The 46881-nt window shown below is 73.9% G+C and carries 46 protein-coding genes; 21 read left to right on the top strand and 25 right to left on the bottom strand.

What is annotated here, in order from left to right:
* Together F9B16_RS21580 and F9B16_RS21575 are read left to right on the top strand one after the other, a co-directional pair.
* Window positions 1-1161 (top strand): CoA transferase (locus F9B16_RS21580; RefSeq protein WP_151541912.1); only part of this gene is annotated, 1161 nt, incomplete at its 5' end.
* A 4-nt stretch (window positions 1162-1165) separates the two neighbouring features.
* The gene (locus F9B16_RS21575) at window positions 1166-2569 is read left to right on the top strand and encodes an amidohydrolase family protein (RefSeq protein ID WP_151541911.1); all 1404 of its coding nucleotides are present in this window, start codon (window positions 1166-1168) and stop codon (window positions 2567-2569) included.
* 15 nt (window positions 2570-2584) lie between these two features.
* Here the strand turns inward: F9B16_RS21575 and F9B16_RS21570 are convergent, their stop codons facing one another.
* The gene (locus F9B16_RS21570; RefSeq protein ID WP_151541910.1) at window positions 2585-3121 is read right to left on the bottom strand and encodes a DoxX family protein; all 537 of its coding nucleotides are present in this window, start codon (window positions 3119-3121) and stop codon (window positions 2585-2587) included.
* An 86-nt stretch (window positions 3122-3207) separates the two neighbouring features.
* Window positions 3208-4704, bottom strand: coding sequence for an aldehyde dehydrogenase family protein (locus F9B16_RS21565; protein ID WP_151541909.1), 1497 nt, complete (start codon window positions 4702-4704; stop codon window positions 3208-3210).
* A gap of 230 nt (window positions 4705-4934) precedes the next feature.
* On the opposite strand from F9B16_RS21565, the gene F9B16_RS21560 reads away from it, so the two are divergent.
* Window positions 4935-6293, top strand: coding sequence for a cytochrome P450 (locus tag F9B16_RS21560; protein WP_225991830.1), 1359 nt, complete (start codon window positions 4935-4937; stop codon window positions 6291-6293).
* A gap of 74 nt (window positions 6294-6367) precedes the next feature.
* Here the strand turns inward: F9B16_RS21560 and F9B16_RS21555 are convergent, their stop codons facing one another.
* Window positions 6368-7828 carry an aldehyde dehydrogenase family protein gene (locus tag F9B16_RS21555; RefSeq protein ID WP_225991829.1) on the bottom strand — a complete coding sequence of 487 codons (1461 nt, stop codon included), beginning with the start codon at window positions 7826-7828 and terminating at the stop codon, window positions 6368-6370.
* Window positions 7829-7974: 146 nt separating this feature from the next.
* Between F9B16_RS21555 and F9B16_RS21550 the strand changes: the two genes are divergently transcribed.
* From F9B16_RS21550 to F9B16_RS21540, 3 genes are all read left to right on the top strand, one after another.
* Window positions 7975-8745 carry an SDR family NAD(P)-dependent oxidoreductase gene (locus F9B16_RS21550; RefSeq protein ID WP_151541906.1) on the top strand — a complete coding sequence of 257 codons (771 nt, stop codon included), beginning with the start codon at window positions 7975-7977 and terminating at the stop codon, window positions 8743-8745.
* 106 nt (window positions 8746-8851) lie between these two features.
* Window positions 8852-10138 carry a cytochrome P450 gene (locus tag F9B16_RS21545; protein WP_225991828.1) on the top strand — a complete coding sequence of 429 codons (1287 nt, stop codon included), beginning with the start codon at window positions 8852-8854 and terminating at the stop codon, window positions 10136-10138.
* Window positions 10135-10323, top strand: coding sequence for a ferredoxin (locus F9B16_RS21540; RefSeq protein ID WP_151541904.1), 189 nt, complete (start codon window positions 10135-10137; stop codon window positions 10321-10323). The genes F9B16_RS21545 and F9B16_RS21540 overlap by 4 nt, the downstream gene beginning before the upstream one ends.
* Before the next feature lie 72 nt (window positions 10324-10395).
* On the opposite strand, the gene F9B16_RS21535 is transcribed toward F9B16_RS21540, so the two are convergent.
* On the bottom strand, window positions 10396-11298 hold the full coding sequence (locus F9B16_RS21535; protein WP_151541903.1) for an NAD(P)-dependent oxidoreductase: 903 nt from the start codon (window positions 11296-11298) through the stop codon (window positions 10396-10398).
* A gap of 59 nt (window positions 11299-11357) precedes the next feature.
* Here F9B16_RS21535 and F9B16_RS21530 point away from each other — a divergent pair, with 59 nt between their 5' ends.
* Window positions 11358-12386 (top strand): NAD(P)H-dependent amine dehydrogenase family protein, encoded by a 1029-nt coding sequence (locus tag F9B16_RS21530; protein ID WP_225991827.1) that lies wholly within the window; start codon window positions 11358-11360, stop codon window positions 12384-12386.
* A gap of 7 nt (window positions 12387-12393) precedes the next feature.
* Here F9B16_RS21530 and F9B16_RS21525 read toward each other — a convergent pair whose 3' ends face one another.
* The 10 genes from F9B16_RS21525 to F9B16_RS21480 all read right to left on the bottom strand — a co-directional run bounded on the left by F9B16_RS21525 (window position 12394) and on the right by F9B16_RS21480 (window position 21262).
* On the bottom strand, window positions 12394-12846 hold the full coding sequence (locus F9B16_RS21525) for a hypothetical protein (RefSeq protein ID WP_151541901.1): 453 nt from the start codon (window positions 12844-12846) through the stop codon (window positions 12394-12396).
* Between the two features lie 29 nt (window positions 12847-12875).
* Entirely contained in the window at window positions 12876-13487 is a 612-nt protein-coding gene (locus F9B16_RS21520) for a TetR/AcrR family transcriptional regulator (RefSeq protein WP_151541900.1), read from the bottom strand.
* A gap of 131 nt (window positions 13488-13618) precedes the next feature.
* Window positions 13619-14344, bottom strand: a complete 726-nt coding sequence (locus F9B16_RS21515) for an enoyl-CoA hydratase-related protein (protein ID WP_151541899.1) — start codon at window positions 14342-14344, stop codon at window positions 13619-13621.
* Entirely contained in the window at window positions 14341-15636 is a 1296-nt protein-coding gene (locus F9B16_RS21510) for an amidohydrolase family protein (protein ID WP_151541898.1), read from the bottom strand. Before F9B16_RS21510 ends, F9B16_RS21515 begins: the two co-directional genes overlap by 4 nt.
* Window positions 15637-15646: 10 nt before the next feature.
* The gene (locus F9B16_RS21505) at window positions 15647-15967 is read right to left on the bottom strand and encodes a hypothetical protein (protein WP_151541897.1); all 321 of its coding nucleotides are present in this window, start codon (window positions 15965-15967) and stop codon (window positions 15647-15649) included.
* The gene (locus tag F9B16_RS21500; protein ID WP_225991826.1) at window positions 15964-16386 is read right to left on the bottom strand and encodes a hypothetical protein; all 423 of its coding nucleotides are present in this window, start codon (window positions 16384-16386) and stop codon (window positions 15964-15966) included. The genes F9B16_RS21505 and F9B16_RS21500 overlap by 4 nt, the downstream gene beginning before the upstream one ends.
* Window positions 16383-17090 carry an ABC transporter ATP-binding protein gene (locus F9B16_RS21495; protein ID WP_151541896.1) on the bottom strand — a complete coding sequence of 236 codons (708 nt, stop codon included), beginning with the start codon at window positions 17088-17090 and terminating at the stop codon, window positions 16383-16385. The genes F9B16_RS21500 and F9B16_RS21495 overlap by 4 nt, the downstream gene beginning before the upstream one ends.
* On the bottom strand, window positions 17087-17797 hold the full coding sequence (locus F9B16_RS21490) for an ABC transporter ATP-binding protein (protein WP_151541895.1): 711 nt from the start codon (window positions 17795-17797) through the stop codon (window positions 17087-17089). The genes F9B16_RS21495 and F9B16_RS21490 overlap by 4 nt, the downstream gene beginning before the upstream one ends.
* Window positions 17778-19889, bottom strand: coding sequence for a branched-chain amino acid ABC transporter permease (locus tag F9B16_RS21485; protein ID WP_151541894.1), 2112 nt, complete (start codon window positions 19887-19889; stop codon window positions 17778-17780). Before F9B16_RS21485 ends, F9B16_RS21490 begins: the two co-directional genes overlap by 20 nt.
* Window positions 19889-21262 carry an ABC transporter substrate-binding protein gene (locus F9B16_RS21480; protein ID WP_151541893.1) on the bottom strand — a complete coding sequence of 458 codons (1374 nt, stop codon included), beginning with the start codon at window positions 21260-21262 and terminating at the stop codon, window positions 19889-19891. Before F9B16_RS21480 ends, F9B16_RS21485 begins: the two co-directional genes overlap by 1 nt.
* 321 nt (window positions 21263-21583) lie before the next feature.
* Here F9B16_RS21480 and F9B16_RS21475 point away from each other — a divergent pair, with 321 nt between their 5' ends.
* The gene (locus tag F9B16_RS21475) at window positions 21584-22150 is read left to right on the top strand and encodes a carboxymuconolactone decarboxylase family protein (RefSeq protein ID WP_151541892.1); all 567 of its coding nucleotides are present in this window, start codon (window positions 21584-21586) and stop codon (window positions 22148-22150) included.
* A gap of 49 nt (window positions 22151-22199) precedes the next feature.
* On the opposite strand, the gene F9B16_RS21470 is transcribed toward F9B16_RS21475, so the two are convergent.
* A complete protein-coding gene (locus tag F9B16_RS21470) occupies window positions 22200-23174 on the bottom strand; it encodes an NADPH:quinone oxidoreductase family protein (RefSeq protein WP_151541891.1) in 975 nt (324 codons plus the stop codon).
* Between the two features lie 112 nt (window positions 23175-23286).
* Here F9B16_RS21470 and F9B16_RS21465 point away from each other — a divergent pair, with 112 nt between their 5' ends.
* Both F9B16_RS21465 and F9B16_RS21460 read left to right on the top strand, forming a co-directional pair.
* Window positions 23287-23964, top strand: coding sequence for a TetR/AcrR family transcriptional regulator (locus F9B16_RS21465; protein ID WP_151541890.1), 678 nt, complete (start codon window positions 23287-23289; stop codon window positions 23962-23964).
* 49 nt (window positions 23965-24013) lie between these two features.
* Window positions 24014-24841 carry an acyl-CoA thioesterase gene (locus tag F9B16_RS21460; RefSeq protein WP_151541889.1) on the top strand — a complete coding sequence of 276 codons (828 nt, stop codon included), beginning with the start codon at window positions 24014-24016 and terminating at the stop codon, window positions 24839-24841.
* Between the two features lie 7 nt (window positions 24842-24848).
* Here F9B16_RS21460 and meaB read toward each other — a convergent pair whose 3' ends face one another.
* From meaB to F9B16_RS21445, 3 genes are read right to left on the bottom strand one after another with little or no spacing between them, the layout of a single operon-like run.
* On the bottom strand, window positions 24849-25727 hold the full coding sequence (meaB, locus tag F9B16_RS21455; RefSeq protein WP_151541888.1) for a methylmalonyl Co-A mutase-associated GTPase MeaB: 879 nt from the start codon (window positions 25725-25727) through the stop codon (window positions 24849-24851).
* Window positions 25728-25746: 19 nt separating this feature from the next.
* The gene (locus F9B16_RS21450) at window positions 25747-26901 is read right to left on the bottom strand and encodes a thiolase family protein (RefSeq protein WP_151541887.1); all 1155 of its coding nucleotides are present in this window, start codon (window positions 26899-26901) and stop codon (window positions 25747-25749) included.
* The gene (locus tag F9B16_RS21445) at window positions 26894-28360 is read right to left on the bottom strand and encodes a class I adenylate-forming enzyme family protein (RefSeq protein WP_151541886.1); all 1467 of its coding nucleotides are present in this window, start codon (window positions 28358-28360) and stop codon (window positions 26894-26896) included. Before F9B16_RS21445 ends, F9B16_RS21450 begins: the two co-directional genes overlap by 8 nt.
* Window positions 28361-28413: 53 nt before the next feature.
* Between F9B16_RS21445 and F9B16_RS21440 the strand changes: the two genes are divergently transcribed.
* A complete protein-coding gene (locus tag F9B16_RS21440) occupies window positions 28414-29181 on the top strand; it encodes an SDR family NAD(P)-dependent oxidoreductase (protein ID WP_151541885.1) in 768 nt (255 codons plus the stop codon).
* Window positions 29178-29921, top strand: coding sequence for an SDR family NAD(P)-dependent oxidoreductase (locus F9B16_RS21435; protein WP_151541884.1), 744 nt, complete (start codon window positions 29178-29180; stop codon window positions 29919-29921). The genes F9B16_RS21440 and F9B16_RS21435 overlap by 4 nt, the downstream gene beginning before the upstream one ends.
* An 18-nt stretch (window positions 29922-29939) precedes the next feature.
* Here the strand turns inward: F9B16_RS21435 and F9B16_RS21430 are convergent, their stop codons facing one another.
* Entirely contained in the window at window positions 29940-30608 is a 669-nt protein-coding gene (locus tag F9B16_RS21430) for a TetR/AcrR family transcriptional regulator (protein ID WP_151541883.1), read from the bottom strand.
* 90 nt (window positions 30609-30698) lie between these two features.
* Between F9B16_RS21430 and F9B16_RS21425 the strand changes: the two genes are divergently transcribed.
* The 9 genes from F9B16_RS21425 to F9B16_RS21385 are packed head-to-tail and all read left to right on the top strand — an operon-like array spanning window position 30699 to window position 39908.
* Window positions 30699-31994: a hypothetical protein gene (locus tag F9B16_RS21425; RefSeq protein WP_151541882.1), complete on the top strand. Its 1296-nt coding sequence runs from the start codon at window positions 30699-30701 to the stop codon at window positions 31992-31994.
* A 10-nt stretch (window positions 31995-32004) separates the two neighbouring features.
* Window positions 32005-33414, top strand: coding sequence for an acyl-CoA reductase (locus F9B16_RS21420; protein WP_151541881.1), 1410 nt, complete (start codon window positions 32005-32007; stop codon window positions 33412-33414).
* Complete coding sequence (locus tag F9B16_RS21415; protein WP_225991825.1) at window positions 33401-34414, top strand: aldo/keto reductase; 1014 nt, start codon at window positions 33401-33403, stop codon at window positions 34412-34414. The genes F9B16_RS21420 and F9B16_RS21415 overlap by 14 nt, the downstream gene beginning before the upstream one ends.
* A 21-nt stretch (window positions 34415-34435) precedes the next feature.
* Window positions 34436-35416, top strand: a complete 981-nt coding sequence (locus F9B16_RS21410; protein WP_151541880.1) for a ferredoxin--NADP reductase — start codon at window positions 34436-34438, stop codon at window positions 35414-35416.
* A 1-nt stretch (window position 35417) separates the two neighbouring features.
* Entirely contained in the window at window positions 35418-36842 is a 1425-nt protein-coding gene (locus F9B16_RS21405) for an aldehyde dehydrogenase family protein (RefSeq protein ID WP_151541879.1), read from the top strand.
* 23 nt (window positions 36843-36865) lie between these two features.
* Entirely contained in the window at window positions 36866-37270 is a 405-nt protein-coding gene (locus tag F9B16_RS21400; protein ID WP_151541878.1) for a carboxymuconolactone decarboxylase family protein, read from the top strand.
* Complete coding sequence (locus F9B16_RS21395; protein WP_225991824.1) at window positions 37267-38121, top strand: NAD(P)-dependent oxidoreductase; 855 nt, start codon at window positions 37267-37269, stop codon at window positions 38119-38121. Before F9B16_RS21400 ends, F9B16_RS21395 begins: the two co-directional genes overlap by 4 nt.
* 7 nt (window positions 38122-38128) lie before the next feature.
* Entirely contained in the window at window positions 38129-39040 is a 912-nt protein-coding gene (locus tag F9B16_RS21390) for an LLM class F420-dependent oxidoreductase (RefSeq protein ID WP_151541877.1), read from the top strand.
* Between the two features lie 4 nt (window positions 39041-39044).
* Window positions 39045-39908, top strand: coding sequence for an SDR family NAD(P)-dependent oxidoreductase (locus F9B16_RS21385; RefSeq protein WP_151541876.1), 864 nt, complete (start codon window positions 39045-39047; stop codon window positions 39906-39908).
* An 18-nt stretch (window positions 39909-39926) separates the two neighbouring features.
* Here the strand turns inward: F9B16_RS21385 and F9B16_RS21380 are convergent, their stop codons facing one another.
* From F9B16_RS21380 to F9B16_RS21355, 6 genes are all read right to left on the bottom strand, one after another.
* On the bottom strand, window positions 39927-41360 hold the full coding sequence (locus tag F9B16_RS21380; RefSeq protein ID WP_151541875.1) for a class I adenylate-forming enzyme family protein: 1434 nt from the start codon (window positions 41358-41360) through the stop codon (window positions 39927-39929).
* On the bottom strand, window positions 41357-42418 hold the full coding sequence (locus F9B16_RS21375) for a CaiB/BaiF CoA transferase family protein (protein ID WP_151541874.1): 1062 nt from the start codon (window positions 42416-42418) through the stop codon (window positions 41357-41359). The genes F9B16_RS21380 and F9B16_RS21375 overlap by 4 nt, the downstream gene beginning before the upstream one ends.
* Window positions 42415-43371 carry an LLM class F420-dependent oxidoreductase gene (locus tag F9B16_RS21370; RefSeq protein WP_151541873.1) on the bottom strand — a complete coding sequence of 319 codons (957 nt, stop codon included), beginning with the start codon at window positions 43369-43371 and terminating at the stop codon, window positions 42415-42417. The genes F9B16_RS21375 and F9B16_RS21370 overlap by 4 nt, the downstream gene beginning before the upstream one ends.
* 100 nt (window positions 43372-43471) lie before the next feature.
* Window positions 43472-43882, bottom strand: coding sequence for a cobalamin B12-binding domain-containing protein (locus F9B16_RS21365; RefSeq protein WP_151541872.1), 411 nt, complete (start codon window positions 43880-43882; stop codon window positions 43472-43474).
* Window positions 43882-45474: a methylmalonyl-CoA mutase family protein gene (locus tag F9B16_RS21360; RefSeq protein ID WP_151541871.1), complete on the bottom strand. Its 1593-nt coding sequence runs from the start codon at window positions 45472-45474 to the stop codon at window positions 43882-43884. The genes F9B16_RS21365 and F9B16_RS21360 overlap by 1 nt, the downstream gene beginning before the upstream one ends.
* A gap of 17 nt (window positions 45475-45491) precedes the next feature.
* On the bottom strand, window positions 45492-46670 hold the full coding sequence (locus F9B16_RS21355) for an amidohydrolase family protein (RefSeq protein WP_151541870.1): 1179 nt from the start codon (window positions 46668-46670) through the stop codon (window positions 45492-45494).
* Window positions 46671-46881 lie beyond the last annotated feature (211 nt).

The following is a 46881-nucleotide window of genomic DNA, read 5'->3' as shown; positions in this document are numbered from 1 at the left end:
CCGGACGGCCCGCCCCTGCTGCCGCCCGGACGGGCCGCGGCCGTGGCCCGGGATCTGGCCGAGCGGTTCGCCGCGTCCACGGGCGCTCCGCGCCTGGACGGGGCACGGCTGCTGGCCGAGCGCGCCGCGTTCACCGGCCACGGCCGGCGCGGACGGGTGTCGCCGGGCGGCGCGTGCCGGCTGCTTCCCACCGCGGACGGCTGGGCCGCGGTGTCCTGCGCCCGTCCCGACGACCCGGCGCTCCTCGGCGCGCTCGCTGGTACCGACGTCGGCGACGATCCGTGGCCGGCGGTCGCGTCGTGGCTGCGCGAGCACACCGGCGCCGACCTCGCCGAACGCGCCGGGCTCCTCGGCATCGCCGCCGGACCGGTGCGCACGCCGGCGCCGCCCGCGCGCGTCCCGGTCCCGGCGTCGCCCCGCCCGGTGAAGGACGCGCTGGTCGTCGACTTCAGCGCGCTGTGGGCGGGGCCGCTCTGCGCGCATCTCCTCGGCCTGGCCGGAGCACGCGTCGTCAAGGTCGAGACGCCTACCCGACCGGACGGGGCGCGGTACGGCGACCCCGGCTTCTACCGGCTCCTGCACGCGGGCCACAGCTCCGTCGTGCTGGACCCGGCGATCGATGCGGGCCGCCGGGCGATGGCGGCGCTGGTGGACGCGGCGGACATCGTCATCGAGGCGTCCCGCCCGCGCGCCCTCGCCCGGTTCGGGCTGGACGCGGGCGCCGCGGTCGCCGCCGGGACGACCTGGGTCTCGATCACCGCGAACGGCCGCGCGTCCGAGCGCGTCGGCTTCGGCGACGACGTGGCGGCGGGCGCCGGGCTGGTCTGCCGCGAGCCGGACCTGTCCCCGGTGTTCTGCGGCGACGCCGTCGCCGACCCGCTGACGGGGCTCACCGCGGCCGTGCTGGCGGCCACCGCGCCGCCGGGACGCGGCGTGCTCTGGGACGTGTCGATGACCGGCGTCGTCGCGGCGACCCTCGATCCGGGGCCGCCGGTTCCGAGCGTGCCGGCGGTCCGCCGCGGCGGCGGGTGGGTCGTCGAGACCGGTGCCGGTGCCGTCCCGGTCGCCGTCCCGGTTCGCCGCGAACCGCAGGGCGACGCGCCGGCCACGGGCGCCGACACCGCGGACGTCCTGCGGCGGCTCGGGATTCCCGTCCCATGAGGCCATGGACGCGGCCGTGAGCGGGCTGCTGTTCCGCGACGCCGAGATCGGCGGGCGCAGGCGGACGCACGTCCGCGTCGTGGGCGAGCGGATCTCCGAGGTCGGCCCGCATCTCACTCCGGCGGGTGCGGAGGAGGTGGTCGAGTGCCGCGGCGGCGCGCTGCTTCCGGGGCTGTGGGATCACCACGTGCATCTGCACGCCTTGTGGGCGTGGAGGCGGTCCGTCCCGTGCGGGCCTCCGCAGGTCGAGGGACGGGACGCGCTGGCGGCGGCGCTGCGTGCCGCGCCGCCCGATGAGAACGGGTGGGTGCGCGGCGTCGGCTACACCGAGAGCGTCGCCGGGGACCTGGACGCGGCGCGCCTCGACGCGCTGCGCGCCGATGTGCCGGTCCGGGTCCAGCACCGCAGCGGCGCGCTGTGGATGCTCAACTCCGCCGCGGCGCGCGACGCGGGCTTGGCCGAGGGACGCCACCCCGGTATCGAGCGCGGCCCCGGCGGCGTCCCGACCGGACGGCTCTGGCGCGCCGACGGCTGGCTCCGCACCCGCCTGCCCGCCGGACCGCCCGCCGATCTGAGCACCGTCGGAGCCGAACTCGCGCGGTACGGGATCACCGGCGTCACCGACGCCACGCCCGATCTCACCGCCGACGCGATCGCCGCGTTCGAGGAGGGATCGGTTCCCCAGCGCGTGCATCTGCTCGGCATGCCCCTGGACGCCCCGGCCCCCCGCCATCCGGGGGTGACCACCGGCCCCTACAAGATCGTCCTAGCCGACTCGGGCCTTCCCTCGCTGGACGACCTGACCGGCCGCATCGCGCGCGCCCACGCGTACGGGCGGGCCGTGGCCGTCCACTGCGTCACCCGCGGGGCGCTGCTGCTCCTCCTCGCGGCGCTCGGCGAGACCGGCGTCCGCGACGGCGACCGCGTCGAGCACGCCGCGCTCGTCCCGGCGGAGACCGTCGGCGAACTGGCCCGGCTCGGGCTGCGCGTCGTCACGCAGCCCGGCTTCATCGCCGACCGGGGCGACGACTACCTGCGCGACGTCCCGGCCGGCGACCACGGCGACCTGTACCGCTGCCGCAGGCTGGCCGACGCGGGCGTCCCGGTCGCGCTGTCGAGCGACGCGCCCTACGGGCCGCTCGACCCCTGGGCGGTCATCCGTGCCGCCGTGCACCGCCGGACCCGGTCCGGGGCGGTGGTGGCCGGTGGCGAGGCGATTCCGGCCCGCGCCGCCCTCCGCTCGTACCTGACGCCGCCCGGAGATCCCGGCGGGCGCGTCCGGAGTGTCCGCCCGGGGGCCGCCGCCGACCTGGTCCTGCTCCACGTCCCGCTCGCCGAGGCACTGCGCCGCCCGGACGCGACGGCCGTCCGAGGCACCGTCATCGCCGGCCGCCTCGTCGGAAGCTGACGGCGACCGGGCTCCTCAGCCGCCTTGCTCCTCGGGTCCCCGGGCGGGACGCCAGAACGCGGCCAGCAGCAGGGCGGCGCCGACGCCCCCGGCGAGGGCGGTGACGGCGAGGCCCGTCCACCCGGAGAGGTCGCCGTCGATCCCGGCGGCGCGGTCGAGGGAGACGGCGCCGCCGCCGAGCGCGCCGATCCCGCACGCCACCATGATGATCATGACGACGTACTCGTAGCCCTGGCCGGGCCGGAAGATGAAGAAGCCGTTGCGCAGGTGGGCGGTGATGAGCGCGACCCCCATCGTGCCGACCGCCCCGGCGGCGGCGAGCGGGGTGAGGAGCCCGAGCAGCAGCAGGACGCCGGCGCCGAGTTCCGTGCCGGTCGCCATCAGCGCGTGCAGCCGGCCCGGGCGCAGCCCCATGGACTCGAACCAGCCCGCCGTGCCCTCGATCCTGCCGCCGCCGAACGCGTGGTTCCAGCCGTGCGCGATCAGGGTGCCGCCGATCGACACCCGCAGCACGAGCGAGGCGATGTCGGCGGCGGCCGCGTCTGCTGCCATGCGGGGGATTCCTTTCGTCGGCGCCGCCGCGGAGGGGACGGTCGGCGCTGGGCGGGGGATGCGTTCGTTCAGGGGACGCCTTGTGCTCAGGGGACGATGGTCGCGAACGCCTTGCGCTCCAGGAACTCGTCCAGGCCGGCCACGCCCATCTCGCGGCCGATCCCCGACTGCTTGAAGCCGCCGAAGGGGACGTCCGGCGCGAAGTAGTTGCCGCCGTTGATGCTGAGCGTTCCGGTGCGGATCCGCCGGGCCACGGCGATGGCGCGCGCCTCGCTGGCGCTGTGCACCGCTCCGGAGAGGCCGTAGGCGGAGTTGTTGGCGATGCGGACGGCGTCGTCCTCGTCGTCGTAGGGGATGACGGCGAGGACGGGCCCGAAGACCTCCTCCTGGGCGATCTCGCTGTCGGGATCCACGCCGCTCAGCAGCGTCGGGGTGTAGAAGAACCCCGGATCGACCTTCTCGCCGCCGGTCACCAGCTTCGCGCCTCCCTCCACGGCACGCCGCACCATCCCGTCCACCTTCTCCCGCTGCCGCTCGCTGATCAACGGCCCCATGTAGGTGTTCGCGTCGCGCGGGTCCCCGTAGCGGACGCCGGCGAGCTGGGCGGCGACCCGCTCCACCATCGCGTCGTGCTGCCCGCGCTGCACCAGCAGCCGGGAGGTGATCGCGCATCCCTGGCCGGCGTGCGAGCAGATGGTGAAGGCCGCCGCCATCGCGGTCAGGTCGAGGTCGGCGTCGTCGAGCACGACCATCGCGGACTTGCCGCCGAGTTCGAGGAAGACGCGCTTCACGGTGCCGCTCGCCGCCGCCATGATCTTGCGGCCGGTCGCGGTGGACCCGGTGAAGGTGACGACGTCCACGTCCGGGTGGGTGGTCAGGACCTCGCCGGTGGCCGCCCCGGCGGAGGTGAGGACGTTGACCACGCCGGCCGGGATGTCGGTGTGCTCGGCGATCAGCTCGGCCAGCGCCAGCGTCACCAGCGGCGTGTCCGGCGCCCCCTTGAGCACGACCGTGCACCCGGCGGCCAGCGCGGGCGCCAGCTTGGCCAGGGCGAGCTGGTTGGGGTAGTTGTACGCGGTGATCGCGGCGACGACGCCGGCCGCCTCCTTTTCCACCCAGCGGCGGTTCCGCCGCCCCCTGACCTCGTTCTCGCCGAGGTCCTCGGTGAAGGAGTGCTCGCGCAGGAGCCCCGCGTAGTAGCGGACGATCTCCAGCGGCTCGTCCAGCCCGGCGCCGTGGGTCACGATGCGGGGCGACCCGGTGTCGGCGATCGTCAGCTCCCGCAGCTCCTCCTTGTGCTCGACCAGCGCGTCGTAGAGCTGCTCGAGGCACCGGACACGGAGATCGACGTCGGTGGGCCAGGCGGTGGTGTCGAAGGCGCGGCGGGCCGCGGCGACGGCGGCCTCGGCCTGGGCGGGCGCGGCGTCGGGGGCGTGCCCGATGACCTTCCCGGTGGCCGGGTTGAGCGACGGGTACGTCCGCTCCGCCTCCACCAGCCGCCCGCCGATCAGCAGGCGCCTCGTCCCGTTCGCGTGGGCGGCGGACCCCGCCGCCACCGGTCCCGCGTCGCGCTGGGTTCCCATGCCGTCTCCTCCACGTCGAAAACATCATTCTCTCGGAGAGAGAACGCCTACTTCAACCCTTCGCGGCCAGGCGCCCTGCGGGCGGCCCCGCCGCCGGCAGGGGCCGCCGGACGCCCGCGAACGCCGACGTCCGGATCTACCGGGCATCCCTGGATGAGAGTATTGTTCTCGAAACTGAAAAGTAAGTTCTACCAACTGGGATCGCCCGCCGCCTCAGAGAGGACGACGTCGTGAGCGTGGACGACGAGGCCCGCAAGAAGAACCGCTACGAGTTCGACCGCCACACCCCGGAGTACCGCCGGCAGTTCACCTCGATCACCCGGGAGATGCAGGAGAAGTGCCCGATCGCCTGGTCGGACACCTACGACGGGCACTGGGTGGCCGCCGGCGCCGCGGAGGTGTTCGAGCTCGCCCGGTCCGCCGACAAGCTGTCGAACGACCACGACGTGAAGGGCGAGCGCCGCGGCTACAAGGGCATCACCATCCCGGCGCCGAACCCGGCGCCGCCGGTCCGGGGCGGCTTCCTGGAGATGGACCCGCCCGAGCAGCGCCACTACCGGCAGGCGCTGAACCCCTACCTCTCCCCCGCCGCCGTGAGCCGCTGGATCCCGTTCGTCGACGAGGTGGTGCGCGCCTGCCTGGACGAGCGGTCCGAGAGCGGCACCATCGACTTCGTCGACGACCTGGCCAACATCGTGCCCGCCGTCCTCACCCTGGCGATGCTCGGCGTGCCGGTGAAGCGGTGGGAGCTGTACAGCGAGCCGACGCACGCCGCCGTCTACACGCCGCCGAACTCGCCGGAGATGGCCCGGGTCCGCGAGCAGCAGACCGCCTGCTTCTCCGACCTGTTCCGCGAGATGGGCGCCATCCGGGAGAACCCGCGCCCCGGCATGATCGACGCGCTGCTGCGCGCCGAGATCAACGGCGGGAAGCCGGACGACCTGGAGCTGCTCGGCGTCCTCGCGCTGGTCATCGGCGGCGGCTTCGACACGACGACCGCGCTGACCGCGCACGCGCTGGAATGGCTGTCGGACCACCCGGACGAGCGGGAGCGGCTGTCGCGCGAGCGCGACACCCTGCTGGACCCGGCCACCGAGGAGTTCCTGCGCTACTTCACCCCCGCCCCCGGGGACGCCCGCACGTTCTCCGAGGACTGCGAGATCGCCGGCACGCGCTTCAAGGAGGGCGAGCGCGTCTGGCTGTCCTGGGCCATGGCGAACCGGGACCCGTCGGTGTTCGCCGACCCCGACCGCATCGATCTCGAGCGCTCCGGCAACCGGCACCACGCGTTCGGCCTCGGCATCCACCGGTGCATCGGCTCGAACGTCGCGCGCACCGTGTTCAAGCGCATGGTCGCCCAGGTGCTGGACCGCATGCCCGGCTACCGCTGCGACCCGGAGGGCACCGTCCACTACGAGACCATCGGCGTCATCCAGGGCATGCGCCACCTGCCCGCGACGTTCGAGCCGCACCCGCCGCTCGGCCCCGGCCTGGACGAGACCCTCGGCATCCTGCAGAAGGCCTGCGACGAGCAGCGCCTCGCCGAGCCCGTCACGCGGCGCAAGGCCGCCGCGAAGATCACCCGCTGAGCGCTCCGGAGAGCGGACGGGCCCGGCCGGCGGACCGGGCCCGTCCGCTCGCGGCGGCGGTGCCGTGGCGGGCTCTAGGCGGGCGCCACCACCCCGAACGTCTTGATCTCCAGGAAGTCCTCCAGGCCGGAGACGCCCTTCTCGCGGCCGATGCCCGACTGCTTGAAGCCGCCGAACGGCGTGTCGGAGAAGAAGTAGTTGCCGCCGTTCACGCTGTAGGTCCCGGTGCGGATGCGCCGCGCGATCGCGAGGCACCGCTCGTCGTCGGCGCCGTACACCGCTCCGGAGAGGCCGTAGGCGGAGTTGTTGGCGATGCGGACGGCGTCGTCCTCGCCGTCGTAGGGGATGACCGCCAGAACGGGCCCGAAGACCTCCTCCTGCGCGATCTCGCTGTCGGGATCCACGCCGCTCAGCAAGGTCGGGGTGTAGAAGAACCCGGGATCGACCTTCTCTCCGCCGGTCACGAGCTTGGCGCCCTCGTCCACGGCGCGCCGCACCATCCCGTCCACCTTCTCCCGCTGCCGCTCGCTGATCAGCGGCCCCATGTAGGTCTTCGGGTCGCGCGGGTCGCCGTACGCGACCTTGCCGAGGTAGCGCGCGACCCGCTCGACGACCTCGTCGTGCCGGGCGCGCGGCACCAACAGGCGGGAGTTCAGCGCGCAGGCCTGGCCCGCGTGCAGGCAGATGCCGAACGCGGCGTTCATGGACACGGCGCGCAGGTCGGCGTCGTCCAGCATGATCAGCGCGGACTTGCCGCCCAGCTCGAGGCGGACCCGCTTGATCGTGCCGCCGGCCGCGGACAGGATGCCGCGGCCGGTCGCCGACGAGCCCGTGAAGCTGACGACGTCCACCTCGGGGTGCGTGGTGAGCGCCGCGCCGACCTCGACCCGCGACGAGGTGAGGACGTTGACCACGCCGGCCGGGACGTCGGTGTGCTCGGCGAGCAGCCTGCCCAGCGCCAGCGTCACCAGCGGCGTGTCCGGCGCGCCCTTCAGCACCACCGTGCAGCCCGCCGCCAGCGCGGGCGCCAGCTTCACCAGTGCCAGCTGGACGGGGAAGTTGTACGGGGTGATCGCCGCGACGACCCCGGCGGCCTCCTTCTCCACCCAGCGGTGGTGCCGCTGGCCCTGGTACTCGGCGTAGCCGAGGTCCTCGGTCAGCGGATGGTCGCGCAGCAGGGACGCGTAGTAGCTGACGAGGTCGAGGGGTTCGTCGAGCTGGGCGCCGTGCGTCAGCATGCGCGGCGCGCCCGCCTCGGCGATGAGCAGGTCGCGCAGCTCCTCCTGGTGCTCGACGAGGGCGCGGTGGAACTGCTCCAGGCACCGGACGCGCAGGTCCCGGTCGGTGGCCCAGCCCGTCTCGTCGAACGCCCGGCGGGCCGCCGCCACGGCGCGCCCGGCGTCGGCGACCGTGGCGTCCGGGGCCTCGCCGAGGACCTCGCCGGTCGCGGGGTCGGACGAGCCGAACGTCCGCTCCGCTTCCTCGAGCCGCCCGTCGATGAGCAGCCGGGCCGCTCCGCCGTCCCGGATCGGCATCCCGTTCCCCTCTCCCTGTGGAAATATCATTCTCATCAAACGGTATCTTATGTACCGTCTAGAGAGAAGCTGGTAATACTCCAGCGCCGGCGGCACCCCGCGCCGGCGCACGCGGCACGGGCGAGAAGGGCACGAGTGAAGCAGCGATGAGCGAGGAGAACACGAGCGCGCGGCGCACGGCGGTCGTCACCGGCGGCGGCTCGGGCATCGGGCGGGCCATCGTCCACCGGCTGGCCGAGGATGGCTTCGCCACGGCGGTCCTGGACCTCGACTCGGGCGCCGCCGAGCTGGTCGCCGGGGAGGTGCGGGAGAAGGGCCACGAGGCGTCCGCCTTCGGGGGCGTGGACGTGTCGGACCGCGCGCAGGTGGACGCCGCCGTCCGGCGGATCCGCGACGCGCACGGCCCGGTGAGCGTGCTCGTCAACAACGCGGGGCTGACCGGTTTCAAGAAGTTCCTGCACATCACCGACGAGGTCTGGGACCGGATCATCGCGGTGAACCTCAACGGGCCCTTCTACTGCGCGCAGGCGGTCGTGCCGGACATGGTCGCCGCCGGCTGGGGCCGGATCGTGAACATCTCCTCCTCCAGCGCGCAGTCGGGGCAGCAGTTCATGACGCACTACGTCGCCTCGAAGGCCGGCCTCATCGGCTTCACCAAGGCCCTCGCGCTGGAGCTCGGGCCGGAGGGGATCACCGTCAACACGATCCCGCCCGGCTTCGTCGACACGCCGATGCTCCGCGCGTCGGAGCAGAAGGGGCTGCTCGGCGGCACCGTCGACCAGCACGCCGGCCGCACGCCGGTGGGGCGCCCGGGGCGTCCCGAGGACATCGCCGCCGCGTGCGCCTTCCTGGTGTCGGAGGAGGCGGGCTACATCACCGGCCAGGTGATCGGCGTCAACGGCGGCCGCAACACCTGAACGGACGCGGCCCGCCGCGGGCGGGCCGGCGGGCAGGACTTGATAACATCCTTCTCAGCACTGAGAATCGCGCTGTCAAGGTGGCATGAGGAAAGGACGCCGGTCAGTGAAGGATCTCGAGGCCCTCGACTTCTTCCGCGACGACGCGCTCGTCGCGGACCCCTATCCGTACTTCGAGGCCCTGCGCGGCAAATGCCCCGTCCAGCGCGAGCCGCACCACGGCGTGATGATGGTGACGGGGTACGACGAGGCGCTCCAGGTGTACAACGACACCGACACGTTCTCCTCGTGCGTCTCGGTGACCGGCCCCTTCCCGGGGTTCCCCGTCCCGCTGGAGGGGGACGACGTCAGCGAGCTGATCGAGCGGCACCGCGACGAGTTGCCGCTGAGCGACCAGCTCCCCACGCTCGACCCGCCCCTGCACACCGCGCACCGCGCGCTGCTCATGCGGCTGATCACGCCGAAGCGACTCAAGGAGAACGAGGCGTCCATGTGGCGGCTCGCCGACCGGGTGCTCGACGACTTCCTCGCCGGCGGCGAGGGCGACGCGATCGACGACTTCGCGGGGCCGTTCACCCTGCTGGTCATCGCCGACCTGCTCGGCATGCCCGAGCAGGACCGCGACGAGTTCGCCCGGACGCTGCGGAGCACGTCCGGCGGCGGCATCGGCGGCACCGGCGAGGAGACCCTCGCGCACAGCCCGCTGGAGTTCCTGTACGAGCGCTTCGTCCCCTACATCGAGGACCGCCGCCGCGACCCCCGCGACGACGTGCTCACCGGCCTGGCCACCGCGACGTTCCCCGACGGGTCGGTGCCCGACGTCGAGGACGTGGTCCGGGTCGCCGCGAACGTCTTCGCGGCCGGCCAGGAGACCACCGTCCGGCTGCTCGGCGCGGCGCTCAAGCAGATCGCCGAGGACCCCGCCCTCCAGCGGACGCTGCGCTCCGAGCGGGACCGCATCTCCAACTTCGTCGAGGAGACCCTCCGGGTCGAGAGCCCGATCAAGGGCGACTTCAGGCTGGCCCGCGTGCCGACCACGGTCGGCGGCGTCGACATTCCCGCGGGCACGATCCTCATGCTGGTGAACGCGGCCGCGAACCGGGACCCGCGCCACTTCGACGACCCGGCGGCGTTCGACCCCGCCCGCAAGAACGCCCGCCGGCACATCGCGTTCGGGCGCGGCGCCCACACCTGCCCCGGCGCGCCCCTCGCCCGCGCCGAGGCGCGCGTCGGCATCGAGCGGCTCCTCGACCGGACGGCCGACATCCGGATCTCCGAACGCCGGCACGGCCCGGCGGGCGACCGCCGCTTCCGGTACGTCCCGACCCACATCCTGCGGGGCCTGACGCATCTGACCCTGGAGTTCACCCCGGCCGGGGACGAGGCCCGATGAAGATCACGATCGATGAGGACCGCTGCCGCGGGCACGGGATCTGCTGCACGCTCTGCCCCGAGGTCTTCGACCTCAACGACGACGGGTTCTCCGAGGTGCTGACGCCGGACGTCCCGGCCGAGCACCGGGCGGCGGTGCGCGTCGCCATCGCGCAATGCCCCGAGAGGGCGATCGCCGAGGCATGACGCGCTGGGCCGGGCGCCCAGCACGGGACCGCCCGGCCCGATCGCCGTTCCGGCGGCCGTGCCACGGCCGTGTCAGGGGCCGCCGGTCTCCAGCACGGCGTCCAGCGCGCCGATGGCGCCGTCCAGGGCGCCGAGGTCGCCGCCGAGCTCGGCCGCGACCGACCGCACGACGTCGACGTCCTTGGCGAGGAACCCGCTCACCGCCTGCGCGAACGCCGCGACGGAGCCCCTGCCGGCGATCCCCGCCAGTGCCCGGCTCGCGCTGCTCGCGTGCGGCAGCGCGCCGAGGAGCGCGGCCTCGTCCAGCCCCAGCCGGCCGCCGAGCCGGACGGCCTCGGCGATCAGCCCGATCTGCGCGGCGAACAGGGCGTTGTTCACCAGCTTCACGCTCTGCCCGGCCCCCAGCGGCCCGGCATGGATCACCGGGTCGCCGTAGGCGCGCAGCGCGGGCCGCGCCTTCGCCACGTCGCCGGCGTCCCCGCCCGCGAACAGGGTGAGCCGACCGGCCGCGATGTCGTGCGGGCCGCCGCTGACCGGGCAGTCGACGACCCCGACGCCGCCGGGCGCGGCACGGTCGGCGACGGCCCTGGCCGTCCCGGGGCTGCCGGTGGTGTGCAGGACGGCGACGGACCCTTCCGGCATCCGGGCGATCAGGTCGCCGCGGAGGCAGACGTCCCGGACCTGGTCGTCGTCGAAGACGCACACGATCACGGCGTCCGCGCCCTCCGCGGCGTCGGCGGCGCGGGCGACGGCCCGCGCCCCCGTTCCTTCGAGCGCGGTGCGCGCCTCCGCCGAGCGTCCCAGCACGCGGACCTCGTGGCCCGCGCCGACGAGCCGTTCCACCATGGGGCGTCCCATCCGCCCTGCGCCGACGAACCCGATGCGCATGCCTGCCTCCTCGCCGCTCCCCGGCCCCGCCGATCGCCGCGGCCGGCCACGGGCGACATTGACCGTCTCCAGTTGAGAGATTAGCATTCTCTAAACAGAGAATTGGAGTCTCGCATGGGCATCGCACCCCCCGGCCGGCGGTCCTCGTGAAGCACCGCGTGGTCCAGTGGGCCACCGGGAACATCGGCACCCGCGCCCTCCACGGCGTCATCGAGCATCCGGACCTGGACCTGGCGGGCGTGTACGTCCACTCGCCGGGCAAGGCCGGGAAGGACGCCGGCGAGCTGTGCGGCCTCGCCCCCACCGGAGTCGCCGCCACGCACGACGCCGCCGAGATCGCCGCGCTCGGCGCCGACTGCGTGCTCTACATGCCGCGCGCCCTCGACGTCGGCGAGGTGTGCCGGCTGCTGGAGTCGGGCGCCAACGTCGTCACCACGCGCGGCGAGTTCCACCACCCCGGCAGCGTCCCGCCCGAGGTCCGCGAGCGGGTGGAGGCCGCCTGCGAGCGCGGCGGCACCTCGGTCCACAGCACCGGGAGCAGCCCCGGCTTCATCAGCGAGGCCGTCCCGCTGACGCTCGCGTCCATCCAGCGGCGCCTCGACGCCCTGACGATCAGCGAGTACGCGGACCTCTCCCGGCGCGACTCGCCCGGCCTGCTGTTCGACGTGATGGGCTTCGGCAAGCCGCCCGCGGCGTTCGACGAGCGGCGGCTGTCCCATGGACGGGTCAGCTTCGGCCCTTCACTGCGGCTGGTCGCCGACGCGCTGTCGATGCCCCTCGATTCGCTGGAGGCGGACGGGGAGGTCGCCACCGCCCGGCGCACCGTCCGCATCGCCGCCGGCGAGCTGGAGGCGGGCACGGTCGCCGCGCAGCGGATCACGGTCTCCGGCGTCCGCGGCGGCCGGGCGGTGCTGCGCTTCCGCGCCGTCTGGTACTGCACCACCGACCTGGACCCGGCCTGGGACGTCCGCGCGACGGGCTGGCACGTCGCGGTCGACGGCGACGCCCCGCTCGACATCGACATGCGGTTCCCCGTGCCCATCGAGCGGATGGCGGCCGTGTCCCCCGCCTACACCGCCAACCGGGCCGTGAACGCGGTGCCCGCCGTCTGCGCGGCGGCGCCGGGGATCCGCACGACGGTCGACCTGCCGCACATCCTCGCCGTCCTCGGCTGACCCGGCGTCACGCGCCGACCGGCTCGTCCCGGCGGAAGAACTCGGTCGTCCCCGAAGCGTCGGCGGGGACGGCCGCGGCCGCCATCGCCTGGGCCTTGAAGGCGCGCGCGGCGACGCTGAGCCGGTGCGGCAGCCACTCCCCCTCGCCCGCGGGGCCCGCCGCCTCCTCCCACGGACCGGTGCCGTCCCAGAGCGTGATCTCCACCGTCTCGTCCCGGGCCCTCGTCACCATCCGCCGGACCCGCGGGTCCGATCCGTACAGGCCGCCGCAGACCGCGATGGCCCGCGGGCGGGGGCCCCGGACGGGCGAGGAGAGGGCGCAGTGCAGGTCGGCGGGGCGGGCGCCGAGGATGCGCAGCGGGCGGGGGTCGGCGTGGTCGGCGGTGAGGACGGTGACGTCCCACCCGGCCGCGACGCGGTCGAACAGCCAGCCGCCCGCGCAGCGGACCGCGTCGGCCATGCTCGGCGCGACGACGAGGAGGCGGCTTCTCAGGGTGAGCCGGGCGGTGCGGCGAGCTGCCGGGCGAGCGAGTCGGTGTACTCCCTGAAGACCTCGGTCAGCGGAATCGAAGGGTCGAGCAGCCATGATGCCTCTATCCCGTTGAGAAAGGCGGCGATCTCCACGGCCTTGACGGCCGGATCCAGGTCGGTGCGGTACCGGCCGGAGCGCTGGCCTCGCCTGATGGTCTCGGCGATGGTCTCCACCGCGGCCCGGTGCCGGCCGAGGAACCGGTCGTGCAGCGGGGCGGCGGGGTCCAGGTTCTCCATCTGGAGGACCGCGAACATCCCGATCAGGTCCGGGGTCTCCTCGAAGCGCCGGGGGACCTGGCGCAACTGCGCGACGATGTCGTCCGACGTCCGGTCGGCCCTGGCGTCGTCGTGGGCGTCCCGGACGTCGAGCGCCGCGTTCAGCAGGTGCTCCTTGGACTCGAAGTGGTGCAGCAGGCCCGCGGGGCTGACCCCGGCCTCCCGGGCGATCTGGCCGAGCGTGATGCCGCGCCATCCGTAGGTGCGCAGCAGCCGCTGCGCCACCGCCAGGATGAGCTGCCTGCGGTCCTCGCCCTTGGCGAGGAGCGCGGCGTACGGCCGCTGATCGGTCACCGGACCCCCTCCGCAAAACCTACTGAAGGTACATTAGGTTGGTTGGCCGCGTGTGACAAGGGTCACTCATCGGTAACCTGCGGGCCCGCCGCGCCGCCTCCCCGCCCTCGCTCTCCCGCCCGCCGGACGGGCTACTCGCCCGTCCAGACGGGGGGCCTGCGCTCGGCGAACGCGCGGGCGCCCTCCGCCGCGTCGGCGCTGCCGAAGACCTTCCCGATCTCCTCGGGCTCGGCCCACCGCCGCTCGCGCATCAGCCGCTTGGTCATGGCCACCCCGAGCGGGCCGTTCGCGGCGATCCGGGCGGCCAGCGCCAGCGCCTCCGCCCGCACCCGGTCCGCCGGGACGACCCGGTTCACCAGCCCGATCTCACGGGCGCGGGCGGCGGTGACCGGGTCGCCGGTCAGGCCCATCTCCAGGGCGACGGCCATCGGCACCCGGCCGGACAGCGTCGTCCCGCCGCCCGCCGCGAACAGGCCCCGCTTCACCTCGGCGAGCCCGAGCTCGGCCCCCTCGGCGGCGACGACCAGGTCGCAGGCCAGCAGCAGCTCGAAGCCGCCGGCGAGCGCGGGGCCGTTCAGCGCCGCGACGACCGGGGTGGCGACGCCCTCGCGGAAGAACCAGACCAGGCCGGTGAAGTCGCCGCCCGCCGTGAAGGCCTTCAGGTCGAGGCCGGCGCAGAAGACCGGCCCCGCGCCCGTCAGGACGATCGCCCGCACGTCCCGGTCGGCGTCGGCGGCGCGCAGCACCGCCGACAGCTCGTCCATCAGCGCGGGGTTGAGGGCGTTGCGGACCTCCGGCCGGTTCAGCGTCACCACCAGGACGCCGCCGTCGCGCTCGGTCAGGACGAGATCGCTCATTCCGCCGCCGCCGTCGCCGCGCGCGCCCGGGACCGGTACGCCTCCAGCTTCTCCTCCGGCGCGATCAGCCGGGTGCTGCGGGACTGGATGGAGACGTCGTGGCCTTCGGCGGCCTTGCGCAGCGCGCCGACGGTGGCCTGCTCGCGCGGGACGTGCGCGAACGGGTCGAAGTTGTACCAGCGCATCGCGTTCTGGTGGGTCATCTTGTTGATGTCGTCGTCGGGCACGTCGCAGCGCTGGAGCACGTCGTGGAGTTCTTCGGGGGCGCCGGGCCACATCGAGTCGCTGTGCGGGTAGTCGGCCTCCCAGCAGATGTTGTCGATGCCGATGTCGTGCCGCAGCCGCACCCCGAGCGGGTCGCTGATGAAGCAGGTCAGGAAGTGCTCGCGGAACACCTCGCTGGGCAGCTTGCCGCCGAAGTCCTGCAGCGTCCAGGTGGCGTGCATCTCGAACGTCCGGTCGACCCGCTCCATGAAGTAGGGGATCCAGCCGGTGCCGCCCTCCGACAACGCGATCTTGATGTCGGGGTACTCCTTGATGACGCGGGACCACAGCAGGTCGGCGGCGGCCTGCACGATGTTCATCGGCTGCAGCGTGATCATCACGTCCGGCGGGGAGTCCACCGCCGGGATCGACAGGCGCCCCGAGGAGCCGATGTGCACGTTGAGGATGGTGCCGGTGTCGACCAGGGCCTGCCACAGCGGGTCCCAATGGTCGCTGTGGAAGCTGGGGTAGCCCATCGCGGCCGGGTTCTCGCTGAAGGTCAGCGAATGGCAGCCCTTGGCCGCCACCCGGCGGACCTCGTCGGCGCACAGCTGCGGGTCCCAGATCACCGGCAGCGCCATCGGAATGAACCGCCCCGGATGCGCCCCGCACCACTCATCGATGTGCCAGTCGTTGTAGGCCCGCACCAGCGCGAGGGAGAAGTCGGAGTCCTCGGTGGCGAACAACCGCGCCGCGAACCCGGGGAACGACGGGAAGTTCATCGACGCCAGGATCCCGCCCGCGTTCATGTCCTTGACCCGCTCGTTCACGTCGTAACAGCCGGGCCGGATCTCGTCCAGGCCCTGCGGTTCGAGGCCGTACTCCTCCTTCGGGCGGCCGGCGACGGCGTTGAGCGCGGCGTTCGGGATGACGGTGTCGCGGAACTTCCAGACGTCGCTGCCGTCCTCGCGGTGGACGAGCTGTGGCGCGTCGTCCTGGTACTTCTTCGGCAGGTGGTTCACGAACATGTCGGGCGGTTCGATGATGTGGTCGTCGACGCTGATGAGGATCATGTCGTCGCGCTTCATGGCGTTCCCTTCAGTCGGAGGCGGGCAGGGGCTTGGCCGTCTTGAGGGTCATCGGGACGCCCCCGCAGGTGAGCTCGCCCGTTCCGGAGCGGGTGCACAGCAGTTCGAGGGTCCCGGCCGCGTCCACGTAGCGCTTGCCGATGAGCGTCGCCGCCTCGCCTCCCCCGGGCTTCGCCGGCGCGGCGTCCCCCTGGGAGGAGGCGGGCACCATCGGGCTCCCGCCGCAGGCGATCTCCGGCGCGCCCCCGGCGGGGGCGCGCACGACGATCACGCGCGTGTCGCAGACGGTGCTGGCGAGCTGGTCACCGGTGCGCGGTGCCGGTGCGTTCATTTGCGGGCGTCCCTTTCGAGCAGGCGGTCGGCGAGCTGGGCGATGTCGTAGGACTGCCGGGCCATCCAGAAGCGCAGGAACCCGGTCAGCGAGTAGCGCAGGAACAGCGCGGACCCGGCGACGGCGGCGGTGACCCCGCCGAGGCCGAGCGTGATGGCGTCCCGCTGCACGAGCGGGTCGCGGGTGCCGTGCGAGAGCGCGTAGGCCGCCACGGCGAGCGCCGCGCCGGCGACCATCAGCAGCGCGCCGAGGCGCAGCCACAGCGGGGCCCGCCCGGCGGCCGGGTCGGGGATCTTCAGCTCCGCCAGCTCCTGGGCGAAGCGGTCCGCGCGCGTCCGCGCGGCGGGCGCGTCCGCGTTCGCGCCGGGCCGTTCCTCCTCGCGGCTCGGCTCGGTCGACGTCGTCTCGGTCGGGCTCATGTGGGACTCCCCAGGTAGAGGGCGGAAAGTTCGGCGCGCAGCCCGTCGTCGGGGCGGCCCCGCCGTTCGATCCGGCCGCGCACCAGCACGGCCGCGTGGTCGGCGATCCCGAACACGGCGGAGGCGAACTGCTCGACGACCAGCACGGCCACCCCCTGCCGGGCGATCTCGGCGACCTGCTCGTACAGCCGGCCGACGACCAGCGGCGCCAGCCCCATGGACAGCTCGTCCAGCAGCAGCACGGCGGGGTCGGTGGCGAGGCCGCGGGCGAGGGCGAGCATCTGCTGCTCGCCGCCCGACAGGGTCCCGGCGGTCTGCGAGGCGCGCTTGGCGAGGACGGGGAACCGCGAGAACGCGACCTCCTCGATCTCCGCGCGGGTGCGGCCCGTGAAGGTCATCATCAGCAGGTTGTCGCGCACCGACAGGTTGGGGAACACGCCCCGTCCCTCGGGGATCAGGCAGACCCCGGCGCGGGCCAGGTCGCGCGGGCGGGCCCCGGTCACGTCCCGGCCGCCGAGCAGCAGCCGCCCCGACTCGGCCGGATGGACGCCCGCCGCGACGCGCAGCGTGGTGGTCTTGCCGGCCCCGTTCGGGCCGAGCAGCGCCACCACCTCCCCCGCGGCCACGCGCAGGCCGACCCCGTGCAGCACGGTGATCCGCCCGTGGGCGGCGCGCACGTCCCGCAGCTCGAACAGAGCGCTCATGGTTCCCCCAGGTAGGCGGCCAGGACGGTCTCGTCGTTGCGGATCACCTCGGGCGGCCCGGCCGCGATGACCTTCCCGAGGTCGAGCACGTGCACCTCGTCGCACACGCTCATGACCAGCCCCATGTCGTGCTCCACCAGGACGACGGCGGTCCCGTCCCGGGCGAGCGACCGCAGCAGCGCCGCGAACCGCTCGGTCTCGGCGGCGTCCTGCCCGGCCGCGGGCTCGTCCAGCAGCAGCAGCGCGGGCCGTACGGCCAGCGCGCGCCCCACCTCGACCAGGCGGGCGACGCCGGTGGGCAGCGCGTCGGCCGGCTGGTCGGCGACCCCGGCCAGCCCGAGCCGGTCGACGACCTCGTCGACCGCGCGGGCGGCGCGGCGCCGCTCGGGTCCCAGCTCCGCGGCGACCAGCAGGTTGTCGCGGACGCTGAGCCGGCCGAACAGCTCCAGCCGCTGGAACGTCCGCGCGAGCCCGCGCCGGGCGCGCCGCGCCGGGCCCATCCGGGTGACGTCCCGGCCGTCGAGCAGGACGCGTCCCGACGAGGGACGGCGCAGCCCGGACACCACGTCGAACAGGGTGCTCTTGCCCGCGCCGTTCGGCCCGATCAGGCCGGTGACGCGGCCCCGTTCGGCGGCGATGCCGACGCCGTCCAGCGCGCGGTTCCCGCCGTAGGCGACCGTCACGCCCTCAACCTCGAGCGATGCCACGGGCCAGCACCTCCCCGTCCTCGGCGCGCCAGGGGCGCCGCACGCCCCACCACTCGACGGGGACCTCCGGCTCGGCCGGCGCGTTCCGCCGCGCCGCCGCCCAGGCGCGCAGCGCCGACGCCACGGCCGCCAGCCCCACGAGCAGGACCCAGCCGTTGACCGCGTCCGCGATCCGCAGCGCCCACGCCAGCGCGACGGCGGCGAGCAGGGCGGGCAGGACGAGCCGGTCCCGCGCGACCGGCTCCCATTCGCGCCGGAGCCGGACGACGATGCCGTCGGGGCTCTGCCCGAGGCCCATGCCGGCGAGCGCGGGCAGGATCGCGACGAGGTTCTGGGTCCAGGACGCCAGGCCGAGCAGGATGTTCGGCCCGATGTACGCCGTCCCGGCGAACAGCCCGTTGCCGACGCGGCCGAGACCGCCGATCACCGCGATCAGGAAGATCGGCAGCCCCGCCACCAGGCCGAACTGGTCGGCCGTGATCGTGCGCAGCTGCATGCCGTAGAGCGCGCCGCCGAGCCCGGCGATCCCGGCCGCCAGCGCGAACACCGCCACCCGGGCGACCAGCAGGTTGCCGCCCAGGGTGGCGTAGGCGGCCTCGCTGTCGCGCAGCGCGATCAGCCGCCGCCCGAACCGGCCGCGGCGCAGCGCCGCCACGCCGAGCGAGACCAGGGCGAGGCAGACCGCGGAGAACACCATCAGCCCGCGCTCGCCGTCCAGCCGGAGGCCGAACAGCGACGGGCCGGACACCTCCAGCGACCCCTGCTCGAACAGCGAGATCCGCACCCCCAGCACGTCGAAGGACGGCAGGGTGAAGATCCACCGGTCGAGGACGACCGTGAAGGCCGCCGTGCCGAGCGCCAGGTACACCCCGGACAGCCGCAGCGCGGGCAGCGCGATCACCGCGCCGGCCAGCGCCGCGACCAGCACGGCGACGAGCAGCGCCCACGGCTGCCCGTCCGCGCCGAGGTGCGCCCAGACGACCGCGCCGATCCCCGCCATGCTGAGCTGGCACAGCGAGATCTGCCCCGCGTACCCGGCCAGCGGCACGTACGACAGCGCGACCATGCCGAGCGGCAGCAGCGGCCCGAGGGTGATGAGGTCCTTGCCCTGCAGCACGGTCGCCATCGCCACGCCAGCCACGACGACCGACGCGGCGAACACCAGGGCCCCGCGCATCGACGGCAGCGGCACCGGCGCGAGCCGCCGGTCCCGGCCGCGCAGCCGGCGGTGCGGGAACAGCAGCAGCGCCGCGAACAGCAGCAGGGCGGGTGCGGCAAGCCGCAGCCCGGGCAGGTAAGCGTTCTGCGGCAGGTAGCCGGTCAGGTAGCTCTCCATGCAGCCGACGACGACCGCGCCGAGGAAGGTCAGCGGCAGGCTCCGCAGCCGTCCGAAGATCGCCGCGGTGTAGGCGCTGACGATGAGCAGCGAGAGCTGCTGGGCGTCCAGCGCGACCGACGGCGCGATGAGGATGCCGCCGACCGCGGCGAGCTGCGTGCCGAGGACCCAGGCCACCCGGTTCGCGCGCAGCGGGTCGGCGCCGGTGAGCCCGGCCAGTGCCCGGTCGTCCACGGTGGCGCGCATCTCCGCGCCGGTCCGGGTCCGGTTCAGCAGCGCCCACAGGCCCGCCGCGACCGCCACCGCGACGACCATGGTGATCGCCTGGTGCCACGTGATCGTGACCGGGCCCGCGCGGAACGGCGTCCGATCGGCGAAGAACGTCGGCAGCGGCCGCGCGACGTTCGGGTCCCAGATCCACCGGGCGCCGGCGATGAGGCCGCTGAGCAGCGCGACCATCATCACCATCCGCTCCGCCTCGCCCAGGTGCTGGACGGGGCGCAGCAGGACCCGTTCGACCAGCAGCCCGAAGCCGGGGGCGAGCACGAGCAGCACCACGGCCAGCGCGAGCGGGACGGGCCAGCCCCAGCCGACGGTGAGCTGCCAGTAGCAGAACGCGGCCAGCATCCCCGCGGCGCCGTGGGCGAAGTTGAACACGCCGGTCGTGACGTACGTGAGCACGAGTCCGCTGCTGATGACCGCGTAGATGGCGGCGGTGCTCAGCCCGACGATCCCGAAGGCGAGGAACTGCTCCATTACTTCAGGTCGTTCATGCTCTTGCCGGCATCGGCGAGCGTCATCGGCTTACCGTAGGTGCCGGTGTACTTGTACTTGGCCTCGCCGCAGCGGTAGGGGCCGTTGTTGGGCTTGAAGTCGGCGGGCTTCCAGCCGTCCGGGGTGGCCTTCTCGGCGTTGAAGCAGTCCAGCGGCGCGTCGCTCTTGGAGAGGTCGAGCGGGGCCTGGAGCCCGCCGGCGGTCCACGCGGTCTCCTTCCGGGCGGCGTCGTAGAGGCACTTGCGCGTGAGGTCGTCCCCGCAGGTGGCCGCCGACTTAGCGAACAGCAGCCATGCCGAGAAGCTGCGCATTCCGACGCTCGTGAGGTCCGAGGCGGACGCGTACTTCGCGTACAGCTCCTGGATCTTCTTGGTCGCCGGGTTGTCCGACGCGGTCTCGAGCGGGTGCAGGCCGCTGAGGTCGGCGTAGTTGTTCTGGAACTTCAGGGACGGGCCCGCCAGCTTGATGAACTGGGGAAGGTAGGCGTTGTTGTTCGCGTCGATCCAGTCGAGCTTGTAGTTGATGCTCGTGAGGATCTGCTCGAGCTTGGAGAGGCTCGTCCAGTCGCCGTAGAAGACGAGGCCCTTGACGCCCTTGCTCTTGATGGACTGGGCGTAGGGGGTCCAGTCCGAGACGCCCTGCGCCGGGTAGAGGTCGTTGTAGGCGACGTTCCCGCCCAGCGACTTGAGGGACTCCTGCGCCTGGGCGGCGCCGACCTTGGTGACCGGGGAGTCGCCCGCGATGATGCCGACGGATCCCTTGGACCCGGGGTAGGCCTCCTTCATCAGCCACCCCCAGTAGCCCTGGTAGCGGGCGTAGGACGCGCCGCCGGTCTGGGAGAACTGCAGGTCCGACCCGCTGTTCGGGACCATGACGACCTGGGCCGGGAAGTCGGGCAGCAGGCAGGAGAGCCGGTCCTTGGTGCCGAGGCCGTCGAGCGCCGCGCTGCCGCCGGCGAGCGCGAAGTCCTGCTTGCAGGACTCCAGCATCCGCTGCCGGACCTCCATCATCTTGGTGTCCCGGATGTGCGGGACGATCTTGCGGCCCTTGATGCCGCCCAGGTCGTTGCACCACGAGGTGAACACCTTCGCGGAGTTCAGCAGCTCCGGGTTCTTGGTGAACCCGACGTCGCTGAAGACGCCGACGTCGATCGAATCCTTGGTGACGCCCTGGGCGGGCGCCTTCGTCGGACTGCCGGGCCCGCACACGTCCTTCAGGTCGCCGAAGTCGGCCGAGACGGCCTGCTTCGGCGCCCCCGCCCCGCTCGGCTCCTCCTTGTCGCCGCCGCTGCGGCCGCAACCGGCCGCCAGCAGGGCGACCGCCGCGAGGGCGGCGACGGGCGTCAGCGTTTTCACAGGCTTCCTCCTCGGTGATGTCCCCCGAGCGTCTTGGCGGAGTGGGTGAGCGCCGACCCTCTGGCGTCCTCTTGCTGCAAGGAAACTAGCTTCTCCTATGACGAGAATCAAGGATTCATATTCGCTCAACCCAATGATCAGAGCCTGGTCGGGCGGGCTCACGCCGCCGTCCGCCCGGTTCCGCGCCGCCCGGAGAGCGCCGGAGACCGCCCCGCCGGCGCCCCGCGGCACCGCCCGGCACTGTTGACCGCAGGCTCGCGATCATGCGAACCTACGGTCAAGCTGCGAGAATCTGATTCTCGACAACGAGAGGGAGAGTCCATGCGCGTGCCGCCGCTGCCGGGCGACCAGTGGAGCGACCAGGAGCGCGCGGCACTGGCCGTCCTGCTGCCCGAACACCGCCTCAACCCGCGCGGCGCCGGGAACGCCCTGGCCACGCTCGTGCGCCACCCGCGGCTGGTGCGGAGGTTCCTCCCCTTCAGCGGGTACATGATGATGCGCTCGACGCTCCCCGCCCGGCTCCGCGAACTCGCGGTCCTGCGGGTCGCGCGGCTGCGCGACTGCGTCTACGAGTGGACCGAGCACGTGAAGCTCGGCGAACTGGTGGGGCTGTCCGAGGAGGAGATCGAGGCGGCCGGGCGCGGCGAGGCCGCCGGCGAGCTGGACGCCGCGGTCCTGCGCGCGGTCGACGAGCTCGAACGCGACTACACCATCTCCGACGGGACCTGGGCCGCGCTCGGCGAGCACCTCGACGAGCGGCAACTCATCGACCTGGTGTTCACGGTCGGCACCTACGGCATGCTCGCGAGCGCCTTCAACACCTTAGGGGTCGAGCCCGACGAGCCCGGCCTGCCCAGCGAGTTCGAGCGGCCGGGCGGGGGCGGCTGAGCCGCCGCGCCCGGCGGCCCGCTCACCCGCGCCCCGCGTCCGGGACGTCTCAAGCGTCCGGGTCCGCGGGGACGATCAGGACCTTGCCGGCCGAGCTGCGCCCCGCGACGGCGGCGAGCGCGCCGGCCGCGTCCTCCAGCGGGTACACGGCGTGGATGTGCGGCTTCAGCTCGCCGGTCAGGAAGAGCCGGGCCAGCTCGGCGCGGCCGCGCACGAGCGCGTCCCGCTCGTGCCCGGCCCAGCCGCCGAACTCGAAGCCGCGCACGCTGATCCCTTTGAGCATCACCAGGTTGAGCGGTATGCGCGGGATCTCGCCGCCCGCGAACCCGACCGTCACGTAGCGGCCGCCCCAGCGCAGCGCGCGGAGTGCGGGCTCGGCGTGGTCGCCGCCGACCGGGTCGAGCACCACGTCGGCGCCGCCCGCGTCGGCCAGCCGCCGCTTGAGGTCGTCGTAGGGCAGGGCGATGTCGGCGCCCTCCGCCAGGCACAGGCCGCGTTTCCGCTCGGACGACGCGACCGCGATGACGCGCGCGCCGAGCAGCCGTCCCAGCTGGACGGCGGCCAGGCCGACGCCGCCGGCGGCGCCCAGAACGGCCAGCGTCTCCCCCGCGCGCAGCTCGGCGACGAGCGTGAGCGCGTGGTAGGCGGTGGCGTAGGAGACGCCGGACGCCGCCGCAGCGCGCAGGTCGGCGCCGGGCGGCAGCGCGGTCAGGCTGGTCGCGGGCACCACCACGCGCTGGGCGAAGGCGCCCACGAACACCGAGCCGGACACGGCGTCGCCGGGGGCGAACCCCTCGACGTCCGGCCCGACCTCGGTGATCCGCCCCGCGAACTCGCTGCCGGGCGTGAACGGGACCGGGGCGGCGACCTGGTAGGCGCCCTGGACGACGAGGATGTCGGCGAAGTTCACCGCGGCGGCCCGCACCTCGACGACGACCTGGCCGGGGCCGGCGACCGGCTCGGGGATCTCGTGCACCGCCAGGTCGTCCAGGGAACCGTGCGCGGTGCAGCGCAAGGCTTTCACGGCGAAGAGAATAGCATTCTCGAAAATCTATAGTAAGCCTCTCGCAAACCTTGGCGGTCCGAGCGGTGAGACTGCAGGCACGGTCCCGGAATCGTGCAGTAAGGTTCTTGACATGGCACAGAAGACGGATCCGCCCGCGAGCGCACCGGCCGAGGAACCGGCCTGGAAGCAGCGCGCGGTCGAGCGCTCCACCAAGGCCGCCAAGCTCCGCGCCGAGCAGCGGGTGGAGCGCTTCCTCGACGCGGCGCAGGCGATCATCACGGAGAAGAACACCACCGACTTCACCGTGCAGGAGGTCGTGGACCGCTCGCGGCAGTCGCTGCGCAGCTTCTACCAGCACTTCGACGGCAAGCACGAGCTGCTCCTCGCCCTGTTCGAGGACGCGCTGCGCCGGTCGGCCGACCAGATCCGGGCCGCCGCGGCCGGGCAGGCCGACCCGCTGGCCCGCCTCAGGGTCGCGGTCGAGCTGCTGTTCGAGCTCTCCCGCCCGGACCCGGCCGCGCAGCGCCCGCTGTTCACCGACTTCGCCCCGCAGCTGCTGATCTCCCACCCGGCCGAGGTGAAGATCGCGCACGCGCCGCTGCTGGCCCTGTTCACCGAGCTGATGACGGAGGCGGAGGCCGCCGGGCAGCTGCGCGCGGAGGTCGCGCCGCGGCGGGCCGCCGCCCTGGTGATGCAGACGGTGATGTTCGTCGCCCAGTCGAACGGGGTCTCCGAGGACGAGAACGCCCACCCGCTCGAGGCCGGCGAGGTGTGGGACTTCTGCGCACTGGGAGTCTCCCGCGACTGAACCCGAGAATCCTATTCTCAGATTCAGAGAGCCTTACTATAGTCGAGGCATGCCCGATCTCTGGAGCGATCTCCTGGCGTGCCTCGACCTCACCGCGCCGCCTCCGGCCCGGCCCGCCGGCGCCGAAGGCGCGCCCGTCGTGTTCGAGGGGCGCAACCAGCGGCTCGGCTACCACCGCCTGTTCGGCGGCCAGCTCCTCGCCCAGTTCGCCCGGGCGGCGGCGCTGGCCTGCCCCGGCAAGGGCGTCAAGTCGCTGCACGCGCTGTTCCCGCGCGAGGGGCGCACCGACGAGCCCGTCCGCTACGAGGTGGAGCGCCACCGCGAGGGCGGCACGTTCGCGGTCCTGACGGTCAAGGCGCTCCAAGAGGCCGGCGTCATCGCCACCGCATCGGTGTCCCTGCACGCCGCCGAGGACGGGCCCGACCACCAGACGGTCGCGAAGGTGCCGCCCGTCCTCGGGCCCGAGCACCGGGTGGACATCGGCCTGCTCCCCTGGGAGACCCGCGCGTCCGCCGACCTGGACTCGGCCGCCTCGGGACCGCCCGAACTCGACCTGTGGATGCGGATCCCCGAGACCGACCCGGACCACGCGCCCGCCCTCGCCGCCTACGCGACGGACCTCAGCCTGATCGGGACGGCGCTGCGGCCCGTCGAGGGCGTCGGGCAGCGGGACGCCGGCACGGCGTTCACCTCCGCCGTCACCTCTCACACGCTCTGGTTCCACCGCCCGTTCCGCACCGGCGGCTGGCTCCTCCTCCGCCAGCACAGCCCGCTCCTCGCGCACGGCCGCTGCTTCGGCAGGGGCGACGTCCTCACCGAGGACGGCACCCTCGTCGCCTCCTACGCGCAGGAGGCGCTGCTGCGCTTCCGCGGCTGATCCGCCGTCAGCCCGCCCGCCCGGGAGGAAGGCCGACGAGCTCCCGGGCGGCGGCGTACGGGTCGCGGCGGCCGGCGGCGACGTCGGCCGCCAGGTCCGTGAGGGCCGGGTGGGCGCGCAGGCGGCTCTGCGCCAGGGAGAGGATCTGGGCGCGGGCGCGCTCCGCCCGGCGGGCCGGATCGTCCGCCCGGGCGTGCGCCTCGACCGCCTCGACGAGCCGCGGCAGCCCCTCCCCCTTCGTCGCGACGAGGGTCAGGACCGGGGCGGCGGTCTCGGCGCGTAGGTCCCGGACGGTCCGTTCCGCGCCGTCGCGGTCGGCCTTGTTGACGACCAGGACGTCCGCGACCTCCAGCAGGCCGGCCTTCGCGGCCTGCACGGCGTCGCCCGCGCCGGGGGCGAGCACCACCACGACCGGGTCGGCGACGGCGGCGACCTCGATCTCCGACTGCCCGACGCCGACCGTCTCCACGATGACCGGGTCGTAGCCGAGCGCGGCCAGCACCCGGACCGCCGCGGGCACGGCCGTCGCCAGCCCGCCGAGATGCCCGCGGGCCGCCACCGAGCGGATGAGCACGCCGGGGTCGGCGGCGTGCGCGGACATCCGGATCCGGTCGCCGAGCAGCGCGCCGCCGCTGAACGGCGAGGACGGGTCGACGGCGAGCACCGCCACGCGGCGCCCGCCGTCCCGGTACGCGCCGACGAGCGCGGCGACCGTCGTCGACTTGCCGGCGCCGGGCGGTCCCGTCACGCCGACGACCCGCGCGGCGGCCGGCCCGAGGGCGTCGAGGACCTCCTCGCGGCGCGCGCCCTCGACCAGGGTGAGCAGCCGCCCGGCGGCCCGGACCGAACCGCCGCGCGCCTCGGCGACCAGCTCGGGGACGTTCACCGCGCTCCCGCTCGCACGGTCACGGCGCCGGGACCTCGATGACCGTGGCCGAGCCCATGCCGCCGCCCGCGCACATCGCGGCGACGCCGATGCCGCCGCCGCGGCGCCGCAGCTCGTGTACCAGCGTGACCAGCATGCGGGCGCCGGTGGCGGCGACCGGGTGGCCGAGCGAGCAGCCGCTGCCGTTGACGTTCACCCGCTCCGGGTCGAGCCCGAGCATGCCGACCGTCGCGACGCACATCGACGCGAACGCCTCGTTGATCTCGAACACCTCGACGTCGTCGGGCTTGAGCCCGGCGCGCGCCAGCGCCTTCGGGATCGCCTTCGTCGGGGCGAGGCCGGTGATGGCGGGGTCGACGCCGACCGACGCCCACGACCGGACGGTGCCGAGCACGGGCAGGCCCTGCCGGGCGGCGAGCCCGTCGCTGGCGACCACCAGCGCGGCGGCGCCGTCGTTGCTGCCGCAAGCGTTCCCGGCGGTGATGCTGAAGCCCTCGATCTCCGGGTGCAGCGGCTTGAGCGCGGCGAGCTTCTCCATGGACGTGTCGCGCCGCGGATGCTCGTCGACGGAGAACGTGCCGTGCGGCGTCTCGATGGGAACGATCTCGTCCTTGAACCGGCCCTCGTCGATGGCGCGGACCGCGTTGCGGTGCGAGCGCAGCGCCCATGCGTCCATCTCCTCGCGGGACACGCCCGCCTTGACGGCCGCGTTCCAGCCGACGGTGATGGACATGTCCAGGTTCGGGGCGTCCGGGCGGTCGGGGTGGGTGGGCGGGTTCCACGGGTCGACCCACTCGTCCCCGGCCCGGAAGCGGGACTTCGGCGACGTGGACGCCGAGTTCACCCCGCCGGCGATGACGAGCTCGTCCATGCCCGCGCGGATGCTCGCGGCGGCGTCCTGCACGGCGGCCTGCCCGGCGGCGCAGTGCCGGTTGCAGGCCTGCCCGGCGACGGAGGTGAGCCCGGCGGTGATCGCGGCGTGGCGGGCGAGGACGCCGCCGCCGTACAGGCCCTCGCCGAGGATCACGTCGTCGACCTGCTCGGGGTCGAGCCCCGACGCGGCGGCGGAGACCACGTGGTGCGCCAGGTCGTAGGCGGTGGTGTCGCGCAGGGTCCCCTTGAAGGCGGTGCCCACGGGGGTGCGCAGGGCGGCGGTGATGACGGCTTCAGGCACGGGTGTTCTCCAACGTTGTGTCCATCTCGGCCAGCAGGACGCGGCGCAGCAGCTTTCCGGTGTCGGTCTTCGGGAGCTCGGCGCGGAAGACGATGTCGTCGGGCGTCTTGGAGGACCGCAGCCGCTCCCGGACCCAGCGCCTGATCTCCTCCGGCTCGCCCTCGCCGACGACGACCGCGACGAGGCGCTGCCCCCACTCGGGGTCGGGCACGCCGAGCACCGCGGCCTCGGCGATCCCGGGATGCGCCAGCAGGACGTCCTCGATCTCGGCCGGGGCGATGTTCTCCCCGCCGCGGATGATGGTGTCGTCGGCGCGGCCCTCGATGAACAGGTAGCCGTCGGCGTCGAGGCGTCCGCGGTCCCGGGTGGCGAACCAGCCGCCGGCGTCGAGGGAGCTCTTCCCCCCGTACTCGCCGGAGATCTGCTCGCCCCGGACGAACACCAGCCCGGTCCGGCCCGCCTCCAGGGGTTCGCCGTCGTCGGAGCGGATCTGGAACTCGACGCCGGGCAGGGCGCGGCCGACCGACCCGAGGCGCGCGCGGACCGCCGGGTCGGTCGCGGCGAGCGCCTCGCGGTGGTCGTCGGGGCCGAGGACGGCGATGGAGGACGCCGTCTCCGTCAGGCCGTACGCGTTGACGAAACCCGTGTCCGGGAAGATCCGCAGCGCCCGTTCCAGCACGGGCAGCGGGGTCCGCGCGCCGCCGTAGGCGAGGTTGCGCAGCGTGGGCGTGCCGGCGTCGTCGCCCTTCACCTCCGCGACGATCCGCGCCAGCATCGTCGGCACGACCAGCGCGTTCGTGATGCGCTCGCGCCGGACGGTCTCCAGCCACTCCCCCGCGTCGAAGGCCGGCATGTAGACCACCCGGCGCCCGGTGTAGAGGTTCGACAGCAGGTTCGCCAGGCCGGCGACGTGGTACGGCGGGACCGCGACGAGCGCGGCGTCGTCCTCCGCGGCGGAGCCGAACTCCAGGGTGTTCAGCACGTAGGCGAGCAGGTGCCGGTGGCGCAGGACGGCCGACTTCGGCGCGGCGGTCGTCCCGCTGGTGTAGAGCAGGACCGCGACGGGGTCCGGGTCGTCCTCGGCCGCCGGCTCCGGGCCGGAGCCGGACGGGTCCTCGGACGCGGCCCCCTCGGTCTCCGCCATGAAGGCGTCGAGGTCGTCAGGCCGGAGCACGAGCGCGCCGGGGTGCCGGGACCGCAGCTCGTCCAGCTGCCGCTCGCCGAGCCGGTAGTTGAGGGGGACGAAGGGCACGCCCGCGACGGCGGCGCCGAACAGCGCGACCGGGTAGGCGAGGTGGTTCGCCGCCAGGTAGAGGACGGCGGGGTGGCGCCGGAACCGGTGGGCGGCCGCCCGGGCGAGGCGCAGCAGGCCGGCGGCGGTCAGCGAGCGGCCGTCCGCCGTCACCGCCGTCCGGTCGCCGGCCGAGGCCGCCATCTCCGCGATCATGGTGATGTTCATGAGAATGCTATTCTCTCTCATCAAGATTCCTACTTGCAAGAGAGGGTAACGCGATGCAGATCGAGGGCAGTTCCGCGATCGTCGTCGGCGGCGCCGGCGGGCTCGGCGAGGCCACCGTCCGCCGCCTCCGCGCGGCCGGGGCCGAGGTGGTCGTCGCCGACCTCGCCGACGACAAGGGCAAGGCGCTGGAGGACGAGCTCGGCGTCCGCTACGTGCGGACCGACGCCACCGACGAGGACTCCGTCCTCGCGGCGCTGGCCGAGGCGGAGGCGGCGGGACCGCTGCGCATCTCCGTGGACGCCCACGGCGGGCCGGCCAGCGGCGGCCGGCTCGTCGGCAAGGACGGCTCTCCCCTGGACCTCGCCGGCTTCCGCACGACCATCGAGGTGTACCTGACCGGCGTCTTCAACGTGATGCGCCTGGCCGCCGCCGCGATCGGGAAGCAGGAGCCCGCCTCGGAGGACGGCGCCCGCGGCGTCATCGTCAACACCGCCTCCATCGCCGCCTACGAGGGGCAGATCGGCCAGATCCCCTACGCCGCCGCCAAGGGCGGGGTCGTCGGCATGACCGTCGTCGCCGCGCGCGATCTGTCGCCGCTCGGCATCCGCGTCGTCACCATCGCGCCGGGGACGTTCCTGACCCCGGCCTACGGCAAGGCGGGCGACCAGCTGGAGGCGTACTGGGGGCCGCAGGTGCCGCACCCGAAGCGCATGGGCCGCACCCCGGAGTACGCCGCGCTCGTCCAGCACATCTGCGAGAACGACTACCTCAACGGCGAGGTCATCCGCCTCGACGGCGCGCTGCGGTTCCCGCCGAAGTGACCGGACCCCTCACCGGCAAGGTCGCGTTCGTCGCCGGCGCCAGCCGCGGCATCGGGCGGACGGTGGCGCTGGCGCTCGCGGAGGCGGGCGCCGGGGTCGCCGTCGCCGCGCGGTCCGAACGCGAGGGGCGGCTGCCCGGCACGATCCACTCGGTCGCCGGCCGGATCACCGCGGCGGGCGGCCGCGCCTTCGCCGTGCCCTGCGACGTCACCAGCGAGGACTCGGTCGCGGCGGCGGTGGCGGCGACCGCGGACGCGTTCGGCGGCATCGACATCCTGATCGCCAACGCCGGGGTCCTCTGGCTCGGCCCGGTCGAGTCGACGCCGCTGCGGCGCTGGCAGCGGTGCCTCGACGTCAACCTGACCGGCGTCTTCCTGGTGACCAGGGCCGTCATCCCGCACATCAGGGCGCGCGGGGGCGGCTCGCTGGTGGCGGTGACGACGTCGGGGGTCGGGATGACCGGCCGCGGCGCGAACGCCTACTGGGTCTCCAAGGCCGCCGTCGAACGCCTCTACCTCGGCCTGGCCGCCGACCTCAGGCCCGACAACATCGCGGTGAACTGCCTGGCGCCGTCCCGTGTCGTCATCACCGAAGGCTGGATCGCCGGAGGGGGCGGCACGGAGATCCCGGACGAGATGGTCGAGCCGCCGGAGGCCATGGGGAGGGCGGCGGTGCTGCTGGCCGCCCAGGACGCGGGCGGCATCACCGGGACCGTCCAGCGTTCGGAGTCCCTCCCCTGACCCGGGGCGCGCCGGGGATCAGCCGGGCCGCAGGCCGCGCAGGAACAGCCGCACGGCGACCTGCGTGTGATGCTCCCAGGTGGCCTCGTCGCGCTCGACGCCGAACGAGGCGAGCCGCGCCGGCATGCCCGAGACCATGGCGATGAAGTGCTCGGCCAGGATCTCGGGCTCGTCGGCCTGGATCGCCCCGGTGGCGGCGTGCCGCCGGAGCAGCTCGACGAGGAGCGGCCTGCGCGGGAAGTGACCGGCCGCGTAGGCGCGGCTCGCCAGGTCGGGGAACCGCGACGCGTGCGCGACGGCGATCCTGCTCAGCCTGACCATCGACGGGTCCAGCGCCCGGCGCAGCGCGGTGCGCGCGATGGCCGTCAGCGCGCCCTCCAGGTCGTCGAGGTCCGGGGCGGCGGGCTCGGTCCCGGGCCAGTCGGGGTCGGGGACGGCCTGCCGCAGGACGGAGGCGAAGACCTCCTCCTTGCCTTTGAACCGGGCGTAGAGCGACGCCTTGGTGGTGCCGGCGACGCGCGCGATGGCGTCCATCGACGTGCCCTCGTAGCCGTGCTCCAGGAACAGGCTCAGCGCGGCGTCGCGGACGGCGCGGTCCAGTTCCGCCGCCTCCTCCAGCGTGGGCCGCCCGCCGCGGCGGGACCGCGTCCGCGGCGGCGGGGCGCCGGAAGCGTCCGATGGCGACATGCACGGAAGTCTGCCAGAACGGGGTCTGGCCAAAAACTAGACTCATCAGTATGGTTTTTTCCACCGGACCCCTACAGCCGAGGAGGCGTCATGCCCGTGGCAGCAGGTCGGCGGGGCGATGCCGAGGAACTGGACGCGCGCTTCCAGGAGCGCCGCACGCAGGTCCCCGTGCTCGCGCAGCGCGCAGAGGCGGAGGGCATCGCGGCGATACGGTCCCCCGAGGACATGGTCCCGCTGCTCTTCCCGCACACCACCTACAAGAGCTATCCGGAGTCGCTGGTCGCCAAGGGCCGGTGGGCGCAGATGAACCGCTGGCTGGACTCGCTGTCCACGTACAGGGTCGAGAACGTGGACGTCTCCGGCGTCGAGGACGTCGACGGCTGGATCGCCCGGCTGGAGGCCGCCGGGCATCTCGCGTCCAGCTCCAGCGGCACGAGCGGCAAGAACTCCTTCCTCAACAAGACCAAGCGGGACCGCGACGTCTCGCTGCGGAACTTCGTCGAGTGCCTGACGGCGCTCGGCATGCCGCCCGAGCGCACCTGGCACGTCCTGCCCCTCGGCCCGCCGACCAGCGTCACCTCGCACCGGATCTTCCGCGACATGGTCGTCGGCGCGTACCACCGGCCCGACGGCATCGCGGTCGCCGAGAAGGCCGCGCCGGAGGGCCACCACCGCTACATGGCGCGGCTCACCGCGATGCGGCGGGCCATGGCCGACGGCACCGCGCGGCCCGACGAGGTCGCCGCCTTCGAGGCGGAGGCGGCGCGGCGGCAGGCCGAGGTGACCGAGCGCCTGGGCCGGATCGCGGACCAGGTCATCGCGCACCGCGCGGAGCGCATGTTCTTCACCACGACGTTCCCGCTGGCCTTCCGGCTCTGCGAGGCCCTGGCCGAGCGCGGCCTCGCGGAGGGCGACCTCACCGGGGACAACGCGCTGAGCTCCGGAGGCGGCCTGAAGGGCCTGGCGCTGCCACCGGACTACCGGTCGCGCATCTCCCGCACCCTGAACGTCGCGCCCGAGCGGCTCCTGCACTACTACTCGATGCAGGAGCTGAACGTCCGGATGCCGAAGTGCCCGGAGGGCCGCTACCACGTCCCGCCGCAGCTCACGCTGTTCGTGCTGGACCGGGACGGCGAGTCGTTCGCGGAGGTCTCGGACGGGCAGGTGGAAGGCCGTGCCGCCTTCTTCGACATGACCGTCGACGGGCGGTGGGGCGGCACGATCTCCGGCGACCGGATCCGCGCCGACCTCACCGGCTGCCCGTGCGGCGGTCCCGGCCCCACCGTGTTCGACGAGATCACCCGGTACTCCGACCTGCCCGACGGCGACAAGATCACGTGCGCCGGCACCATCGACGCCTACGTCCGCGGCTTCGTCGACGCGTGAGGAGCGGGTCATGAGCACGAGCACCACCGCCGGCGCGCGGACGACGATCCGGGTGCCGCACTTCGTCCGGGGCCGGCTGGTCTGGGGCGAGGACGCCGAGTACATGTCGCGGGACTTCGGCGTCCCGTTCGCCACACCCGCGCTGCGGCTGGACGAGCTGTTCGAGCCGCGGACGCGGCCGGGCCCCGCCTTCGACGTCCCGATCTCGGAGATCATCGACCTGCTGGTGGAGACGGGACGGCGGTTCGTCCTGGAGACGAACCCGTACCTGCAGGAGTCGCTGGAGATGACGCTGCGGGTCAGCCCGCTCCCGCGGCGCGTCGTCGAGAACACCTACCGCCGTCCCGGCCAGTTCCTGACCAGGGAGGCGCTGGAGTACCGGCTGCGCCGGACGTTCGGGAGCCTGGACGTCCTGGACGGCTGGGTGGAGCACACCGACCCGGCCGGCAACGTCAGCCGGGTGCGGGCGTTCCCGCCCCGCCTGGTGCACATGCTCGCGGGCAACTCGCCGAGCGGCGCGATGATGTCGGTCGCCGACGCCGCGCTGGTCAAGGCGGTCAACGTGTTCAAGATGCCGTCGGGCGACCCGTTCACGACGGTCGCGGTCCTGCGCACCATGGCCGACATCGCGCCGGACCACCCGGTGCTCCGCTCCATGTCGGCGGTGTACTGGCGGGGCGGCGACGCGCGGGTCGAGAACGTCCTGTACCGGTCGCAGTACTTCGACAAGCTCGTCGCCTGGGGCGGCGGCGAGGCGATCGCCAACGCCGCGAAGTACGTCGCCCCGGGATTCCAGCTGATCTCGTTCGACCCGAAGGTGTCGATGGCGGTCGTCGGCCGGGAGGCGTTCGCATCGGAAGAGCGGCTGCGGGAGGCGGCCGACCTCGCCGCCGCCGACGCGACCGTCTACAACCAGGACGCCTGCGTGGCGCCCCGGCAGGTCTTCGTCGAGGGCACCCTCGACCAGGTCGATCGCTTCTGCGCGCTGCTGTGCGAGCGGATGGGCGTGGACCGCGAGTTCGGCTCCGCGGTCGGCCCGCGGCCGCCCGCCGACATCCGCGAGGCCGTCGAGGGGCTGCGCTTCCTGGAGCCGGACTACCGGGTCTGGGGCGGCCACGACGGCCGGGGCCTCGTCGTGCGCTCCCCCGAGCCGGTCGACTTCCATCCGACGAACAAGACGGTCAACGTCGTACCGGTCCTCGACGTGCTCGACGCCGCCGAGCACGCGACGGTGGCGACGCAGACCGTCGGCGTCTACCCGGCGCACCTGAAGGCCGAGCTGCGCGACCGGCTCGCCACCGCCGGCGTCCAGCGGGTGGTGAAGCTCGGCAGCGCGCTCAAGAGCAGCCTCGGCAACCCGCACGACGCGATGTACCCGCTGCACCGGATGGTCCACTGGGTGGTCGATGACGATGCCTGAGCCCGGACGGGAGGCGGGCATGCGGCACCGGCTCCTCGGCCGCTCCGGCATGCGGGTCAGCGAGCTGTGCCTCGGCACCATGACGTTCGGCTCCGGCGGCCGGACGGCCGGCGCGGGCGAGGACGCCTACCGCGCCATCTACGCCGCGTACCGGGCGGCGGGCGGCAACTTCGTCGACACCGCCGGCGTCTACTCCGGCGGCGAGAGCGAGACGATCGTCGGCCGGCTGATCGCCGCCGAGCGCGACGCGGTGGTGGTCGCGACCAAGTTCGCGCTGCCGGCCGGCGACGACGCCAACTCCGGCGGCGGCCACCGCAAGAGCATGCGCCGCAGCGTCGAGACGAGCCTGCGGCGGCTCGGCACCGACCACGTCGACCTGCTGTGGGTGCACGCGTGGGACCAGTGCACGCCGGCCGAGGAGACCCTGCGCGGACTCGACGACCTCGTCCGGGCGGGCAAGGTCCTGGCGATCGGCGTCAGCAACACGCCCGCATGGGTGATCGCGCGGTCGCAGGCCATCGCCGAGCTGCGCGGGTGGAGCGCCTTCTGCGCGCTGCAGGTGGAGTACTCGCTGGCGGCCCGCACGGTGGAGCGCGAACTCCTGCCGATGGCGGCGTCGCTCGGGCTGTCCGTGAGCGGGTGGAGCCCGCTCGCGCGCGGCCTCCTCGCGGGCAAGGAGCCGGGCGGCCGGGCGAAGGCGCTGTACCCGGGGCTGCGGCGGGCGGTGGACGCCGCCGCGGCCGTGGCGGCGGAGATCGGCACCACGACCGCGCGCGTCGCGCTCGCCTGGCTGCTGAGGCAGGGCGTCACGCCGGTGCTGGGCGCCAGCAGGCCCGCGCAGATCCGCGACAACCTCGGCGCGCTGGACGTCCGGCTGGACGGCGAGCAGGCGGCGCGGCTGGACGAGGCCACCCGCGTCGACCTCGGATACCCGCACGACTTCCTCCGCACGCGGTGCCCGACGCTCGCGATCCCGGCTGGAGAATTGCATTCTCTATGACAGAGAAGCTAGATTCCATATATGGCGCACGACCATGGCTTCCATCCGGTCCGGGTCACCCGGGTCATCGACGAGACGGCCGACGCGCGGACCTACGCGCTCGACGCGCCGTTCTCCTACCGCGCGGGCCAGTTCCTCACGTTCAAGGCCTGCGGGACCCTGCGCAGCTACTCGATGTCCAGCTCGCCGGACACCGACACCGAGCTGCGGACGACGGTGAAGCGGGTGCCGGGCGGCCTGGTCTCCAACTGGATGCTCGACAACCTCCGGCCCGGCGACCTGGTCGAGGTCACCCGCCCGGCGGGCGCGTTCTGCCTGCGCGAGACCGCGGCCCCGCTGGTGGCGTTCTGCGGGGGCAGCGGCATCACGCCGATCGCGTCCCTCGTCAAGAGCGCGCTGGCCACCACCGAGCGGCGCGTCCGGGTGCTGGCGGCCGACCGGGACGGCGACTCGGTGATCTTCGGGGACGAGCTCGCCGATCTGGCGGGCCGGCATCCCGGGCGCTTCGAGATCGAGCGCCACCTCGACGCCGAGCGCGGCCTCGTCACCGGCGACCGGGTCCGCGCCTTCACCGGCGCAGACCAGGACGCCGACTTCTACATCTGCGGCCCGGCGCCGTTCATGGACCTCGTGGAGAGCACCCTGCTGTCGCTGGGGGTGGAGGAAGGCCGCATCTTCATCGAGCGGTTCGCCGCGGCGGACGAGGCGCCGGCGGGCCCGGAGAAGGAGGGCACGGTCACGATCTCCCAGGGCGGCAAGAAGAAGACCGTCCCGCAGCGCGCCGGCGAGACGCTGCTCCAGAGCGCGCGCAGAGCCGGGCTCGTGCCGCCGTTCTCCTGCGAAGCGGGCAACTGCGCCACGTGCATGGCCCAGGTCACCGAAGGAGAGGCCAAGATGCGCGTCAACAACGCGCTGGAGGACGACGAGGTCGCCGAAGGCTGGGTCCTCACCTGCCAGGGCGAGCCGACGACCGAGCACGTCACCGTCGTCTACGAGGACTGACATGGGCGTTCGTCACCAGCACTGGATCGGCGGCCGGCCCGCGGAACCGGCGGACGGCGGCTACCTGCCCACCGTCGACCCCTCGACGCGGCTGCCGGGCGACGAGATCGCCGCGGGCTCGGCAGCCGACGCGGACCGCGCCGTGGCGGCGGCGGCCGCCGCGCAGCCGGGCTGGGCGGAACGGTCCGGCGCGGAGCGCGCCGACGTGCTGCACCGCGCCGCCGGCGCCATCGAAAGCGGCGCCGGCGAGCTCATGGAAGTGGAGCGGGCGTGCACCGGGAAGACCGAGGCGCAGCTCCGCATGGAGGTCGGCATGTCGGCCGACTACTTCCGCTACTACGCCGGGATCCTGCGCGCCCACCACGGCCGCACCATCGACCTCGGCGCGGGGAACCACACGTACACGCGGCTCGAACCGTACGGCGTCGTCGCGGCGATCACCCCGTGGAACCTGCCCCTGAACCAGGCGTGCCGGGCCCTCGCCCCAGCGCTCGCCGCTGGGAACGCGCTGGTCGCCAAGCCGTCGGAGTTCACCTCCGTGTCGACGCTGTGCCTGGCGCGCCTCGCCGGCGAGGCCGGGCTCCCGGACGGGCTGCTGAACGTGGTGACGGGCACCGGCCCCGACGCGGGCGCGCCGCTCGCCGCCCATCCCGGAGTGCGGCGCGTGACCTTCACCGGCTCGGTCGCCACCGGACGGCTCCTGGCCGGGATCGCCGCCGACCGGCTCGTCCCGATGACGCTCGAACTCGGCGGCAAGTCGCCGCTGGTGGTGTTCGCCGACGCCGACACCGACCGGGCGATCGCCGCCGCGGTGTCGGCGGTCGCGTTCAATGCCGGGCAGGTGTGCTCCGCCACGACCCGCCTCCTCGTCGAGGCGTCCGCCCATGACGCGGTGGTCGCCGGTGTCGTGGAGGCGGTCGAGCGGCTCCGGCCGGGCATCGACTTCGGCCCGATGATCACCGAGGCGCAGTTCCGCAAGGTCCTCGGGCACTTCGCCGACGCGAAGCGCCAGGGCGCGGTCCCGGTGACCGGCGGGTCCGCCTACGACGACGGGCCCGGTGCGGGCGGGCGGTTCATCCGCCCGACCGTCTACGCCGGGGTGACACCCGGCCTCAGGATCGCCCGCGAGGAGGTGTTCGGGCCCGTCCTCGTCACGATGCCGTTCGCGGACGAAGCCGAGGCGGTCGCGCTCGCCAACGACACCGACTACGGGCTCGTCGCGGCGGTCTGGAGTGGCGACGCGGCCCGCGGGCTGCGGGTCGCCGAGCGGATCGACGCGGGGCAGGTGGCGGTGAACGGCGGCGCGCTCGGCGTCGAGACGCCGTTCGGCGGCTTCAAGGCCAGCGGATACGGACGCGAGAAGGGCATCGAGGCCCTCCACGAGTACGCCCAGACCAAGACGATCAGCCTGTCCCTGCGCCCCTGAGGGCTCCGCCCGGAGAGGACCCCATGGAAGACAGCGAGAAGCCGGGCGCGGCGCGCGCGGTGCGCCGCACCGTGCTCGGCGACGCCTACGTCGACGCCTCGGCCGCCGACCCGGACCCGGTCGCGGCGGAGTTCCAGGACTACGTGACGGCGGTGGCGTGGGGCGCGTGGGCGCGGGGCGGAGCGCTGACCAACCGCGACCGGAGCCTGCTGGTGCTGGCGATGACCGCCGCGCTCGGGCGGATGGAGGAGTTCCGCCTGCACGCGGGCAGCGCGCACCGCGCGGGCGTGACCGACGCGGAGATCGACGAACTGCTGTTCCAGGTCACCGGCTACTGCGGCGCCCCGGCAGGCGTCGCCGCGCGGAGGAGCGTCAAGCAGGTCCGCGCCGAACGCGAGCGGGCCGCGCGGGACGGGGCGGGACGGTGACGGCCGTCGGGTTCGTCGGCCTCGGCAACATGGGCGCCGCGCTGGCGGCGAACCTCGTCGGAGCGGGCCTGGCGGTCGTCGCGCACGACGCCGCCGGGCCGGAGCGCTGCCCGCCGGGCGCGACCCATGTCGGCGACGCAGGGCAGGTCGCCGAGAAGAGCGACGTCGTGGTGTTCAGCCTGCCGGACGGGACGGCCTCCGAGCAGGTGGCCCGGGAGATCGCCGGGACGCCCGGCCGCCGCGCCGCCCACGTCGTCGACACCTCCACGATCGGCGTGAGCGCCGCCCGTGACGTCGCCGCGCTGCTGGCGGAGAGCGGGATCGGCTACGTCGACGCGCCCGTGTCGGGCGGTGTCGCGGGAGCCCGCGCCCGCACGCTCGCGGTCATGTACTCAGGGACGGACGACGCCTGCGAGCGCGTCGGGCCGGTCCTCGCCGGGCTGAGCGACCGCCGCCACCGGGTCGGCGACCGGCCGGGGCTCGCCCAGGCCCTGAAGCTGGCGAACAACTTCCTGTCGGCGACCGCGCTCGCCGCGACCAGCGAGGCGGTCGCGTTCGGGGTGGCGGCCGGGCTCGACATGGGCACGATGCTCACCGTGCTGAACGCGGCGAGCGGCCGCAGCGCCGCGACCAGCGACAAGTTCCCCGAGCACGTGCTCACCGGCCGCTACGCCTCCGGGTTCACCAACTCCCTCATGAGCAAGGACGTCCGCCTCTACCTGCGCTCGGTGGAGGACCAGGGCGGCCCCACCGCGGTCGGCGCGGTGACGGCGTCGATCTGGGAGCGGTTCGCCGACGCCGAGCCCGGCGCGGACTTCACGCGCATCTTCCCCTTCGTCCAACACCCGTGAGGTGCCGATGCGGTTCATCTTCCACTATCCCGAGACCGGCGGCCTCGACGGCGACGTCCTCGACGCCGGGCCGCTGCGCGACGTGGCGGTCGCGGCGGAGCGCGCCGGCTTCGACGGGCTGTCGCTCAGCGAGCATCCGGTGCCGGGCGCCCGGTGGCTCGCCTCGGGCGGGCACCAGACGCTCGACCCGTTCGTCGCGCTCGGGTACGCCGCCGCGGCGACCGAGCGGCTGCGGCTGCTCACCCACCTGGCCGTCGCGCCCTACCGCAACCCGTTCCTGCTCGCCAAGGCCGCCGCGACGCTCGACAAGCTCTCGGGCGGCCGGCTGATCCTCGGGCTCGGCACCGGCTACCAGAAGAGCGAGTTCCACGCCCTCGGCGTCGACATCGACGAGCGCAACGCCCTGTTCGACGAGACGCTGGACGTGCTCCCGCTGCACTGGAGCGGGGAGCCGTTCGGCTACCAGGGCCGGCATTTCAGCGCCCGCGACGTCATCGCGCGGCCTCGGCCCGTCCAGGACCCGATCCCGGTCTGGATCGGCGGGAACTCCCGGCTGAGCCGCCGCCGCGTCGCGGAGCGGGCGCAGGGCTGGATGCCGATGACCGGCGGCGCGCAGCTGAGCACCACCGCCCGCACCCCCGCCCTCGGCACGCTCGACGACCTCGCGGCGGCCATCGCCGAGATGCGGGACGCGGCGGCCGCGGCCGGCCGCGACGACCGCATCGACGTGCTGCACTCCTACCAGGGCGCGGGGATCGAGACGCCCGCCGCCGACGCCGACCGGCACCGAGAGGCCCTTGGCGAGATCGAGAAGGCGGGCGTCACCTGGGTCCTGGTGTCGAGCCGGACCGCCTCGCTCCCGGCCACGCTGGAGTTCCTGGACTCGTTCGGCGCCACCTATCTGCGGGACGGGCGGTAGCCGCATGGGCTGGTTCGAGGAGCGCGGCGGCCTCGCCGGCACCGTCGCGGTGATCACGGGCGGTGCGGGCGGCCTCGGCGAGGCCGTCACGGCGGACCTGGCCGCCAACGGCGTCCGCCCCGCGGTGCTCGACGTCGACGGCGACGCGGTCACCGCGCTGCGGGGCTCGCTGGAGGAGCAGGGCCGCGACGCGATCGTCCGGCAGGGCGACGTCCGCGACCCCGACGCGCTCGCCGCGCTGTTCGCGGCCGTGGACGACCGCTGGGGACGCCTCGACACGCTCGTCAACGTCGTCGGCGGGACGTTCCGGGCGCCCTTCACCGACACCACGCCGAAGGGCTGGGACGCGCTGCTGCGCGCGAACCTGACCCACGTCCTGCATGCCTGTTCGCTCGCCGCCGGGCGGATGCGGGCGGGCGGGCGCGGCGGCAGCATCGTCAACATCACGACCATCGAGGCGCACCGGGCCGCGCCCGGTTTCGCGGTCTACGCGGCGGCGAAGGCCGCGGTCGAGCAGTTCGGGCGGACGCTCGCCGTCGAGCTGGCACCGGACGGCATCCGCGTCAACAACGTCGCGCCCGACTACGCACCGACGGCGAACCTCGCGAAGCTGTCGGCAGGCGACCACGCCCTGTCCGACCCGGCCGGGATCCGGGTCGCGTTCCCCATGGGACGGGTGGGCCGGGCCGCCGACGTCTCGGGGTGCGTGGTGTTCCTCGCGTCGGGCCTGTCGTCCTACGTCACCGGGAGCACCCTGCACCCGGACGGCGGCACCCACGCGTCCTCCGGCTGGTTCAACTGGCCCGGGACGGGATGGGCGAACCATGTGCCGATGCCGGTGCTGGAGAAGCTGGCGCCGGAGGACTGACCGGCCGCCCGCCGCCGTTCAGGCGCCGGGCGCGCGTCCGTGCCGTTCCTTGAGGACCCGGCGCAGCACCTTGCCCGACGGCAGGCGCGGGATCTCCCCGACGAACACGACCTCCTTCGGCCGCTTGTAGGAGGCCAGCCGGTCGCCGACCAGCGCGATCAGCTCGGCGGGCCCGACCGGCTCGGCGGACCCGGCCGGGGCGACCGCCGCGACGACCGCCTCCCCGTCCGCCGCGTCCGGGATCCCGTACACGGCGCAGTCGGCGACGCCGGGGTGGCCGTGCAGCACGGCTTCGACCTCGGCGGGCGCGACCTGGAACCCGCGCACCTTGATCATTTCCTTGGCGCGGTCGGTGAGGCGGACCCAGCCGCCGGCGTCGATGTGGCCGACGTCGCCGGTGCGGTACCAGCCGTCGTCGAAGGCGGCCGCGGTCGCGTCCGCGGGCAGGTAGCCGGCCATGAGCGACGCCGACCGGGCCTGGATCTCGCCGGTCTCCCCCGGCCCGGCCACCGCACCGGTCTCCAGCGACACCACCCGCAGCGTCACTCCCGGTGCGGCGCGTCCCACGCTGTCCAGGCGCGCGCCCCGGACGGGATTGCAGGCGATGACGGGCAGCTCGCTCGCGCCGTAGGCGGGCACCCAGCCGACGCCCGTCCGCCGAGTCACGGTCTCGGCGACCTCCGGGGTCACCGGTGTCGCGCCCCACATGATGTAGCGCAGCGACGACAGGTCGAACGACTCCAGCTTCGGGTGCGACGCGATCGCCAGCGCGATCGGCGCGACGGCCATCTCCACGGTGATCCGGTCGGTCTCGATGGTGCGCAGCAGCACGTCCAGGTCGAAGCGGCGGTGCAGCCGCATCCAGGCGCCGGTCTCCAGCGCCGTCTCGATGTTGAGCAGGCCGAGGATGTGCGAGGGCGGCGTGGCGATCTGGATCCGGTCGCGCCCGGTCAGCTCCAGGGTCGCGCGCCAGTCCCGGACGGCGGCGCGGAACGAGGCGTGCGTGTGCCGGACGGCCTTCGGCAGGCCGGTCGTCCCGGAACTGAACACCAGGACGGCGTCGGCGCCGGGCGCGGGCTCGGGGAAGGTCGCGGACGACGGCTCGATCGGCTCCTCGTCCAGGTGCAGCACCGGCATGAGCTCGGCGAGGAGCGGGTGGTCGCCCACCGCGTGCGCCGGCTCGGTGATCTTCAGGGCGTGCTCGACCTCGCCGCGCCTCCAGGCCGGGCTGAACAGCACGACCGCCGCCCCGAGCCGCCAGATCGCCCGGACGGCGACGACGAACTCGGGCCGGTTCGAGCACATGAGCGCGACGCGGTCGCCGGGCCGCACGCCCCGCCGCGCCAGCGTCAGGGCCAGCCCGCCGGCGAGCGCGTCGAGCCGCGCGGCGCTGTACTCGCGCTCCTCGAAGGCGAGCGCGGTCCGCTCGCCGCGCGTTGACCGCCCGCTCATGTCACCGAGGAAGTGTTCGCCGGGTCGCCGTGCTCCCCCAGCCGGGGCGGCGCGCCGTAGCGGGGCTCGTATCCGGCGACCTTGATCGGGCTGCCGACCAGCCGGTACTCCCCCGCCTTCACGATGACGTCGGGGGCGGCCAGCAGCGCCTCCGGCAGCGTCCGGACGGCGGCGGCCGGGATGCCGAGGGGGCGCAGCCGGGCCTCCCAGCCCGCGGCGGTGTCCGTGGCGAGGACGCCCGTCACCACGGCGAGGACCTCCTCGCGCCGGGCCACCCGCTCCGCCATCGTCGGGAAACCCTCGACGCCCGTCTCACCGCAGAACGCCTTCCAGAAGCCGTCATGCGTGATGAACAGCGCGAGATGTCCGTCGGCGGTCGGGAAGAGCTGCGCCGGAACGTAGTACGAGTGCGCCCCGAACGGCAGGCGGCGCGGCTCGGCACCCTCGTTGAGGTAGGCGGACGCGCGGTAGTTGAGCTGGGACAGCATCACATCGCGCAGCGACACCTCCACCTGGCCGCCGCGTCCCGACACGATCTGGGCGAGCAGCCCCAGCGCGGCGGTCAGCCCCGCCGAGTTGTCGGCCGACGAGTAGCCCGGCAGCGTCGGCGGCCCCGACGGATCGCCGGTCAGCGCGGCGACCCCGGTCGCGGCCTGGACGACGTAGTCGAAGGCGGGATGGTCGCCGGCGTGCAGGCCGAAGCCGGTGAGCGCGACGCAGACGATCCGCTCGTTGTGCCGCCGCAGCGCCTCGTAGGTGAGCCCGAGCCGGTGGATCGCGGACGGCTTGAGGTTGACCAGGAGGGCGTGCGCCTCCGCGACCAGTTCGCCCAGCCGGGCCTGCCCGTCCTCGGCGGTCAGGTCCAGCCGGACGCTGCGCTTGCCGCGGTTGAGGCTGGCGAAGTAGGCGTCGCTCACCTGCCGCGACAGGTCCCCGCCCGGTGGCTCGATCTTGGTGACCTCGGCGCCGAGGTCGGCGAGCATCATCGTGGCGTAGGGGCCGGCGAGGATGTGGCCGACCTCCAGCACGCGGACGCCCGCCAGCGGCCCGGCGCTCATCTCAGCTCCGCCGCCAGCCCGGCGAGCATCTCCTTGGTCCGCTCCTTGGAGGCGACCAGCTCGTCCCGGCCCTCGCCGATCGGCAGCAGCCGCACCGACAGGTCGGTGACGCCGGCGTCGGCGAACCGGCGCAGCCGCGCCCTGATGGCCGCCTCGTCGCCGGCCGCGCAGATGTCGCCGACGTCGCGGGCGGCGCCGTACTCCAGCAGCCGCTGGTAGTTCGGGGAGATCTCCGCCTCGCCGAGGATGCGGTTGGCGCGCTCGCGCGCCGCGTCCACCTCCGACGGCCTGCACAGGCACACCGGGACGCCCGCGACGATCCGCGGCGCGGGACGTCCGGCGGCCTCGGCCGCCGCCGTGATGCGCGGGACGACGTGCTCGCCGACGGCCTTCTCGTCCGCCATCCACAGCACGGTCCCGTCGGCGCGCTCCCCCGCGAGCTTCAGCATCACCGGGCCGAGCGCGGCGACCAGCACCGGCAGCGGGCCCACCGGCCCGAGGCCCAGCGGGTTGTGCACGGTGAACGTCTTGTTCTCCACCTCGACCGGGCCCGGCCCGGCGAACGCGGCGTCGAGGACGTCGAGGTAGTCGCGGGTGTACCCGGCGGGCCGCTCGTAGGGCAGCCCGAGCATGTCCCGCACGATCCAGTGGTGGGACGGGCCGACGCCGAGCGCGAGCCGCCCGCCCGTGGCGGCCTGCGCGGACAGCGCCTGCCGCGCCAGCGCGATCGGATGCTGCGCCTGCAGCGGGACCACCGCGGTCCCGATCTCGATCCGGTCCGTCGCCGTGCCCATCAGCGCCACCGCCAGCAGCGCGTCGAAGTCCGTCGGGACCTGCGGCACCCACACGGTGTCCAGCCCGGCGGACTCGGCCCACCGGGCGTCCTCCACCATCCGCTTCGCCTTGCGGGCGGAGTCCCCGCGCTCCGGCCCGCTCATCACACCGATCCGCACGGCTCCTCCAAGGTCGCCAGGTCAGGTCAACGCGCACGCGGCCGGGTGCCGGCCCGGCCGCGTGCGCCTCCGCGCGCGCCGTGCGCGGAGGGTCAGGGGGTCATCCCCGCTCCGTCGAGGCGGGGGCGGCGGTCAGCGCGCGCACCCCGTCCACGAGCTCGTCGAGCGGGGTGCCGGTCGGGAACACCGCGGCGGCGCCCGCCTCGCGCAGGCGCGGGACGTCGGCCGCCGGGACGGTCCCGCCGACGATGACGGTGATGTCGCCGGCGCCGGCGGCGCGCAGGCCCTCGACGGTGCGGGCGGTGAGCGCCAGGTGCGCGCCGGACAGGATGCTGAGGCCGACGACCGCGACGTCCTCCTGCAGCGCGATCGCGACGATGTCCTCGACGCGCTGCCGGATGCCGGTGAACACCACCTCGAAGCCTGCGTCGCGCAGCGCGCGGGCGACGACCTTCGCGCCGCGGTCGTGGCCGTCGAGGCCGGGCTTGGCGATCAGGACGCGGGCCGGCATCAGAACACCACCGGCTGCTGGAACTCGCCCCAGACCGCCTTCAGCGCGGCGACCATCTCGCCGACCGTGCAGTAGGCGCCGGCGCAGTCGATCAGGGGTCCCATCAGGTTGTCCTCGCCTTCGGCGGCACGGGACAGGTCGGCGAGCCGGGCGCGGACGCCGGCGGGATCGCGCTCCGCCTTCACCCGCGCCAGCCGCTTCAGCTGCCGGTCCCGGCCGGCCGCGTCCAGCTCGTAGGTCGCGATCTCGGGCGCCGGCTCGTCGGAGGCGAACCGGTTGACGCCGACGACCGGGCGCGCGCCCGACTCGACATCGCGCTGGAGCCGGTACGCCTCGTCGGCGATGAGGCCCTGCAGGTAGCCGTCCTCGATCGCGCGGACCATCCCGCCGTGCCGGTCGAGGTCGTCCATGATCTCGACGATGCGCGCCTCGGTCGCGTCGGTGAGCGCCTCCACGAAGTAGGAGCCGCCGAGCGGGTCGGCGACCCGGGCGACGCCCGTCTCGTGGGCGAGGATCTGCTGGGTGCGCAGCGCCAGCGTCGCCGACTCCTCGCTGGGCAGCGCGAACGGCTCGTCCCACGCGGCGGTGAACATCGACTGGACGCCGCCGAGCACCGACGCCATCGCCTCGTAGGCGACCCGCACGACGTTGTTGCGCGCCTGCGGCGCGTACAGGGACGCGCCTCCCGCCACGCAGCCGAACCGGAACATCGACGCCTTGTCGGTGGTCGCGCCGTAGCGCTCCCGGACGATGGTCGCCCAGCGCCGCCGTCCCGCCCGGTACTTGGCGATCTCCTCGAAGAAGTCGCCGTGCGTGTAGAAGAAGAACGACACCTGCGGCGCGAACTCCTCGATCGTCATGCGGCCGCGCTCGACGACGGTGTCGCAGTAGGTCACCCCGTCGGCGAGCGTGAACGCCATCTCCTGGACGGCGTTGGCGCCGGCGTCGCGGAAGTGCGCGCCCGCCACCGAGATCGCGTTGAACCGCGGCACCTCCGCGGCGCAGAACTCGATGGTGTCGGCGATCAGCCGCAGCGACGGCTCGGGCGGCCAGATCCAGGTGCCGCGCGAGGCGTACTCCTTGAGGATGTCGTTCTGGATGGTGCCGGTGAGCTTCGCGCGCGGCACCCCCCTGCGCTCGGCCGCGGCCACGTAGAACGCCAGCAGGATCGCGGCCGTCCCGTTGATGGTGAAGCTGGTGCTGATCGCGTCCAGCGGGATGCCGTCGAACAGGATCTCGGCGTCGGCGAGGGTGTCGACGGCGACGCCGACGCGGCCGACCTCGTCGGCCACCTCCGGATCGTCGGAGTCGTAGCCGCACTGGGTGGGCAGGTCCAGCGCCACGGAGAGCCCGGTGCCGCCCTGGTCGAGCAGGTAGCGGTAGCGGCGGTTGGACTCCTCCGCGGTGCCGAACCCGGAGTACTGCCGGAACGTCCAGAGCCGGCCCCGGTAGCCGGAGGCGTAGTTGCCGCGGGTGAACGGGAAGCGACCCGGCTCGGGCGGCTCGGCCCCCGCGTCCGCCGGCCCGTAGACCGGCTGGAGCGGGATGCCGGACGCGGTCCGCGTGAGATCCGTCTTCGCGGGATCGTTCATCGCCGGATGCGGACGCGTCATACGGACATCAGGCGGGCGAGGTTGCCGCCCATGATCTTCGCCTGGTCGGCCTCGGACAGCCTGCCGAGCGCGTCGACGTAGCTGACCGGGTCGGCGAGCCCCTCCGGGTGCGGGTAGTCCGAGCCGAACAGCACCCGCTCGACCCCGATGAGGCCGGCGAGCTCGGCCATGTCCTCCTCCCAGAACGGGCTGACGTGGATGTTGCGCTTGACGGCCTCGACCGGGTCCTCGGTGAACGCCTCCGGCGCCTTCTTGTGCACGTCGGCGAGCTGGTCGAGCAGCGGCGGCAGCCAGGACGAGCCGTTCTCGATGACCGCGATCTTCAGCTCGGGGAACCGCGACAGCAGGCCGTGGCAGGCCATGGACCCCACCGCGTCGGTGACCGGCCGCCACTCGGCCAGCATCCGGAACGCGTTGGTCTTGAACGGCAGCATCTCCGCGCCGTGGCCCTCCCAGTCGTTGGCGTACCGGCTGTAGCCGCTGTCGGAGGAGTGCATCCCGACCAGCACGCCCTCGTCGACGATCCGCTTCCAGAACGGGTCGAACTCGGGGAGCGCGAACGAGCGCGGGCCCCGGTACCCGGGGACGGGCGCGGGCCGGATCAGCACGACCTTCGCGCCGCGCTCCAGGCACCAGTCCAGCTCGGCGATCGCCTTCTCCACGACGGGCAGGCTGATGACCGGGGTGGTGTAGATGCGGTCCTTGTAGTTGAAGGACCAGGTCTCGTGCAGCCACTGGTTGAGGGCGTGGACGACCACGTGGATGAGGTCGGGGTCGTCGCGCATCCGCTCCTCGATGAGGCTGGCGAGCGTGGGGAACATCAGCGTGCGCTGGATGCCCAGCTCGTCCATCAGCTCCAGGCGCGGGCCCGGCTCGCGGAACGCGGGGACGGAGCGCATCGGCTCGCCGAAGATCTCCCGCTTGCTCTTGCCCTCGGGGTTGCCGTGCCGGAAGTAGTCCTCCATCGCGCCCGGGCGGGCGACGACGTCGAAGGTGGGGTTGGGGATGTACTCGCTGATCTGGCCGCGGATCGCGATCTTGGTGCGTCCGTCCACCTGGACGTAGCGGATGGCGCCCGCGTACTGCTTCGGCAGGTACCGGGTCAGGGCGTCCTGCGTCTCGTACAGGTGGTTGTCGGCGTCGAACAGCGGATACGGCAGCGCGCGCGTCGTCATTGAGATCCTCCTTTACCGATAGCGAGAATACTATTCTCACTATGCGCGCATCGCAATGTCCCGGCGGAGCAGGAACTTCTGGATCTTGCCGCTGGCGGTGCGCGGGAAGTCCTCGACGGCGTGCAGCTCCTCCGGCCACTTCTGCCGGCCGAGCCCCGCCCGCTCCAGATGGGCCCGCATCTCCTCGATCGTCGGCGCCGCGGCGTCCGGC

The sequence above is a fragment of the Actinomadura montaniterrae genome (assembly GCF_008923365.1).
In the GTDB taxonomy this organism is placed as follows: Bacteria; Actinomycetota; Actinomycetes; order Streptosporangiales; family Streptosporangiaceae; genus Spirillospora; species Spirillospora montaniterrae.
This window is presented reverse-complemented; position numbering and strand designations above follow the sequence as displayed.

Excerpts from the sequence above, each read along its gene's own strand:
- F9B16_RS21570 (WP_151541910.1), bottom strand. The coding sequence starts at position 3,121 with ATGGCAGCAGACGCGGCCGCCGCCGACATCGCCTCGCTCGTGCTGCGG.
- F9B16_RS21425 (WP_151541882.1), top strand. The coding sequence starts at position 30,699 with ATGCCCGTGGCAGCAGGTCGGCGGGGCGATGCCGAGGAACTGGACGCG.
- F9B16_RS21525 (WP_151541901.1), bottom strand. The coding sequence starts at position 12,846 with ATGGCCGACGCGGTCCGCTGCGCGGGCGGCTGGCTGTTCGACCGCGTC.
- F9B16_RS21355 (WP_151541870.1), bottom strand. The coding sequence starts at position 46,670 with ATGACGACGCGCGCGCTGCCGTATCCGCTGTTCGACGCCGACAACCAC.
- F9B16_RS21515 (WP_151541899.1), bottom strand. The coding sequence starts at position 14,344 with ATGAGCGATCTCGTCCTGACCGAGCGCGACGGCGGCGTCCTGGTGGTG.
- F9B16_RS21365 (WP_151541872.1), bottom strand. The coding sequence starts at position 43,882 with ATGCCGGCCCGCGTCCTGATCGCCAAGCCCGGCCTCGACGGCCACGAC.
- F9B16_RS21390 (WP_151541877.1), top strand. The coding sequence starts at position 38,129 with ATGCGGTTCATCTTCCACTATCCCGAGACCGGCGGCCTCGACGGCGAC.
- F9B16_RS21510 (WP_151541898.1), bottom strand. The coding sequence starts at position 15,636 with ATGAAGCGCGACGACATGATCCTCATCAGCGTCGACGACCACATCATC.
- F9B16_RS21575 (WP_151541911.1), top strand. The coding sequence starts at position 1,166 with ATGGACGCGGCCGTGAGCGGGCTGCTGTTCCGCGACGCCGAGATCGGC.
- F9B16_RS21540 (WP_151541904.1), top strand. The coding sequence starts at position 10,135 with ATGAAGATCACGATCGATGAGGACCGCTGCCGCGGGCACGGGATCTGC.
- F9B16_RS21430 (WP_151541883.1), bottom strand. The coding sequence starts at position 30,608 with ATGTCGCCATCGGACGCTTCCGGCGCCCCGCCGCCGCGGACGCGGTCC.
- F9B16_RS21505 (WP_151541897.1), bottom strand. The coding sequence starts at position 15,967 with ATGAACGCACCGGCACCGCGCACCGGTGACCAGCTCGCCAGCACCGTC.
- F9B16_RS21495 (WP_151541896.1), bottom strand. The coding sequence starts at position 17,090 with ATGAGCGCTCTGTTCGAGCTGCGGGACGTGCGCGCCGCCCACGGGCGG.
- F9B16_RS21405 (WP_151541879.1), top strand. The coding sequence starts at position 35,418 with ATGGGCGTTCGTCACCAGCACTGGATCGGCGGCCGGCCCGCGGAACCG.
- F9B16_RS21500 (WP_225991826.1), bottom strand. The coding sequence starts at position 16,386 with ATGAGCCCGACCGAGACGACGTCGACCGAGCCGAGCCGCGAGGAGGAA.
- F9B16_RS21385 (WP_151541876.1), top strand. The coding sequence starts at position 39,045 with ATGGGCTGGTTCGAGGAGCGCGGCGGCCTCGCCGGCACCGTCGCGGTG.
- F9B16_RS21415 (WP_225991825.1), top strand. The coding sequence starts at position 33,401 with ATGACGATGCCTGAGCCCGGACGGGAGGCGGGCATGCGGCACCGGCTC.
- F9B16_RS21485 (WP_151541894.1), bottom strand. The coding sequence starts at position 19,889 with ATGGAGCAGTTCCTCGCCTTCGGGATCGTCGGGCTGAGCACCGCCGCC.
- F9B16_RS21380 (WP_151541875.1), bottom strand. The coding sequence starts at position 41,360 with ATGAGCGGGCGGTCAACGCGCGGCGAGCGGACCGCGCTCGCCTTCGAG.
- F9B16_RS21535 (WP_151541903.1), bottom strand. The coding sequence starts at position 11,298 with ATGCTAATCTCTCAACTGGAGACGGTCAATGTCGCCCGTGGCCGGCCG.
- F9B16_RS21550 (WP_151541906.1), top strand. The coding sequence starts at position 7,975 with ATGAGCGAGGAGAACACGAGCGCGCGGCGCACGGCGGTCGTCACCGGC.
- F9B16_RS21400 (WP_151541878.1), top strand. The coding sequence starts at position 36,866 with ATGGAAGACAGCGAGAAGCCGGGCGCGGCGCGCGCGGTGCGCCGCACC.
- F9B16_RS21410 (WP_151541880.1), top strand. The coding sequence starts at position 34,436 with ATGGCGCACGACCATGGCTTCCATCCGGTCCGGGTCACCCGGGTCATC.
- F9B16_RS21565 (WP_151541909.1), bottom strand. The coding sequence starts at position 4,704 with ATGGGAACCCAGCGCGACGCGGGACCGGTGGCGGCGGGGTCCGCCGCC.
- F9B16_RS21375 (WP_151541874.1), bottom strand. The coding sequence starts at position 42,418 with ATGAGCGCCGGGCCGCTGGCGGGCGTCCGCGTGCTGGAGGTCGGCCAC.
- F9B16_RS21465 (WP_151541890.1), top strand. The coding sequence starts at position 23,287 with ATGGCACAGAAGACGGATCCGCCCGCGAGCGCACCGGCCGAGGAACCG.
- F9B16_RS21420 (WP_151541881.1), top strand. The coding sequence starts at position 32,005 with ATGAGCACGAGCACCACCGCCGGCGCGCGGACGACGATCCGGGTGCCG.
- F9B16_RS21555 (WP_225991829.1), bottom strand. The coding sequence starts at position 7,828 with ATGCCGATCCGGGACGGCGGAGCGGCCCGGCTGCTCATCGACGGGCGG.
- F9B16_RS21460 (WP_151541889.1), top strand. The coding sequence starts at position 24,014 with ATGCCCGATCTCTGGAGCGATCTCCTGGCGTGCCTCGACCTCACCGCG.
- F9B16_RS21440 (WP_151541885.1), top strand. The coding sequence starts at position 28,414 with ATGCAGATCGAGGGCAGTTCCGCGATCGTCGTCGGCGGCGCCGGCGGG.
- F9B16_RS21475 (WP_151541892.1), top strand. The coding sequence starts at position 21,584 with ATGCGCGTGCCGCCGCTGCCGGGCGACCAGTGGAGCGACCAGGAGCGC.
- F9B16_RS21360 (WP_151541871.1), bottom strand. The coding sequence starts at position 45,474 with ATGAACGATCCCGCGAAGACGGATCTCACGCGGACCGCGTCCGGCATC.
- F9B16_RS21445 (WP_151541886.1), bottom strand. The coding sequence starts at position 28,360 with ATGAACATCACCATGATCGCGGAGATGGCGGCCTCGGCCGGCGACCGG.